The sequence below is a fragment of the Spirochaeta cellobiosiphila DSM 17781 genome, from assembly GCF_000426705.1.
GTDB lineage: Bacteria > Spirochaetota > Spirochaetia > DSM-17781 > DSM-17781 > Spirochaeta_E > Spirochaeta_E cellobiosiphila.
Genome location: NZ_AUFW01000018.1, coordinates 1 through 57,671, shown reverse-complemented (window position 1 = coordinate 57,671; position 57,671 = coordinate 1). Strand labels below are relative to the sequence as shown.

57 protein-coding genes, 1 rRNA gene, 1 other RNA gene and 1 pseudogene (1 of these 60 running past the window's edge) are annotated in these 57,671 nt (G+C 34.9%); 35 read left to right on the top strand and 25 right to left on the bottom strand.

The window, feature by feature from the left end; translation table 11 throughout:
• Positions 1-852, bottom strand: the 5' portion of a protein-coding gene (locus K345_RS0104055; RefSeq protein ID WP_028973095.1) for a DMT family transporter. The gene continues 12 nt to the left of window position 1, outside the view; 852 of the gene's 864 nt are visible here — the first part of the coding sequence; it begins with the start codon at positions 850-852; the stop codon falls past the left edge of the window.
• Positions 853-965: 113 nt separating this feature from the next.
• Between K345_RS0104055 and K345_RS0104050 the strand changes: the two genes are divergently transcribed.
• Positions 966-1,436, top strand: a complete 471-nt coding sequence (locus K345_RS0104050; RefSeq protein WP_028973094.1) for a hypothetical protein — start codon at positions 966-968, stop codon at positions 1,434-1,436.
• On the opposite strand, the gene K345_RS0104045 is transcribed toward K345_RS0104050, so the two are convergent.
• Complete coding sequence (locus tag K345_RS0104045; protein ID WP_028973093.1) at positions 1,426-2,031, bottom strand: LysE family translocator; 606 nt, start codon at positions 2,029-2,031, stop codon at positions 1,426-1,428. The genes K345_RS0104050 and K345_RS0104045 overlap by 11 nt on opposite strands.
• 101 nt (positions 2,032-2,132) lie before the next feature.
• Between K345_RS0104045 and K345_RS0104040 the strand changes: the two genes are divergently transcribed.
• Complete coding sequence (locus K345_RS0104040; protein WP_028973092.1) at positions 2,133-3,563, top strand: aminotransferase-like domain-containing protein; 1,431 nt, start codon at positions 2,133-2,135, stop codon at positions 3,561-3,563.
• A 104-nt stretch (positions 3,564-3,667) separates the two neighbouring features.
• Here K345_RS0104040 and K345_RS0104035 read toward each other — a convergent pair whose 3' ends face one another.
• The 7 genes from K345_RS0104035 to K345_RS0104005 all read right to left on the bottom strand — a co-directional run bounded on the left by K345_RS0104035 (position 3,668) and on the right by K345_RS0104005 (position 11,164).
• A complete protein-coding gene (locus K345_RS0104035; protein ID WP_028973091.1) occupies positions 3,668-4,501 on the bottom strand; it encodes a carbohydrate ABC transporter permease in 834 nt (277 codons plus the stop codon).
• Complete coding sequence (locus K345_RS19630; RefSeq protein ID WP_169714762.1) at positions 4,498-5,319, bottom strand: carbohydrate ABC transporter permease; 822 nt, start codon at positions 5,317-5,319, stop codon at positions 4,498-4,500. Before K345_RS19630 ends, K345_RS0104035 begins: the two co-directional genes overlap by 4 nt.
• Positions 5,320-5,483: 164 nt before the next feature.
• Positions 5,484-6,743 carry an ABC transporter substrate-binding protein gene (locus K345_RS0104025; protein WP_028973090.1) on the bottom strand — a complete coding sequence of 420 codons (1,260 nt, stop codon included), beginning with the start codon at positions 6,741-6,743 and terminating at the stop codon, positions 5,484-5,486.
• Between the two features lie 91 nt (positions 6,744-6,834).
• On the bottom strand, positions 6,835-7,470 hold the full coding sequence (locus K345_RS0104020; RefSeq protein WP_037571222.1) for a response regulator transcription factor: 636 nt from the start codon (positions 7,468-7,470) through the stop codon (positions 6,835-6,837).
• Positions 7,451-8,449 (bottom strand): sensor histidine kinase, encoded by a 999-nt coding sequence (locus tag K345_RS0104015; RefSeq protein ID WP_211227830.1) that lies wholly within the window; start codon positions 8,447-8,449, stop codon positions 7,451-7,453. Before K345_RS0104015 ends, K345_RS0104020 begins: the two co-directional genes overlap by 20 nt.
• A 264-nt stretch (positions 8,450-8,713) precedes the next feature.
• The gene (locus K345_RS0104010; protein ID WP_028973087.1) at positions 8,714-9,700 is read right to left on the bottom strand and encodes a Gfo/Idh/MocA family protein; all 987 of its coding nucleotides are present in this window, start codon (positions 9,698-9,700) and stop codon (positions 8,714-8,716) included.
• Between the two features lie 3 nt (positions 9,701-9,703).
• Positions 9,704-11,164, bottom strand: a complete 1,461-nt coding sequence (locus K345_RS0104005; RefSeq protein WP_028973086.1) for a hypothetical protein — start codon at positions 11,162-11,164, stop codon at positions 9,704-9,706.
• 351 nt (positions 11,165-11,515) lie between these two features.
• Between K345_RS0104005 and K345_RS0104000 the strand changes: the two genes are divergently transcribed.
• Together K345_RS0104000 and K345_RS19625 are read left to right on the top strand one after the other, a co-directional pair.
• Positions 11,516-13,099, top strand: a complete 1,584-nt coding sequence (locus K345_RS0104000; RefSeq protein WP_028973085.1) for a peptide chain release factor 3 — start codon at positions 11,516-11,518, stop codon at positions 13,097-13,099.
• A gap of 15 nt (positions 13,100-13,114) precedes the next feature.
• Positions 13,115-13,867 carry a lysophospholipid acyltransferase family protein gene (locus K345_RS19625; RefSeq protein ID WP_037571220.1) on the top strand — a complete coding sequence of 251 codons (753 nt, stop codon included), beginning with the start codon at positions 13,115-13,117 and terminating at the stop codon, positions 13,865-13,867.
• Here the strand turns inward: K345_RS19625 and K345_RS22780 are convergent.
• Positions 13,812-14,162: a thioredoxin family protein gene (locus K345_RS22780; protein WP_083963618.1), complete on the bottom strand. Its 351-nt coding sequence runs from the start codon at positions 14,160-14,162 to the stop codon at positions 13,812-13,814. The genes K345_RS19625 and K345_RS22780 overlap by 56 nt on opposite strands.
• Before the next feature lie 32 nt (positions 14,163-14,194).
• On the opposite strand from K345_RS22780, the gene K345_RS19620 reads away from it, so the two are divergent.
• Positions 14,195-15,496: a P-loop NTPase gene (locus K345_RS19620; protein ID WP_053228045.1), complete on the top strand. Its 1,302-nt coding sequence runs from the start codon at positions 14,195-14,197 to the stop codon at positions 15,494-15,496.
• A 14-nt stretch (positions 15,497-15,510) separates the two neighbouring features.
• On the opposite strand, the gene K345_RS0103985 is transcribed toward K345_RS19620, so the two are convergent.
• Entirely contained in the window at positions 15,511-16,503 is a 993-nt protein-coding gene (locus K345_RS0103985) for a histone deacetylase family protein (protein ID WP_028973084.1), read from the bottom strand.
• Positions 16,500-17,231: a chorismate mutase family protein gene (locus K345_RS0103980; RefSeq protein ID WP_028973083.1), complete on the bottom strand. Its 732-nt coding sequence runs from the start codon at positions 17,229-17,231 to the stop codon at positions 16,500-16,502. Before K345_RS0103980 ends, K345_RS0103985 begins: the two co-directional genes overlap by 4 nt.
• A gap of 95 nt (positions 17,232-17,326) precedes the next feature.
• On the opposite strand from K345_RS0103980, the gene K345_RS22125 reads away from it, so the two are divergent.
• Positions 17,327-17,893 carry a tetratricopeptide repeat protein gene (locus K345_RS22125; protein ID WP_028973082.1) on the top strand — a complete coding sequence of 189 codons (567 nt, stop codon included), beginning with the start codon at positions 17,327-17,329 and terminating at the stop codon, positions 17,891-17,893.
• Positions 17,894-18,008: 115 nt separating this feature from the next.
• Positions 18,009-19,034: a peptidylprolyl isomerase gene (locus K345_RS19610; RefSeq protein ID WP_053228044.1), complete on the top strand. Its 1,026-nt coding sequence runs from the start codon at positions 18,009-18,011 to the stop codon at positions 19,032-19,034.
• 42 nt (positions 19,035-19,076) lie between these two features.
• Here K345_RS19610 and K345_RS22120 read toward each other — a convergent pair whose 3' ends face one another.
• Entirely contained in the window at positions 19,077-19,802 is a 726-nt protein-coding gene (locus K345_RS22120) for a hypothetical protein (RefSeq protein WP_028973081.1), read from the bottom strand.
• Positions 19,803-19,890: 88 nt separating this feature from the next.
• Positions 19,891-20,568 (bottom strand): tRNA (5-methylaminomethyl-2-thiouridine)(34)-methyltransferase MnmC2, encoded by a 678-nt coding sequence (gene mnmC2, locus K345_RS0103960; RefSeq protein WP_028973080.1) that lies wholly within the window; start codon positions 20,566-20,568, stop codon positions 19,891-19,893.
• Positions 20,569-20,604: 36 nt separating this feature from the next.
• Here mnmC2 and K345_RS0103955 point away from each other — a divergent pair, with 36 nt between their 5' ends.
• Both K345_RS0103955 and K345_RS0103950 read left to right on the top strand, forming a co-directional pair.
• Positions 20,605-21,123: a cyclic nucleotide-binding domain-containing protein gene (locus tag K345_RS0103955; protein WP_028973079.1), complete on the top strand. Its 519-nt coding sequence runs from the start codon at positions 20,605-20,607 to the stop codon at positions 21,121-21,123.
• 69 nt (positions 21,124-21,192) lie between these two features.
• Positions 21,193-22,824: an ABC-F family ATP-binding cassette domain-containing protein gene (locus tag K345_RS0103950; protein WP_028973078.1), complete on the top strand. Its 1,632-nt coding sequence runs from the start codon at positions 21,193-21,195 to the stop codon at positions 22,822-22,824.
• Positions 22,825-22,886: 62 nt separating this feature from the next.
• On the opposite strand, the gene K345_RS0103945 is transcribed toward K345_RS0103950, so the two are convergent.
• A complete protein-coding gene (locus K345_RS0103945; RefSeq protein ID WP_037571217.1) occupies positions 22,887-23,537 on the bottom strand; it encodes a redox-sensing transcriptional repressor Rex in 651 nt (216 codons plus the stop codon).
• Between the two features lie 149 nt (positions 23,538-23,686).
• On the opposite strand from K345_RS0103945, the gene K345_RS0103940 reads away from it, so the two are divergent.
• The 4 genes from K345_RS0103940 to pyrB are packed head-to-tail and all read left to right on the top strand — an operon-like array spanning position 23,687 to position 29,572.
• Entirely contained in the window at positions 23,687-24,784 is a 1,098-nt protein-coding gene (locus K345_RS0103940) for a class I SAM-dependent RNA methyltransferase (RefSeq protein WP_028973076.1), read from the top strand.
• Positions 24,771-26,498, top strand: a complete 1,728-nt coding sequence (locus K345_RS0103935) for an outer membrane protein assembly factor BamB family protein (protein ID WP_028973075.1) — start codon at positions 24,771-24,773, stop codon at positions 26,496-26,498. The genes K345_RS0103940 and K345_RS0103935 overlap by 14 nt, the downstream gene beginning before the upstream one ends.
• Before the next feature lie 39 nt (positions 26,499-26,537).
• Entirely contained in the window at positions 26,538-27,989 is a 1,452-nt protein-coding gene (locus K345_RS0103930; protein ID WP_028973074.1) for a P83/100 family protein, read from the top strand.
• Between the two features lie 14 nt (positions 27,990-28,003).
• Positions 28,004-29,572: an aspartate carbamoyltransferase gene (pyrB, locus tag K345_RS0103925; RefSeq protein ID WP_028973073.1), complete on the top strand. Its 1,569-nt coding sequence runs from the start codon at positions 28,004-28,006 to the stop codon at positions 29,570-29,572.
• Here the strand turns inward: pyrB and K345_RS0103920 are convergent.
• The 5 genes from K345_RS0103920 to K345_RS0103900 all read right to left on the bottom strand — a co-directional run bounded on the left by K345_RS0103920 (position 29,569) and on the right by K345_RS0103900 (position 34,973).
• Complete coding sequence (locus K345_RS0103920) at positions 29,569-29,961, bottom strand: ParB N-terminal domain-containing protein (RefSeq protein WP_028973072.1); 393 nt, start codon at positions 29,959-29,961, stop codon at positions 29,569-29,571. The genes pyrB and K345_RS0103920 overlap by 4 nt on opposite strands.
• 27 nt (positions 29,962-29,988) lie before the next feature.
• Positions 29,989-32,559: a penicillin-binding protein 1A gene (locus K345_RS19600; RefSeq protein ID WP_083963617.1), complete on the bottom strand. Its 2,571-nt coding sequence runs from the start codon at positions 32,557-32,559 to the stop codon at positions 29,989-29,991.
• Positions 32,560-32,702: 143 nt separating this feature from the next.
• Positions 32,703-33,662, bottom strand: a complete 960-nt coding sequence (locus tag K345_RS0103910) for a hypothetical protein (RefSeq protein ID WP_028973071.1) — start codon at positions 33,660-33,662, stop codon at positions 32,703-32,705.
• Positions 33,659-34,564, bottom strand: a complete 906-nt coding sequence (locus tag K345_RS19595; protein WP_053228043.1) for a M23 family metallopeptidase — start codon at positions 34,562-34,564, stop codon at positions 33,659-33,661. The genes K345_RS0103910 and K345_RS19595 overlap by 4 nt, the downstream gene beginning before the upstream one ends.
• Positions 34,542-34,973 (bottom strand): hypothetical protein, encoded by a 432-nt coding sequence (locus tag K345_RS0103900; protein ID WP_028973070.1) that lies wholly within the window; start codon positions 34,971-34,973, stop codon positions 34,542-34,544. Before K345_RS0103900 ends, K345_RS19595 begins: the two co-directional genes overlap by 23 nt.
• A gap of 110 nt (positions 34,974-35,083) precedes the next feature.
• On the opposite strand from K345_RS0103900, the gene K345_RS0103895 reads away from it, so the two are divergent.
• The 5 genes from K345_RS0103895 (at position 35,084) to K345_RS0103875 (ending at position 37,975) form a co-directional block, all read left to right on the top strand.
• Entirely contained in the window at positions 35,084-35,764 is a 681-nt protein-coding gene (locus K345_RS0103895; protein WP_028973069.1) for an RluA family pseudouridine synthase, read from the top strand.
• Positions 35,751-36,752 (top strand): alpha/beta hydrolase, encoded by a 1,002-nt coding sequence (locus tag K345_RS0103890; protein ID WP_028973068.1) that lies wholly within the window; start codon positions 35,751-35,753, stop codon positions 36,750-36,752. The genes K345_RS0103895 and K345_RS0103890 overlap by 14 nt, the downstream gene beginning before the upstream one ends.
• A 356-nt stretch (positions 36,753-37,108) precedes the next feature.
• The gene (locus K345_RS0103885; RefSeq protein WP_156888295.1) at positions 37,109-37,330 is read left to right on the top strand and encodes a hypothetical protein; all 222 of its coding nucleotides are present in this window, start codon (positions 37,109-37,111) and stop codon (positions 37,328-37,330) included.
• 26 nt (positions 37,331-37,356) lie between these two features.
• Positions 37,357-37,518, top strand: coding sequence for a hypothetical protein (locus K345_RS23435; protein ID WP_211227829.1), 162 nt, complete (start codon positions 37,357-37,359; stop codon positions 37,516-37,518).
• Between the two features lie 187 nt (positions 37,519-37,705).
• Positions 37,706-37,975 (top strand): hypothetical protein, encoded by a 270-nt coding sequence (locus tag K345_RS0103875; protein WP_211227828.1) that lies wholly within the window; start codon positions 37,706-37,708, stop codon positions 37,973-37,975.
• Here K345_RS0103875 and K345_RS0103870 read toward each other — a convergent pair.
• Complete coding sequence (locus tag K345_RS0103870) at positions 37,964-38,521, bottom strand: RNA 2'-phosphotransferase (RefSeq protein WP_028973065.1); 558 nt, start codon at positions 38,519-38,521, stop codon at positions 37,964-37,966. The two genes, K345_RS0103875 and K345_RS0103870, sit on opposite strands and share 12 nt — an antisense overlap.
• Positions 38,522-38,787: 266 nt before the next feature.
• Here K345_RS0103870 and K345_RS0103865 point away from each other — a divergent pair, with 266 nt between their 5' ends.
• The 5 genes from K345_RS0103865 to tnpB all read left to right on the top strand — a co-directional run bounded on the left by K345_RS0103865 (position 38,788) and on the right by tnpB (position 42,616).
• Complete coding sequence (locus K345_RS0103865) at positions 38,788-39,117, top strand: RHS repeat-associated core domain-containing protein (RefSeq protein ID WP_028973064.1); 330 nt, start codon at positions 38,788-38,790, stop codon at positions 39,115-39,117.
• 60 nt (positions 39,118-39,177) lie between these two features.
• Complete coding sequence (locus K345_RS0103860; protein WP_156888294.1) at positions 39,178-39,945, top strand: hypothetical protein; 768 nt, start codon at positions 39,178-39,180, stop codon at positions 39,943-39,945.
• Positions 39,946-39,954: 9 nt separating this feature from the next.
• Positions 39,955-40,599: a T6SS immunity protein Tdi1 domain-containing protein gene (locus tag K345_RS0103855; protein WP_028973062.1), complete on the top strand. Its 645-nt coding sequence runs from the start codon at positions 39,955-39,957 to the stop codon at positions 40,597-40,599.
• Positions 40,600-41,115: 516 nt separating this feature from the next.
• A complete protein-coding gene (locus K345_RS0103850; RefSeq protein WP_028973061.1) occupies positions 41,116-41,976 on the top strand; it encodes an RHS repeat-associated core domain-containing protein in 861 nt (286 codons plus the stop codon).
• Between the two features lie 505 nt (positions 41,977-42,481).
• A complete protein-coding gene (gene tnpB, locus K345_RS23765; protein ID WP_083963614.1) occupies positions 42,482-42,616 on the top strand; it encodes an IS66 family insertion sequence element accessory protein TnpB in 135 nt (44 codons plus the stop codon).
• Positions 42,617-43,029: 413 nt separating this feature from the next.
• Here the strand turns inward: tnpB and K345_RS19585 are convergent.
• Together K345_RS19585 and K345_RS23725 are read right to left on the bottom strand one after the other, a co-directional pair.
• Positions 43,030-44,224, bottom strand: a pseudogene (locus K345_RS19585) (IS256 family transposase).
• A gap of 92 nt (positions 44,225-44,316) precedes the next feature.
• A complete protein-coding gene (locus K345_RS23725) occupies positions 44,317-44,721 on the bottom strand; it encodes an IS66 family transposase (RefSeq protein WP_083963613.1) in 405 nt (134 codons plus the stop codon).
• 665 nt (positions 44,722-45,386) lie between these two features.
• Between K345_RS23725 and K345_RS0103825 the strand changes: the two genes are divergently transcribed.
• Complete coding sequence (locus K345_RS0103825) at positions 45,387-46,016, top strand: site-2 protease family protein (RefSeq protein ID WP_028973058.1); 630 nt, start codon at positions 45,387-45,389, stop codon at positions 46,014-46,016.
• A gap of 45 nt (positions 46,017-46,061) precedes the next feature.
• Here the strand turns inward: K345_RS0103825 and K345_RS0103820 are convergent, their stop codons facing one another.
• Both K345_RS0103820 and K345_RS0103815 read right to left on the bottom strand, forming a co-directional pair.
• Positions 46,062-46,745: a TIGR00266 family protein gene (locus tag K345_RS0103820; protein WP_028973057.1), complete on the bottom strand. Its 684-nt coding sequence runs from the start codon at positions 46,743-46,745 to the stop codon at positions 46,062-46,064.
• Positions 46,746-46,861: 116 nt separating this feature from the next.
• Positions 46,862-47,485 carry a YgjV family protein gene (locus K345_RS0103815; RefSeq protein WP_028973056.1) on the bottom strand — a complete coding sequence of 208 codons (624 nt, stop codon included), beginning with the start codon at positions 47,483-47,485 and terminating at the stop codon, positions 46,862-46,864.
• 41 nt (positions 47,486-47,526) lie between these two features.
• Here K345_RS0103815 and K345_RS0103810 point away from each other — a divergent pair, with 41 nt between their 5' ends.
• The 11 genes from K345_RS0103810 to K345_RS0103765 all read left to right on the top strand — a co-directional run.
• Positions 47,527-48,648, top strand: a complete 1,122-nt coding sequence (locus K345_RS0103810) for a thymidine kinase (RefSeq protein ID WP_037571209.1) — start codon at positions 47,527-47,529, stop codon at positions 48,646-48,648.
• Positions 48,649-48,658: 10 nt separating this feature from the next.
• Complete coding sequence (gene deoC, locus K345_RS0103805; protein WP_028973054.1) at positions 48,659-49,348, top strand: deoxyribose-phosphate aldolase; 690 nt, start codon at positions 48,659-48,661, stop codon at positions 49,346-49,348.
• Positions 49,323-50,495: a phosphopentomutase gene (locus K345_RS0103800; protein ID WP_028973053.1), complete on the top strand. Its 1,173-nt coding sequence runs from the start codon at positions 49,323-49,325 to the stop codon at positions 50,493-50,495. Before deoC ends, K345_RS0103800 begins: the two co-directional genes overlap by 26 nt.
• A 108-nt stretch (positions 50,496-50,603) precedes the next feature.
• Positions 50,604-51,656 carry a BMP family lipoprotein gene (locus tag K345_RS0103795; protein WP_083963630.1) on the top strand — a complete coding sequence of 351 codons (1,053 nt, stop codon included), beginning with the start codon at positions 50,604-50,606 and terminating at the stop codon, positions 51,654-51,656.
• Positions 51,657-51,732: 76 nt separating this feature from the next.
• Positions 51,733-53,265, top strand: a complete 1,533-nt coding sequence (locus K345_RS0103790; RefSeq protein ID WP_028973051.1) for an ABC transporter ATP-binding protein — start codon at positions 51,733-51,735, stop codon at positions 53,263-53,265.
• Complete coding sequence (locus K345_RS19580) at positions 53,252-54,304, top strand: ABC transporter permease (protein WP_037571205.1); 1,053 nt, start codon at positions 53,252-53,254, stop codon at positions 54,302-54,304. Before K345_RS0103790 ends, K345_RS19580 begins: the two co-directional genes overlap by 14 nt.
• The gene (locus tag K345_RS0103780) at positions 54,305-55,252 is read left to right on the top strand and encodes an ABC transporter permease (protein ID WP_028973050.1); all 948 of its coding nucleotides are present in this window, start codon (positions 54,305-54,307) and stop codon (positions 55,250-55,252) included.
• A gap of 45 nt (positions 55,253-55,297) precedes the next feature.
• Complete coding sequence (locus K345_RS0103775; protein ID WP_028973049.1) at positions 55,298-56,206, top strand: NUDIX domain-containing protein; 909 nt, start codon at positions 55,298-55,300, stop codon at positions 56,204-56,206.
• A 27-nt stretch (positions 56,207-56,233) separates the two neighbouring features.
• Positions 56,234-56,592: a transfer-messenger RNA gene (gene ssrA / locus K345_RS22765) on the top strand.
• A 79-nt stretch (positions 56,593-56,671) separates the two neighbouring features.
• A complete protein-coding gene (pgsA, locus tag K345_RS0103770) occupies positions 56,672-57,250 on the top strand; it encodes a CDP-diacylglycerol--glycerol-3-phosphate 3-phosphatidyltransferase (protein ID WP_028973048.1) in 579 nt (192 codons plus the stop codon).
• 277 nt (positions 57,251-57,527) lie between these two features.
• Positions 57,528-57,671: ribosomal RNA gene (locus K345_RS0103765) — 16S ribosomal RNA — on the top strand; the annotation flags it as partial.

Here is a 57,671-nt window from a genome sequence, read left to right as displayed (position 1 = left end):
GTCAACTTTTTTCCCAGTAATTGTATCCACAATAAGACCAATGATAACTAGTGCTATCCCTACTAAATGAATAAATGATAGGCTTGATCTTATGTAAAAATCTATAACGACTCCCAAGAGTAATTGACCTAAATTAATCGATAAAATCATTTGAACAGGTTTCATCATTCTCATAAGCATAGTTTGACCAGCATTTATTAATACACCAATAACACCTCCCCCTATTAAGAGGTAAAAAGGTACCTGATAAAGTATCGGTTTTATATTATTTATATGAAACAACTCAGAATTCGTGATTCCAATAATAGAGCTTATTCCTATTAGTCCGCTTAGGTACAATCGCTGTAACATTTTATTTTGCCCATAATATTCTCCTACTTTTGTGTTCATGTATATTTGAAACATAAGTGCAGCTCCACAAGTCCACGCCACCATAATCCACACGATATTTATGTGCGCTGATAGAGCAATAATCAAAGACCCAACAACAATAAAGAGCATTCCGAATAGGGCATTCTTTCTATGAGGACTGAGTATTGTAGCTACTAAAGTTTGTCCTGCTAGCATCCCTGTTAAAGCTAGTACAACACCTCCTTTAAGGAATACAATATTATTTAGATAAACGATTCCTAAACCTAATACTCCTGATAAGTTATAAATAAGAGGGGGTTTTTTTTCTAATTTTTTATAAGGCTTAATGAAAGGATTCCCAATAAAACTTGTGATATATCCAGAAAGGTAAATAAATAGGAGAGATATCATTGGATTAGTAAGGGATTGTAATTGACCATTGATGGCGACCATTACAGAAATAAACCCACCTACTAAAGTGGCAACGATAATAAATTTCATTAATAGAGCTCCTTGAGCCGTCCAATTTATAATAACTATGTAATATTGGGAATAGTTTCACTTATTTTATTCTATATTCAGTCGTTAATATTAAGTATAGGAGATGTCATATAATGGATAACGCTATCACAAACACTTCTTCATACCGATATCTGACACTTGGTGAGGATTTTCTTCGCTTTGCCTGGATTGAAAAAGGCAAAGTACTCCAAGAACTTCCTTTGGACCTTGGATACAGATATATATCAAGAAAGTATTTTGTAAGTGATATTCCCAGTGAAGGGGAAGTTGAGAATGCTATAAACTATATTGAAGATATATTGATGACCAAAAAGCAATTAGTTAATGATAGCCAGAACTCTTTGTACACACAATCCAATTTTGTTTTTTCTATTCTCGGGGAATCATCCTATTTGTCTGTACAACAAATTGAGGATCTATTTAACCGATGGGCATCACTATCCATGGGAAAACCAGCCCGTTCTGAAAATATCCAATATCAGAAAGATCATTTTGCACTAATACTGATAATAAGAGAAATAATTCATCATCTTCAATTTGAAGGTATAAATATTATAGTATAATAAAAATACCTGATAAGGCTGTTAACACGGAAAGACTTATTTTTAAGCGTTTATTCCAAACCTTATCAGTCATTATAGTCTTTAATGAGGAGCCAAATATTGCCCAACAGGAAATGGATAAAGGGGTAATAATGAAAAAAACAAGAAATATAACTAGTATGGATGTTGTATAACTTGGATGTATCTGTCCATAAACAGAGGTGGCTGTAATGGTCATTAGATAGGCTTTTGGGTTAAAAAATTGCAGAAATAGGCCATTTACTATTCCCGGTGCTTGCTTGTTTTCTTCTACAACATTTGTATGTTTAGCAGAAGAGCTTAAGAGTATCTTTAAAGATAGATACAAAATGTAAGAAATCCCCAGAACTTTTAGTATTTTATGTATAATCTCATACCTTGTAAAAAGTATACCTAATCCTAATGCACTTAGCAGTAATAGACTTAATACACCAATAATAATTCCCATGATAAGAGGTATCGTTTTCTTATAACCAAATTGGGCTCCAGTTGCTGTTAATAACATATTATTAGGACCTGGTGTCAAAGTCATCATTATGACAAATAAAATAAGTGGAATAATGGACATTGTATTCATTTTATAAGCTCCTTATTGATTACATGATTATAAACTTCATTTTGTAACAATAACAGATACAGAAAATTGACAATTATACCATAACAGATTACTGTTCTGTTATGGTGAATAGTAATCAATACTTATACGAAGACATCGCTGATGATATTAATAATTCAATAGATAAAGAGATAATAAGCAGGGGAAGCAAGTTACCATCTCTTCGTATATTAAGCCAAAAATACAATTGTTCTATTTCTGTCATAATGCAAGCTTATTCCATATTGGAAGGTCAAGGTAAAATATATTCAATAGAAAAATCAGGTTACTATGTATCTCATCAAATAAACATTCCCTTACCCACAAATGAACGGGAAGGGTTCACTTTATCATCTAAGGAGGCCATTCCTCTAAGTATTCTAGGACGAGTAGTGGAAGCAAGCAATGATCATAGTATTATACCTCTTGGTGCGGGCGTTCCTGACACTACCTATTTACCTCTGAATGCTATAAAGAGTCGAATTAACAAATTGCTAACTAACGATCCTAGTAGTTTGGTTGATTATACTCATGCACAAGGTGATCTTGACTTACGTATTTCCGTAGCAGAACTTATGAGTTTCCGTGGTGTTGAAGTAAACCCTTCAGAGATAACAATAACTAATGGTTGTATAGAAGCTCTTTCTATGGCTATACAATCATGTTCTCATCCTGGGGATATTATTGCCATCGAAAGCCCGGTATTTTTAGGTACAATTCAACTTCTTAAGGAATTAAAACGTAGGATTATTTCTATTCCAACTTCGTCAGAAAATGGTATAGACCTGGAAATCCTGAGCAACGTTTTGAAAGAGGAAGATGTTAAAGCCTTCATTGTGACTTCCTTATATCAAAATCCTCTTGGCTATGTTATGCCAGAAAAAAATAGAGAAAAAATAGTTAAATTAGGGATGGAACATAAAGTTTATATTATCGAAGATGATGTCTATAATGATTGTGGATTTTATAATAAAAATGAATTACCTATTAAAAGTTATGACAAAGAAGGGGAGGTCCTGTATTGTTCTTCTCTATCAAAAACAATATCTCCTGGAAGTCGCATTGGCTGGATTTTAGGTGGTAGATTACATAAGAAATGTCGTGATTTAAAGTTTGCGACTACATTAGGTACTAATGGATTAATACAAAAAGCTATTGCACAGTATCTTAATACTAAACAATATCATAAGCAATTAGCTCATCTTCAAAAAACTATGTGTTATCAATCAAAACAAATGACTAGTCTTATTCTATTACATTTTCCTCATAATATTAGAATCTCTCAACCTAAAGGAGGGTATTACCTTTGGGTTGAGCTTTCCAATGAAATAGACAGTCTGGAAATATTTGAAGAAGCTTTAGAGCATGGAATCAGTGTCGTTCCAGGACAAGCTTTTTCTGCAGAGAATAAATACAGTAATTTTCTTAGAATATCCTTTGCTAGTCCTATTAATGAGTCCATTGAAAAAGCTATTATAACCTTAGGTTCTATTGTAAAACAAAAATATAGATAAAACTCTCATACTAGTGTGTAGGCAAATAAGAAGCTTATTGACAATACGAAAGGAAGCTATCTTTTTTAGAACTCATTCGTATTGTCTTATGGCCTTTATTCTATTTAGCCTTTTAAAGCTCCAGCTGATAATCCTTCTTGGAAATACTGAGACAAAAGGAGATATATGATAATCACTGGTATGCTTGCAAGCGATAACACAGCAAACACCAAGTTTATTTTTGTATCAAATTGTCCAAATAATTGTCCCGTTGCTAGTGGTATTGTAAAATTCGTTCGAGATTTTATAAGAACTAGAGGAAACCAGAATTCATTCCAATTTGGGATAAAACTGATTATTCCTGCTGCAGCTATACCGGGCTTTAATAAAGGTAGTATTACTAGTTGAAAAATTTTCGTTTCTGAACAACCATCTATTCTTGCAGCACTAAGAAGTTCTTCTGGAATCATTTTAATATAGTCATACATTATGAAAATACTTAAGGGTATTGCCATAGCTGTATAAACAATGATTAGCGCACCCAACGTGTCGTATATTTTAAGGTTAACCATTGTAATCATAATATCTATTGTCCCTAGTTTGATAGGAACTATTAATCCTAGAACGAAGTAGAAATATATAGCTTTTGAGTATTTAAACTCATATTTTGCCAATCCAAATGATGCCATACCTGACAAAATTAAGGCAATGGTCAGAGATATTAACGCAACTGCGACACTATTGATAAAGTATCTACTATAATTAGATATTATGAATAAGCTCTTATAAGCATCAAAATTAAATGATGAAGGTAATCCAAAGGGATTGTTGAATATCTCTGCATTACTTTTAAATGAGGTAAGTATCATAATAATGAGGGGGAGAAATATGGTTAAACCATAAAAAACGACAATGGTATAAATGAGTATCTTTTTCCCTATGCTTTTTTTATTGATCATTTGTCATACCCCTCTTTTTTCTTGCTGAAAAAGTACAAAAATCCACCAACACCCATGGATACTATGATAAACATCATCGTTGCCACGGCGGCCCCCATTCCTGTACCCCAGCCACCTCTCTCAGAGGAAGCAAAGGCTGTTCTGTAAAATAAGGAGCCAAATAAATCTGTACTATAAGAGGGGTCACCTCTTGTTCCTGTCATGGCAAAGATAATATCAAATTGGGTGAAGTCCCCTATGAATATGAGGATAGTTACAATTCCAACAATAGGAAGTATAGAAGGAAGGATAATATGAATCATTTCTCTCCAGATACCCGCTCCGTCTATTTTAGCTGCTTCAATTATTGATCTATCAATACTATCAATACCTGATGTATAGAACAGAACTGATTCCCCGAAGAACTGCCAACTTACAGCGAATGCTACAACAGGTAGAGCTGTTCTGGGATCTCCTAACCAAGGCAAAATAAACTCTTTTAGACCTATTAGAGCCAAAAAATTATCAAAAACTCCGTAATAGGGGTTTAGTATCAACTTAAAAATATAACCAACTACCAAAACGGAAAGTGTTGTTGGTAAAAAACTGATTTTCCTCACTGTTTTGTTGCCTTTAAAGGGACGTGTTATCAGCACAGCCATTAAAAATCCAAACACATTCTGTACAATAGTCACAATAAAGAAAAACTTTATGTTATTTCCAAAGGCATTCCAAAATTTGCTATAATATCTTTTTTCCGTAAAGAGACTAACAAAATTGTCTAATCCCACAAAATTATCAGGAATTAATCCATCACCTGTAAATAAGCTGTATTTCATAGAATTGATAATTGGTATTAGCATGAAGACGGTATAGATAAATAATGCCGGAAAAATGAATAAGAACAAAAATCTAGTATGTGCTTTAGTTGCCTTCAACATAATAACTCCTGTGTAAATTGAAACTGGGATTGGCATTTTACCAATCCCAAAGTTATGTCTAGTTATTCATAGTACCAGGATAATCCCTTATCTACGTATTCAGCAGCCTCGTTTGGTGTTAGTTCTCCAGCATACATTTTTTGAATAGCTTCTCCCATCAACTCATTGCCACTTGGGGCTTGAGCTGAAAGTTTTTCCCATACTGTTCGAACTGTGGCTTCAGATCCGGGTACATAACTTTCCATTTCTTTAGCCAGTTTATTGGTAAGTTCATACTCTCCAGGTGTATAGCTAAAGAAACCAGGTAATTCATTCATATACAGCTGAGCAAATTCAGGTGAAGCTAACCATGTCATGTACAATTTAGCTTCTTCTGGATATTTTGTATTCTTGTTCATCGCAACACCAGCATCAACATGAAAACAATATTGCAAAAGATCTCCATCTTCAGCTACTGGGGGTGCGAAATACCCAACATCATCAAGTCCTCCCAGATCCTCAAATATACCTATTTCCCAACTTCCACCGATAAACATAGCTGCATTTCCAGTTCCAAATATTTGTTGCATAGTTACATAATCAATACCTTCAAATCTTTCAGGGAAAAATTCTTTCAGTTCATTAATTTTCTCAAAAGCCGTTAAAAAGTTGGTATCTGTTATATGTGCTTCTTTAGAGAGAAGCCTTTGTCTTGCTTCTTCTCCTCCGTAGAAATTGGCCCCTAAACCTGAGTATATGACTTCATATAGCATCCAGTTATCTTTAGTTCCTTGGGCAAATACAGTTTCCCCTTTTGACTGGAGAGTATTGCAAATAGTAATGAACTCATTCCATGTTTTTGGAATGGGTAAATTGTATTTTTCGAAAATGCTTTTTCTATAATACACACCGTGTACAACGCCTGCTGCTGGTATACCATAATGAATATTTTCAGGAGTGGACCAAGCATCAACGGCTGCTTTGGGAAAGCTGTCTAATTCTGGAATCATTTTATTTAAATCAATCAATGAATCTGTTTTATATATTTGATATCCAGAATCATATGATCTTAGAAAAATAATATCAGCTCCAGTTCCAGCTGCTAGTGATTGTTTTAGCTGAGCATCATATTCAGTATCTTTGATTGGTTGAAAGTCTATTTCAATATTAGGATGTTGTTTCGTAAATGTTTTATTTATTCTATTCATTCGATCAATATCTTCAGTTCGCCAGCTAGTAAACACTAGTTTAACTTTGTTGCTGGAATTTTCTTTCTGTCCTTCACTCATTACCATTGTTGTGGTACAGATCAGAAGGAGAAGAAATAGGATTGCCTTATTCATCCTTAGCTCCTTTTAGTAAGTCTTGATTCATTGTAAGAAGAGTGAAATTGAAAAGAATAGGTACTGTAGTACTGATTTTGGTACTATTTATTTAATTAAATAATTTTTGTGATATTTCTATTGCTTTATAACGATCATGAATATTGAGTTTTGAGTATATGAGACTGACATGATTTTTTACAGTTTGTTCTGCTAGATATAGCATCTCAGATATTTCTTTGTTATTTTTTCCTGTACCTAGTAATTTAAGAACTTCTCGTTCGCGCTTACTTAGATCTTCTATTTTATTCAATAATCCTTGGTCTACTTTTTGTCGTTTCTCAATCATGAGATGTGGCATTATTTGTTTTGATAATTGGATAACTCCACTATATGCTGCTCTTATAGACTGAATTAGTTCTTCAGGAGGAGTATCCTTAAGAATATATCCTGCTGCTCCATTATTAAGAGCACTGTAGATATATTCATCATCTTCGAAAGTAGTCAGGACTAAAATACAAGTTTTGTTGTCAAAAGATTTTATGTGCTTTATTGATTCCACTCCATTCATCCCCGGCATTCGTATATCCATGAGTATGATATCCGGTTGATAACTATGGTTTAGTTCAATAGCTTCCATACCATTACTGCCAATAGCGATAACTTTCATATCGTTAGTTCTATTTTCAAGAACTGTCTTTAAGCTCTCTGCAAATAATATCTGATCATCAACTATTAATAAGTTCATTCTGATTCTCTCTACTAATCCACGGTATATTTGCTTTGATTGCAAATCCTGTTATTGTATTCCCATAAGTTAAATAGCCACCCACTTTTTCAACACGTTCCTTCATTCCACTTATACCAATCCCTTCAGTGACGGTATGACTTCCTTTTCCATTATCTTCAATAACAACACTGATGAAATCATTTAATAACTGAAAGTACACATCAATTTGTAAGGCATTTCCATGAGTCAAGGAGTTTGTCATTCCTTCTTGTAATAAGCGAAAGATGACATGGTCGAGTTCTTTATTGAGCCGCCATGGTAGATTCCCATATCTGACATTTACAGTTATACCAGTAGATTCAGTAAAAATTCTAGTAAGATTTTGAATAGAATCTATACTGCTATATTCACGTGGTTTTGTTTTCCGTAAAGTATATAGAACTTGTCGGATATCTTTATGTCCTGTTTTTATGATACCTAAAGCTTTGTTTAATAAGGATTCTAGTTTTCTAGCATCTGTATGGATGAGATCCGTGCTGGCTTCTAACATCATTAATAAGTTTGTTAATGTATAACCTACAGTATCATGAAGTTCACGAGTGATATTCATTCTCTCCTTAATGATGCTTTTTTCTTCAGCCAGATTCACATATTGCTGTAATCCTGAATTAGCATTCGCTAGATTTTTTATGACAATTTTTTGATTACTAATGAGTTGTGAATAGTTGCGAATAATTTTATATGTAGTGATGATAATAATACACAAAGAAGACATTACAATTGTTAATATGAAAAGACTAAATCTAACATCCCAAGATCTTGAATGAAATTGAACATTCCAAAACATACCACCATGCTTCACAGTAAAAGATGTTAAGCTAAGTATTCCAGCAAGCATAAGTAATTCTTCTGTGTTAAGAATGAGTACACCTTCAAAAAGCATGATTGATATCAAAAAAAAATCAAACCAAATATTTTGACTGAAAGGCTTTGTCATTATATATTTCAACATCAACTGAATCACGAATAAAGATAAGATTAGACTTTCATTTTTGGGTGAAAACAAAAATATAACAGTAATTGCAAAAAAGACTGTCAGGATACCTATGAATTGATATGTCCAACGCAAAGGAAAGATATAGGTGGGTCTATAAAGAAAAAATTGGGATAATACTGCAAAATAACATAACAACAAAACTAAAAAAACTATTCGTCTAAACAGTGGCTGTTTATTTAATAAAATGTCATCATCATGCAAAACTTAATCCTCTAAGTTATCGTCTCCGTAGATCTTTAATACAAGTTCTGTTGATTTCCTGGCTGATTCCCCAGTAACAAAGGGGGCTTTATCTTTTGAAACAGCCTCTTCAAAATCAAGAAGTATTAATTTATGTCTATCGTAATTATTTAATTGAGGAGTATTACCGCCTAAATCTGCCATAGAAAACAACGTCTTAGTGGGATTTGCTATGCCTTTTATATTCCATTTTATAATACTGTCATTTTGGGTAATAAAATAGCCTTTATCAGTATAGACTTCCATTCTTGCTGGAAATCCTGGACTAGTACAAGTTGATGCTGTAATTGTACTAATCATTCCATCTTCATGTTTTAATATTGTAGCACCATGGTCTTCTGCTTCAATGTCATGAAGGAACCGTCCCAAAAAGCTCTTTACTTTTAGAGGCATTCCAAACATCCATTGATAAGTATCAATATTATGAATGGCCTGTTGAATAAAGGGCCCCCCGCCATCTACAGCATAACCTCCTCGATAGGAGGCAGAATCGTAATAAGCCTGATTCCTCCAAAAGAAACACTGCAAATTGACACTAAAAACTCGTCCTAACTGTTTTGTCTCTAAAAGTTTTTTAATTTCCCTGTTATCAGGTGTGATTCTTCTTTGAAAAGCAACAGCTAACTTAACATTATGTTTTTTACAGGCTGAAATCATTGTGTCAATTGCATCCAAATGTATATCTATTGGTTTTTCAGTGAGTACGTGTTTACCCAGCTGTGCTGCTTTTATGGCATATTTATGGTGCGTTCCGTTGGGGGTCGTTATTATGATGGCATCATATTCCTGGTTAACATCTTCTATTTGTGTCCACGCAGGTATGTTTTGCATTTGTTCAGGTCTTTTCCCTGTTCTTGATATACATCCAACAATACTGGAATCAGCAATATCTTCGATAGCTTGTATATATGTCTTAGTAATATTACCAGTTCCTATGAGTAAATATCTCATCCTCTATCCTATTTCCTCATTATTGGAATCAAAAATAGATTCCCCAAAATCATAGTTTTTATTTTTTATACTAGCCCTATAGTTCTTTAGATCTGCCTGTTTTTCTTTAAAATGAGGGAATATATAATGATAATTTTGTGTTCCCTTATTTTCAATATTCATCTCATTATCTAAACTTAATCTATTAATTTCCTTGTCCTTTTCTTTTTTCCAATTGAAAGGTTTGTCAACATCTCCTATTGGCTGTAAATCAAGGTCTTGTATCGTTCCATCTGAACTAAGTAATTCTGTATAGACATGTTTGCGATAGTTTTCTCTTCTGATCTGTTCATTCTTGCTATTATTGAATTGATTCCTTATTAAAGGAATGAGATAGAATAATAAAGAGAATAGTCCTGGGATAGTTCCTAATATCCAAAAAATGAAATTAGCTGGATTAGCATTTATTAGGTTTCTAAACAAGGTAAAAGTAAAATAATAGACAAAAGAGAAGCCTCTGCCTGTAACAGAAGTAAGATGTAATGTGTAATATAAAAAGTAGACTGAGGTTAATAGGTTAACTCCATTTATTGCCGTTATCCATGTATTTAAGCTTTTTTTATTGTTGTTGAAATTATAAAACACTTTATTTCTATGTTGGGGTGGGTCAAGCTTTGCTGTGGTCTTAAGTAATTCCTCAAAATAATAGATGATTTGACCACCTTCTGTTACTTGTGGTTCTCCTTCAAACTCCAATAGATATCGGTTTAGTCTATCTTGGGCCAAATCTCGATCGTACCCTGTTAATTGAATAAATTCTTCTATTGTAATGGTTCCTTTATTTTTTTGAATAAAAAAGAAAAATAGCTTTTTCTCAATTACTTCCCAATCTTCATTAGGATCTTCCTCTCCAAATACATAGGCAAATACTGATTTATGTAAAGGGTTACCTCTTTTGCTTCTTTGTCTAACCATACCAGAATAGAACCAAACTCTAATAAACACATCAATAAGACGGGAAGACAACCAAAAGGCTCCAAAGCCTGAACCTCTTCTGTTCTCATTACGATTCGATGCAGAGGCAGCAATAGATGCGACCAGTGCAGCAAGGAATAATGCTAAAAAGAGGATAAAATATCCTACAAGCATAACTACTATCCAGATTTTAAAAGCAAAGGATAGTATTTTTTTAGATATTGAAAGTCCCTTTGATAAAAATTTCTTTATTCGAGCTGAAAAACTTTTTTCATTACTTATCATTCCGTGAGGAAAATGATAGAGAATATCTCCTTGATTATTTACTTTAAGATGGCCATTATACTCTTTTAAAATAACCGGTATAGTCTCTTCTACTTGTACTTTTGGCAAGCCTGTATAATTTATAAGGTCAGCAATAGTTCCTTGATTTTTCTGTTTTCTAAAGGACCTGACTAGTTGTTTTTTTACTTTATTGACATTAAAGGCATATATTTTTTTTCCAGCCACAACATCCTCCTAGTTTTGAAAAATATACTGATGGTAGATAAAAAGAGCAATATAAGCTGTTTAGATCTTATTCAAAGCTAACATTTAGGTTCTTCCCTTTACAAATTAGCCTTAAATTCTGGTGTTGATACATTATTAAGGACAATCTCTGCTCATGTATTATAACATGATTATAGCTTGATTAGACTTTTTCTTATCATGAATACTGATAACGGGAGTATCTATATTTATAATTCTATAACTAACAAGAATAGATCTATAAACAGTAGCTTGACAGTCACTAAACCCTATTATAGGTTTTATGTTAAAATCAGGAAAGCATATTTTATTACTTACATATAAGGAAAAGCATTGTCTGAACTTACAGAAGAATTAAATAAACGTCTTACCTTTGCTATAATCAGCCACCCAGACGCTGGTAAGACTACAATTACAGAAAAACTACTCCTGTTTGGGGGAGCAATTCATATGGCTGGTGCTGTAAAAAGTAAAAGAAATTCAACAAAAACTACTTCTGACTTTATGAAAATGGAACAAGAGAGAGGTATATCAATATCTACTTCTGTTATGGGTTTTGATTATAAAGGAAGAGAGGTTAGACTCTTAGATACACCAGGTCATGCTGACTTTTCAGAAGACACCTACCGAACGTTAACTGCAGTTGACTCTGCACTTATGGTTATTGACTCCGTAAAAGGGGTAGAGGAGAGGACCAAAACACTCTGTGAAATAACTGCGATGCGGGCTACCCCGGTTATTACCTACATCAATAAGATGGATAGAGAAGGCCGAGAACCAATTGAATTACTTGATGAAATCGAAGAGGAATTAAAAATAAAAGCTTGTCCATTAAGTTGGCCTATAGGACAGGGGCAACAATTTAAAGGTGTTTATAGTATTTATGAGAATAGAATAATTCTATTTAATCCACGGGAAACCTTAGATACTTCGTCAGAAGTAGTTGAGATAACAGATATAAATGATTCTGCTCTTGATGATGCTATAGGAGAAACTTTAGCTAAGCGCTTACGTGAAGAACTAGAATTGGTTTGCGGTGTCTATCCTGAATTTGATAAGGATGAATACTTAAAGGCCAAAATTACTCCTGTATTTTTTGGTTCAGCCATTAATAATTTTGGTGTTCGGGAACTTATTGACAGTATGGTTGATATTGCTCCTGAGCCTCTACCTCGAGCTACTGAGTCAAGAATTGTCAGCCCAGATGAGGACAAGTTCACAGGATTAATCTTTAAAATACATGCTAATCTCAATCCTCGACATAGAGACCGCATCGCCTTCATGAGAATAAACTCTGGTATTTTTGAACGCAATAAAGCTTATACTCACGTTCGTTCTGGTAAAACATATAAAGCAGCAAATCCAACAGCGTTTATGGCTCAAGATAGAGAGATTATTGACAAAGCTTTTCCTGGGGACATTATTGGGCTTCATGATACTGGTACCTTCAAAATTGGAGACGTCATAACAGAAGGTGAAAAGCTACAATTTACAGGGATTCCTAACTTTGCCCCTTCCATTTTTCGAATAGCACAAAACAAAGACCCTTTAAAATCAAAGCAATTTGATCAAGGCTTACAACATTTAACTGAAGAGGGTGTTGCCCAGGTATTCTATAAAGTAAGCACAAAAGAAAGAATTATTGGGGTAGTTGGACCTTTACAATTAGAAGTTATTCAATATCGATTGGATAATGAATATAAGGCCAAGTGTAACTTTATTCCTGTAGAATATATAGGTGCTTGTTGGGTTAGTTCATCAAATAAAGAACAGCTTAATAAGTTTGAGAAGTTCTTTTATAGTCATTTAGCTAAGGATAAAACTGATAAGTTAGTTTATATGTATAGTAATAAGTGGGTCTTTGAACGGACAAAGGAAGAATATCCTGAACTTACTTTTGCAACAACATCAGATTAATTGAGGTCAATTTGTATGACAAAAATAGGAATCTTTTTTAGACAAACAGCTATATTTACATTATTGAGTCATTCTTGGTTTTTGTTTATCCCATCCTTTTTTCTTAAAAAGATGGGATACCAAAGAAAAGCAGAAGAAAGAGCCTGTCTGTTGGCAAAAAAGTATGCCAGTATGATGGTGAAACTTGGTGGTGGTAATGTTTTAGTAGAAGGTTTAGATAATATTCCCAATGATAGAAATATCTGTATAGTATCTAATCATGAAGCATTAGCTGATATCTTAACCTTGTTAGCAATAATTCCTTTTCCTATAGGGTTTATTGCAAAAAAGGAATTACTTAAAATTCCCTTTCTAAATATATGGATGAAGCAGATTGGTTGTTTTTTTATCGATAGAAAATCACTGCGTAGTGGAATGGACGCCATTCTTGGTGGGGTTCGATCTATAAAAAATGAACATCCTATGGTGATTTTTCCTGAAGGAACTCGTAGTCGTGGAAAAGGTATAAAAGATTTTAAACAGGGGAGTCTAAAACTTGCTACTAAAGCTGAGGCTGTCATATTACCTATCTCTCTGGTTGGAACATACAAGTTCTTTGAAGAACTGGGGCATGTTCAAGGTTGTAAGATTAAAGTTAGGATACATCAACCCATTGAAACCAAGTCTCTTGATTCTGAACAATTGAAAACTTTAGCTTCTGAAGTTGGGGCTATCATAAAAAAGGGGTATGAGGCCTTGCTTCCGATCGAAGAGAGTATAGCCGATTGATACGGCTATCAAGTTCCTCGATTGATACATAACGAGCTTCTCTGATCATCTCTTTTTGATCTATATAGAAAAGCATTCCCGGGATGGTAAATACGGATAATTGTGCGGCTATTTCAGGTGCAATATCTGTGTCCACATAATAAATATCAATATTTTCATATTTTTGAAGCATGTTGATAATTTTGGGTTTCAGAGTTTTACACACTCCACAATCTTCATTGGATATATAAAGAAATAAGAATGTACTCTTTTGTATTATTGTATTAAGATCTTCTAACGTATTTAGTGTTTTCATATACTAATACATAATAATAATAGGGAGTACATATGGCAACTAAAGAAGATGTCTTACAAGCCTTATCTGTGATTATCGATCCCGATTTAAATAAAGATATTGTATCTCTTGGTTTCGTAAAAGAACTTGTGATCGATAAAGATATAGTTAGCTTTTCTGTAAATCTAACTACACCAGCTTGTCCCATGAAAAATCATTTTAAACAACAGGCAGAAGAGCTTGTTCTTGCTTTAGATGGAGTTAGTAAAGTACATGTTAACATGACAGCCCAAGGTTCCGTAAATGGTGGTAAATTAGAAGGGTTAGCCAAAGTAAATGCTATTATAGCTATTGCTTCTGCAAAAGGGGGCGTTGGGAAGTCTACTATTTCAGCTACTATTGCCAGTGAATTAGCTGATCAAGGATTCAAAGTGGGACTATTGGATGTCGATTTGTATGGTCCAAGTTTACCAACTTTATTTAATATCCATAATCCACAAATATACCAAAGAGAGAAATGGATTATGCCTATTGAAAAGGATGGCATGAAGTTTCTATCCTTTGGTTTTTTATTCGGTGATTCCCCTGCTATTATGAGAGGGCCCATGGTCTCTGGATATCTACAACAAATTTTGACACAAGTTGACTGGGGTGAATTAGATTACCTACTAATTGATATGCCTCCTGGTACTGGTGATATACAACTAACATTAAGTCAGACTTTGCAATTGGATGGTGCTGTTATTGTAACGACTCGTGCCAATCTGTCATTAGTTGATGTAACAAAAGGTATTCTTATGTTTGAGAAGGTAGGAGTTCCCATGTTAGGGGCTGTAGAAAATATGTCCTACTTTATTTGTGACAATTGTGATAAAAAGCATTATCTATTTGGCAACTCCAGGGTTAATCTCACAGAACGATTTGGTTTACCTTTATTGGCCGAAATCCCAATTGAGAACTCCAGAGGTGGGAGCTTTGACAATTATGATACGAATGAAACTAATCAAGATTTAGTTGAAACAATGATTCGTGAATTAGGTAAGAGAAGATATGAAAAAATCATACCTCCCACAGTCGAATTTTCTGAAGCGGAAGTTACTCTTAAATGGGAAGATGGTAGAATTTGGAATATACCTAACAAGATATTACGTGATTCCTGCGGTTGTGCTCTGTGTGTTGATGAGTACTCTGGGCAAAAGATCATTGATATAAACAGTATTCCTGACAGTATACACGGAAAATCATCAGTTCCATTGGGTAATTATGCCGTATCTATTACCTGGAGTGATGGCCACTCATCCAGTATCTATCCTTATTCAAAGTTAGAAGAGATATTCAATAATCTTAAAAACTGAACCTATTTATAGGTTCAGTTTTCTTTTTGATTGAGAAGCCAATCAAAAAATTGTGTATAAACCTGCCAGCTACTCTCACCATAACCACCTGCCATTAAGAAAGTCGCTGGTATATTGTTTTTCTGTAAGAACTTATGGACTAAAATATCTCGTTCTAATAATTGTTCTAGACTTAAATTCAAACATTGTGTAGACGGTAATTCATCCTTCTCATAGGGGTCAGATCCATCAACTACTAAAGCAATATCAGGCTTACCCATTGAAATTAATTTGTCCAGGGCTTCTTTTAGTAACTCATTATATTTACCTTCCTGACCAGAATGGATAGGTACATCAATATTACTTGGTATAAAAGCTGGATTATTTGGATAATTGTCTTTTGGTTCCAAAGGCCATCCTTCGGCCATGTGAACACTTAAAGTCGTAATACTATCATCTTGTGCTGTAATGGCTGCTGTTCCATCACCTTTATGGGCATCAACATCTATAATCCATGCAGTCTTAATGAAACCTTCTGCTTGTAATTTTCTAATTGCTGTCAGAATGTCATTAATGGCGCAAAAACCTGATCCGTGATCATAGTGTCCATGATGCATACCACCACCAAAATAAAATACAAACTTTTCTGTAAGTGATGAATGCGCTGCATGGTAAGTACCTGAAGCTACTCTCACAATTTCATCTAAAATACCAGGTAAATCCTTCTTCGCGTCATTAGGGTTATAGCGATTATAATTCCCTGATTCATCGATTAACTCATATACTTTTATAATTTCTTCTCTGGTGTTTGTCTCAAACAATCGTTGAATGTAATTATCTTCATGAACACGTAGAAAGTCTTCTTTTTTTAGATTAGTGCTTGGTTTATCAAGGAGTAATGGCTTGTTGAATAAAGAATGTTTACTAAGATAACTCCAGCTCTTGGAGACACGACTGTCTCTAACAGGAATCTCTATGCCATAATTCCACATTTCAACCCGAAGTTCTGGATGGTACAAAAATTTCATATTGACCTCTGTAATAGATAGATGATTTCCCCTTCTTTTGTAAGAGGTATAATTGTTTCTTCATATAATGTACGCATTAATTTAGGATCAACCAAATTACGTAAATTATTATCTACATCTTTTTGTATTTCTTTTGTTTTTGTTTCGATACGGTCCAGAATGGAATTCTCAACCTCTTGTCGGGTTAATAAAACTAACAATTCTTGTTTTTTAGATTGTTTTATTAACTCTTTGTATTTATCTGGAGCTTGTCTATATTTACTTTCTGCCACGTATAGTGATCCATAATGTATTCGTCGCATAATTGCCTGAAAAAGGGCAATATCATGTTCGACACTTGAACCATAATTACCATCATCTTTATCTTCACAAAATAGCCTAACAATATCCAAATATCTACTTTTTAGATCACTAGTTAGGTTTACAACATTTAGATTTTTGAGATCCAAAGGATTATGAGCATTAAATTCGCGTCTTGATTTAGGTAATCCATTAAAAAATGGTCGTTCTTCAGGAACAAGAAATCTGCCAAAAATTGAATCCATTTCCTCTTGATAACGTAATCTTAGATCGAACAAACTCTCATTTTGGTGAGGAGCAAAACCACTCTGTCCATCAGTATAGACACATAGGTTTAGAGGATACTGAACCCTATTAATAAGTTTATAAATGATTTCTTCTTCCAGACTTCTAAGTCTTGCAGCAATTTTATCCAAGTCTAACTTCATAGTTTACTATAGAAATCTTTTTATTTAACATCAATAGCTTTGATAGTATTGTATTTATTATTATTATATGAGTAAGCAATTAAAGGAGGTTTTCAATGATAGAGCTTAATTTTGCCAAGGAATTAATGTCAGCTAATAAAATGGAAGAGGCCATTCCTTTTCTTCAATCTATCTTATATGAAGAACCTGATAACATTGAAGTGCTTTCATTATTAGGAGTGGCATTCACTGAGTTAGAAGAAATAGAAAAAGCTTATAAGACTTTTCTTTATGTTATCAAGTTAGATCCTACTAATCCTATCAGTTTGGAAGGTTTAGGTGTTATTGAATACAAAAAAGAAAATTATACTGAGGCTCTTGATCATTTAAATACAGCGCTTGCTTTTGTTCCTGCCAGTTCTTCGGTTTTAAGAAATTTAGGTGTTGTGCATATTAAATTAGATAATTCTGATGTTGCGAAAAGAAACTTACAAAAATCACTTGAAATTGATCCAGAAGATTATAAAACCTCTTATGCTCTAGCCAGTGTATATGTAGAACAAGGTGAATATAAAGAAGCAGGAAGACTCCTTGAAGCTATAAAAGGTGATAATATTCCAGCATCATTTAGAATTATGGCAAAGAAACATCTTAGTAAATTAGAAAATGAAGGTATGATTTAAATGATCGTTTTGTAATACATTTATACTCCTGTTGTTTACTTATCTAGAATGATATGGCTCTTTACAATAGGTAGAGTAACTGTCAAGATACATGAAACATAAATAAGGAGTTAGAATGTTAAAAAAGCTAACAATTCTATTTTTTTGTTTGTCATTTATGATTACTTCTCTTTTTGCAGGTGGGCAAAAAGATACTGAAAGTGAAAAAATTACAGATGAAATGATGGAGCAAAGTACACAAATTAGTGTTAATAATGATGTTGTTGCTTCAGTTAATGATGTTGACATAACACAAACTGAATTCAATGATAAAATGGAGAGAATCAAGGCTTCCTATGCTCAAAAAGGTCAACAATTAAACGCTGATCAGATTAAGGAAGTTGAAAAACAGTTACTTGATTCTTTGATTAAACAAATTGTTTTAACTCAACAAGCAGATATTTTAGGAATAACAGCTGATCAGCAGACAATTGACGCTCAAATGCAGGGTTATGCCAGTCAGTTTGGATCTGATGAAGCCTTCGTTGCAGAATTGAATAAGCAGGGATACTCAAAAGAGGATCTACAAAAAGACATCGCTTCTGGAATCAGAATTAATCAATTAATACAGCAGGAAGTTGGATCAAAAATGGTTCAAATTACGGAAGACGAAGCTCGTAGCTACTACACCGCTAATCCGGAAGAGTTTACTCAGCCTGAGCAAGTTAGAGCGAGCCATATATTAATACAGGTTGCCTCTAACGCTTCTGATGATGAAAAGACAAAAGCATATAAAAAAGCTGAAGCCGTGTTAGAGAAAGTCAAAGAAGGTTTGGATTTTGGTGATTTAGCAAAAGAATATTCAGAAGGCCCTTCTGGACCAAATGGTGGTGATTTAAACTATTTTGGAAGAGGGCAGATGGTACCTGCTTTTGAAGAAGCAGCCTTTGCATTAGATGTTGGTGAAGTTTCAGATATAGTTGAAACTCAATTTGGCTATCATATCATCAAAGTATTTGATAAAAAAGCAGCTCAATTGATTCCATTTGATACCTATAAAGGTAAGATCATAGATGCTATGAATCAAAAGAAATACCAGGCTGCTTATGAAGACTATCTACAACAGTTAGAAGATAAGGCTTCTATAAGTAAGTATCTATAAACTAGATAAAAAAAGGCTTTTCTAATAAAGAAAAGCCTTTTTTTAAGCTGGGATGCCCTTTCTTATTTTACTCAGTAATATATCAAGTACTTTTTGTTGACTATCCTGCATTTCTTTTATTGCTAACTTACGTAATGGATCTTTTTCCTGTTCAAATAAGATTTCTCGTGCTTGTAATACCAATTGTAACTGTTTTCTTAGTTGCAGTGTGTATCTTCTTAGTGCCGTTTCATCTAGTAGGTCCAGGTTTGTCTTAAGTAAATCATTGATATCTGAACCATTATCTTCTGACTCAGCTTCTTCCTGATTAAAGGCAAAAGTTAGAAAAGGTTCCTCCTTTTGCTCTTCCGTTACTTTTATTTGTTCAGGATCCTTTATCTCTTCTACCTTTTCACTTTGAGCTTCTGTTTCTATTTGTTTTTCTTCGGGAACTTTAGCAGATAACCACTGCATTAATAGTTCATACTCAATGGACTCTTGATTCCCCTGAAAATCAAATTTAATATCCTTAAGTCTTTCACATATTGGACAATCATCCTTGTCACAGTAGTAGTTCATTGGGAATTGGTTTATAAATTTCATGAAAATAGGTAGAAATTTTTCTTTTTCTCCTGATTCAAGTTCATACTGTCCTTCAGAATAAGGAGTTCCCATCCTTACTGCTAATAAATACTTTTTCTCATCTGTATTAAGGATTTTTAATTTGTTAGATATACCTACTACATGTAGAATTTCTTTTGGTTTGAATCGGTCTATTAAAAAAGTCATGGAAGTCCTTTCGGTAGATGTAAAAATATGCAGAAAATGATTCTATACAAATCTCAAAATCATGGCAAGTTATGAATAGAGATTTTACTTATTTTATTCCATGGATCATGTGACGTTTTTTCCCATATCCCTTCAGTCTTTTAATTGTAAAACCTGCATCTCTTAGTTCTCTTTTAACTGTCCCTTTTGAGGTATAAGTAGCTATGGTCGTTCCCTCTAGGGATTTGTCATATATCATTGAATAGATGTTCTTATTCCACAAGGACGGATTTGATTCAGGATTAAAGCCATCCAAATACCAAGCATCACAAATATTGAATTTATTAATATTTTTTTGTGCTTCTCCAAAATATACTGTTAGCTTTACTCTTTCTTCCGGCCATTCCAGATGAATAGAAGTCTTTCCTTCAATATTCCACTGCTCAAGAAATAGTGCCACTATAGTATCTAGTTCCATCCAGTCTTCTAAAATTGAAGTTAAATCAGTTCTTTCGATAGGATTTAGTTCTACTGATTGATAGTGCAACTGAGAGGCATTAATGAAACCATTGCGAAAACGATCCCAGGTTGCTAAGAAATTCAATCCTGTTCCAAACCCTGTCTCTCCAATCGTTAGGGATTGATTAAAATTTCTGTTTTCTAATGAATTCCCACTAATGAACACGTATCTAGATTCTTCAAGACCTGTATCTTTATTATAATAAATGTCATCAAACTTCTTTGATCTTAAGTTTTTGTATGTATATTCTAAATCTTCATTCTTCACTTTGAAAAACTACATGATTTTATCTAAAATGAAAATATGAAAATAAAAGAAGAAAAAGATCAAATAGCTCTCTTAAAAAAAGTATTATGCTTTAAATACCTAGATGATAATGTACTAAGAAGCTTGAAAAGTGCAGGAGACTTCATAAAATATAAAGATTTAGAGGATATTGTTGTAGAACATGATGATAGCTTACACTTTTTTGCTGTCATGGAAGGAACTGTTACTGTTCATGTTAATAAGCAAGGACAAGGGGAGGTCTACATATCTTCTATTGGAAGCGGGGAAGTCTTTGGTGAAGCTGGGATTTTTTTGAAAATGAAGCGTACCGCTACAATTAGAAGTAGGGGTGAGTCTCTAATTTTTAAGATACACCGCCAGCAATTAATACAGTTTATTAATGCAAATGCCAGTAGCGGTGTGAAAGTTTTAATGATCGTAATCCATGGTTTGCTTAGAAAGCTAAGGGAGTCAAACCAAGAGTTGGCCTATGAACGCCGACTTGATGCGGAACAAAGTGAAATTGATAGTTTGGTTGAGGAGATTCTCAAGTAAGCATCCTTGACAATTCAGTCTTTAGTCTCTTAAATGTGTAGGAGATAGGAATAAAAAGAGGTTTATTAATTGATTACTGTATCAAATGTTACTTTGTCCTTTGGAGAAAGGACGCTCTTCAAAGATGTTAATATTAAATTTACTCCTGGTAACTGTTATGGTTTAATTGGTGCTAATGGTGCTGGTAAATCAACTTTTCTTAAAGTGTTATCAGGTGTTATCCCTTCTGATGAAGGTGATATCTTTATTGACAAAAACCAACGTATGGCTGTTCTGGAACAGGATCAGTTCAAATTTGATAATAGCCAAGTTCTTCATACTGTTATTATGGGGCACAAAAAGCTCTATGACATTATGATGGAAAAAGATGCTATTTATGAAAAAGAAGATTTTACTGAAGAAGATGGAATGAGAGCCAGTGAGTTAGAAGGTGAATTTGCTGAGCTTGGTGGATGGGAAGCGGAAGCAGAGGCCTCTGCTTTATTAGCTGGCCTTGGTATTGGTGATGATTTCCATGAAAAATTGATGAAAGATCTGGAAGGTGGAGAAAAGGTTCGTGTTCTATTGGCACAAGCTTTGTTTGGTAACCCAGATATTCTACTTCTTGATGAGCCTACTAACCACTTGGATATTGAATCTATTAAATGGCTTGAGGATTTTCTTAGTCGTTTCTCAAATACTGTTATAGTTGTTTCTCACGATAGGCATTTTTTGAATCAAGTGTGTACTCATATTGCAGATATTGATTATGCCGCAGTGAACTTGTATGTAGGAAATTATGATTTTTGGTATGAGGCTAGTCAGCTAGTATCTAAACAAAAAAGAGATGAAAAGAGAAAAACTGAGGAAAAGGCTGCTGAACTAAAGGCCTTTATTCAGAGATTTGCCTCTAATGCTTCTAAAGCAAAACAAGCCACAAGTCGAAAAAAACAGTTAGATAAACTGGATCTAACTGATTTACCACATTCTTCTAGAAGATTCCCTTACATTGCGTTTAAACCTGAGCGTGAATGTGGAAGAAGTGTATTATCGGTAAAAGGTTTGGACTTGGAAGTTGATGGTGTTAAATATTTTGATAACTATGACTTCCAGTTAGAGCAAGGTGATAAAGTTGCTTTTTTAGGTGATGGTAATATAAAAACTGCTTTTTTTGATGTCATTTCTGGTGAGGTTGTTCCCCAGAATGGTGATATCGAATGGGGTGTGACGATTAGTCATAGTTACTTACCAAAAGAGAATAGTAAGTATTTCAGTGAAGATATAAATCTTATTGATTGGTTACGGCAATTTTCTGAAGAACAGGATGAGACATATATTCGTGGATTTTTAGGAAGAATGTTATTTTCTGGTGAAGATGCTCTTAAAAAGGTTACTGTTCTCTCAGGTGGAGAAAAAGTACGTTGTATGTTAAGCAAGACTATGCTGGCAAATTCTAATGTCCTCATCCTGGATGAACCTACTAACCACTTAGATTTGGAAAGCATCACAAGTTTGAATAATGGCCTCATTGATTTTAAGGAAGTATTGCTTTTTACAAGTCATGACCATCAGTTTATTGAAACTGTTGCTAATAGGATTGTTGAATTTACTCCAAGTGGTATTATCGATAGAAGAATGAAATTCGAAGAATATCTTAGTAACAAGGATGTTACAGAATTACGTCATGAATATTATAAGGGTCATCAAAGACTTAGTTTGTAAGAATACAAAAGGCTGTTGCAAAATTGATATGTGCAACAGCCTTTTTGCTTTAGTCAAAAAGGTTATAAACCGCTTGTTACTGATAAGACTGCATATCCACTGGAAAGGTCTTCCCTTCGAACAGTAACATTCTCTGGAACACGTAAACGAACATTAGTAAAGTTCCACAATGCTGTGATCCCAAGTGATACTAGCCTTTCAGCAGCTTCTTGTGCATATCGATTGGGAACCGTTAAAACAGCAATTTTAATGTCTTTTCCCGAGACTTCCTCTTCCAGTTTATCCATACTGTATACTTGGACACCGTTAATGATTTTACCAATTTTATCTGTGTTTGTATCAAAAGCTCCTACAAAATTTAATCCATTTTTGGGGAAGGCTTTATATCCAAGTAACGCTGAACCTAAGTTTCCTGGACCGATAAGAATGGCATCATGAACAATATTCCATCGTAGAAAGTTTTCTAGAGCATCTATCAATTCAAGCACTACATATCCAACGCGAGGTTTACCAACAATACCAGTCACAGATAAATCTTTACGTACTTGAATAGGTTCGAGACCTAATTCTCTGGCAATAACAGTACCAGATACCACCTCAATATCTTCTTTAGCCATTAATCTAACTACATGTAGATAGGAAGGTAATCTTCTAATTGTAGGGGAACTAGCCAATCCTCGATCTACCTCTTTCCATTTATCAAAACCGGTCATTTATTATCCTTTAAAAATGATGAGTATAGGTCCAGTAATTATATAATTTTTTATTGAATATAGCAAGATTTTAATTATGATCAACATTTTGGATGAGAGATTGAAATCTGCATATATTTAAAACTATATTACTGATATACTAAATCTGTATGACAGTTAATATAGAAAAAATAATAAACAATGGCAATGGATTAGGTTTTGTAGATGGACAAGCCGTTTTTGTTCCCTATTCTGTTCCTGGTGATATCTTAGAAATTAATATAGTTGAAGATAAGAAAAACTATATGGTTGGAAACATCGTTAAAATTGTAGAGCCAAGTAAGGCTCGAATAGAGGCTCCATGTCCTTATTACATGAAATGTGGTGGCTGTAATCTACAACATATTGCCCCACAAAAACGTATAGACTTCCTTAAAGAAATGTTGATAGAGCTCTATCAAAGAAATGGTGGATTCTCTCCGGATATTCAATGGATAGAAGCTGATACAAATTGGGAATATAGAAATCGTGTTCAACTACATAGTAACAAGGGACACTTAGGATATATGTCAGGCTCTAGCCATACTGTTATACCTATTGAATCCTGTGCCGTGTTGATTCCTGTATTAAATAAACTCTTCAAAGATAGTTACCAGCATGTGGGAAGAAAAAATTACTTTGGTATCGATAACAAAGTTTATCAAGAAGAGGAAAAGGTTAATATCAATATTCTGGGTAAAGAGATTCAATTCCCCAATAAAGGTTTTTTTCAATCGAATATCACAGAAATAACAAAAGTCTTAAAATATATTAGATCTATAGCAAAGGGAAAAACTTTTTATGATTTATATGGGGGCGTTGGGACTTTTAGTACAGTACTTGAAGAGCAATTCAATAATTTTGTTGTTGTCGAATCTTATAAAGAGATAAAGGCCTATGCCAATAATAACATAAAAGGATCTAAAAAAATATTTACAACCCGGATTGAACATTGGTTAAAGAAGTTTAATGGTGCATTTGGCTCAGATGATTGGGTTATGGTTGATCCTCCGAGAACAGGTTTAGATAAAAGTGTTCGAAAGTTCTTTATTGAAAAGAAACCAGCAAACCTTATTTACTTATCATGCAATCCTGCTACACATGCAAGAGACATGGCTGAATTACTACAAAATGGATATAAACTGGATGTCTTACAAGTTTATGATTTTAATCCTCAAACAGCTCACTTGGAATGTCTATCTGTTTTAAAAAGAGATGAAACGACATAGGTTTTTAATTTTTTTCTTATTACTTAATTCGTTTGCTTTTTCTCAAGCTAATCACACGCCTTTATGGCGTGTTGTCACTGGTGGTAGAATATTAAGCCAACCAGTAATTGGCCCAGAAGGAAATGTTTATACTATTAGTGAAGATAGAAAATTGTATTCGGTCTCTCCTCAAGGGGAAATGAGGTGGCAGTTTGCTTCAAAAGACCCTTGGTCTGAAACGATAGCTCTTACTTCAGATAATAAAATTATTATTTCGAATACTAAAGGATTACTTTATTTATTGGATTTAAATGGAAATATTATCTGGACCTATAAATTATCATCCCCTCTCAGGGGAGATATTTTAGTCTCTCCGGCAGGACAGATTTGGATTACAACCATAGAAGATTCTATAATTGTTATATCTCCTAATGGACAACTATCTTTTAGTATCCAACTTCCAAATAAGCCTAGCATCTCACCTGTTATGGATTATGATGGTACGATGTATATCTCTCTGAACAATAAACAGCTCTTAAGCCTAAATAGTTGGGGAAAGAGGCGTTGGAGTATTACAATACCAGGAATTACAACTTCATTGGTTATTGGAAATAAAGGTATTCTCTATCTTGGGACAGATCAGGGAAGTCTCACAGCTATAGGAAAGGGGGGGGAGATTTTATGGTCACATAAAATCTCAGATAACAATCTGCCTCTAAAACAATTGTTCATATCAATGAATAATCAATTGATAAGTTTGGATCAATCAGGAGAAATATCTGTTTTGTCTTCAAAGGGGAATATTATAAAGAAGACAAGTTTAATGTCTGATGTGTCTGGTTATGGTAGCTTATCAGATTCGGGCATATTATACATTCCCACTTCAGATTACCAAATTAAGGCCATATCATTAGATGGCGTTATATTATGGACTTATTTATCAGATAGACCATTTCAAAGTGTTATGACGACTCCTGGTCCTATCATAGTCGCAGGAGGTTCTGATTGGATTCTCTATGCATTTAAGGGAGAGCCTAGCACTTTTACCTCATGGAGTGTCTTGCGAAGTGATAGTTCCAATACAGGTTTGAGTCATAGAAATGGTTTCTTTACTTATTATGATGAATATTTTAAAGATAACCCTCAATACCAATATTATAAAAAACTAATTCATAGCACAGGTGATACGGGAAAATGGCAAGTATTGTCGTATATCGAAGAAACATTACAGGATCCAGAATGGATCCAGAAAATGCCCTATGCAACGTCCTTGCTTATAGATATTGCTAGAGAAGGGCTAATAAATCCTAATTATCATAAGAAAAGAATTGATAATGATTTTCCATTAACACGGGGAAAAGCTTATGAATTATTAGGGGTAATAGGAAATATAGGATGTCGGGATTACTTAATCGATGCCTTAAATCATGAATACGATACATCGGCTATTGTTAGTTGTATCAACGCCTTGGGATCTATTGGTCATGATTATGATGGTGGGATTTCACGTTCCATCTCACAGGCCATAAAGAGAAACACAGAAAATGATCAAATTGCTCAAAGTGGGATTCAAGCTTTTCGACAGATAGTAGCCTATAATGGGCGTCCAACAGATTCTATGATGCTTGATTCCTTAGCAAACTTATTTCAGGGGCCCTATTTACCGCATACGAGAGCACTTGCTTTAAGTCTTTTTGAAGAAATCAAAAAAAATAATCTTAATGTATTCAATTAGCTTTTGCCTTATAATAATTATTGGGAGTTAGTTATTTCTATGTACAAAGTAATGTTATCTGTTATCTTAATTTTTTTTGCGAACAATCTTTATTCACAGGATGTTGCCAGGAATGAATTAGAATCAGTTGCTGATAAAGCAATTGAGTTTACTCGCTATGTAGGGCCTCATTCTGTTATCCAGTCTGCTAATAGTATAGCTTCTATTGGATCCTATCTTGGAAGGGAATCGTCTTCTGACAATAAAGCTAATTATGCAGATAAATATATTGTTAATCGTTATATAGAAGAATCATCTGGATTTAATGGGGATGTGATCTCTATTACGTCAAAAGCAGAAGTAGACGATATAGATAATCTGAGACGTATTCTGAGTGGTTACTTCCAACAAGCCTATGAATACAATCCGGAAGAGGCCCTTTTATTAGCTAAAGTAGTGACAATCTACAATGCTGTGTATAGAAAAAAACTCACTTATTTCATAGATAACTACGTACCATCTTTGAGTCGTTCTCTGGAAGAAGAAAATGTTGGTTTATCAACTCATTGGGAAGACTGGGCAGGGCATAGTCAGATTATTGTTCCTTTACGTAATTCTTTCAGTAGTGGAGATAATAGCAAGTTAGATACGGATAGTCTAACAACACAGGATGTTATAAATGATATAGGTAACTCTGATGAAGGTTTGGAAACACGAAAAGACATTACAGAATTAAAGGAAAATGAAATACAGGAAGATAAAGAAGCTGTTGACGCAAAGGAAGAAGAATTACAACAACGTCAAGAAGCTCTTGATAATAATGAACAAAATTTGTCAGTCAAAGATAAACAAGAAGAACAAGAAGCTATCAATCAGGAAAAAACAGAAGTTGATGAAGCTAAAGCGGATATTGCACAGAGGGAAGAACAGTTAGCAAAGGAAAGAGATGATATTGCCCAAGAGGAACAGGCAAAAATACAAAACGAACAGGAAGCTGCTAAAAATACTGATAATAATGATCCGTCTATTCAACAGGATATTAAAAAGGTTTTATTCTTAGAGGTAAATGGTCAAGGCGAACAAGCCTATGCTCAACTTGTTATCATTAATGCAGAAACGAAAGATAAAATCAAAGAATCTGCCCTGAATACAGTGAGAGGACGACGTTTTGAATACTATGGTAATTCTATACTGGTTGTCGCTGGTAGAGAAGATCGGGGAGGGGCTGTAAAACTAATCCTACTTGATTCCAGTGAACTTGGAATGATCTTGGAAAGCGATGTGGAAGTCTTTGGAAATACTTTATTATTGCAGGATGGTCAAAATATATATGCTGTTGTTAAATCAGGTTCTGATTGGGTGTTAGGATTGTTAAATTCTGAATTAAAATTGGTAGTAGAATCGGAAGAAAAAGTATATCCTTACACAGCGATGGAACTCGCTGAGGGTAAGTTATATCTTCAAAGTCAGAATGGTAGCATCTTATCCCTTGATCCCAAGACATTACGTTAATTAGAGGTAGTATTGTGAATCATCCTTTTAAAGGAAGAACTATATCTGTAGTCGAAGACCTATCATTAGATGAACAATGGTATATGTACCAACAGACAGCAAAATTAAAAAGATCTTTAAAGGAAGGAAAAGATGTATCATCTTTTCGAATAAATGATCCAGAGTTCTCTGTGTATTTAATGTTTTTTGAAGATTCCACTAGAACAAAGGAATCTTTTCGTAATGCTGCACTCTTTCATCGATGCAGATTAAATGTATTTGATGCAAACAGTTCATCATTCAATAAAAAGGAAAGTCTAACTGATACTATTAAAATGTTAACAGGTTATTCAGAAAAGTCTTTATTCATCATTCGATCTCCTCAAGAAGGTGTTTGCCGTATGCTTGAAACAAACATTGGAGACTATGCTGAGAAAATGGACTTTATTCAACCATCATTTATCAATGCAGGAGATGGAAAACATGAACATCCTACCCAGGAATTCCTGGATGAGTTTAGCTTTCTTGAACAAAACGAATGGAATAGAGACTCCATTCATATTGCTCTGGTAGGGGATTTATTTCACGGAAGGACTGTTCACTCTAAAGCTAATGGACTAAAAATATTCAATAATGTTTCAGTAGACCTAATTGCTCCTGCAGAGCTTTCAATGCCTAGTAACTATATACAAATAATGAAAAGTAATGGATTCAAAATTAGAGAATTTCAATCTATAGAGTCATATTTAGCTCAACAAGATGTGGCTAAAATATGGTATTTCACAAGATTGCAACTGGAAAGAATGGGGGACAAAGTTCTAGATAAAGCTGATAGCTTAAGATCTTCAGTAACTTTTAAACGCCAATATCTTAAGGATATACCTGAGGGAACAAAATTCTATCATCCCTTACCTAGACATAGAGTCTACCCAGTAATTCCCCCATGGTTAGATTCCACTGACTTAAATGGTTATGATGAACAATCTGTAAATGGATATTTAACAAGGATTATTGAAATTGGTTTACTTGGTGGTGCTCTCGGTGAGGATTTTACCGGTGCTACAAAAGAAGTAATATACAAAGATGAAGAGTTTGTTATTGGTGCACCAATTAAAAAGAAACCAGTAAGAGATGTTAAGACGGGAATCAAACCAGTTGAAAATGGTATTGTTATAGATCATATTGGGTTTGGAGCGCCAATTCCAAAAATATGGAATCAAATTGATAAAATACGAAAGACAATGGAGCTTAATTATTCCAGTTCTCATGGTGTATTTTCTTCACGGAATATTGATCAGTATAAAGGAATAATCAGCTTACCTAATATCCTGTCATTTGATAGGCGTCAAATGAAAATGTTAGGAGCTATTGCTCCTGGATGTACTGTAAATATTGTCAAAAATCAAGAAGTTAAAGAGAAATATCGATTATTAATGCCTCCACGTATATATAATTTTGATCAAATAAGTTGCCGAAATACTAATTGTATTAGCCATAAAAGTCATAACGAGCCTATAATAACAATGTTTTATAGATCTTCCGAAGATAGATATGTTTGTAAGTTCTGTGAAAAATCCTATAGTTTTGATGAAATATGGAATTAATCCTTTTTTTTGAAAATACTATGAAAGAAGTTCATTAGAAAGGTTTTGATTCTATTGATTAAGGAAGGACGACGAAGACGTTCTAGTCTTTGATAACCTTCCTTGAGTTCTTCTGTGGATAGGTTTTTTCTATGTAGATTCTCTTCAATTTCTAATTCCAATAATGTAAGACTAGTTGCTTCTGAAATAATTAACACTGGAATCTGATTCCAACCTAGTTTCTTTGCTGCCGTAAGTCTCCTTTCTCCAGCTATTAAACAATAATCAGATGTTACTAGTATGGGATTTATTAATCCGTTCTTTTTGAGACTATTTATTAGGGGTTCCAGATTACCTAAATCTTTTCTCAGACGTTTTCTTACTTTGATTTGATTAATAGGAACTTTCATATTCCTATTTTACTAAAGAACTCTCTATTAGTCCAATAGAGAGTTTATAGGTTCTTCTTGATCAGCCGAACTGGATGAATCACTATCAAAATCAAAATCTAAATCCAGAGCATAGTCTAGATCGTTAGAACTGTAATTATCATCAAGGTTAGTAGTGATATTTAAATCTAAGTCATCAAGAGGTAAAATTTGTGCAGATATTCCTTGCTTCATAGATTCAATCAAATCATCATCTCTATCATGTTCATATTTAGCTATATCCTGTGAGTTAGCCCTTGGTTCTGTACCTGAGAGAAATATCTCCTTGATAACCTTTCCTTTCGAATATTCTGTAGGTCTCATTCCGGTTTCGGAGTCAATATTTACTTCCACAAGTCCATTTTCTGGTCTTGGAAAATCAACAGGTTCTAATTCTTGATGTATAGATCTCATATATTCTGCCCATGTGGGACCAGCTGCTGTCGCTCCTGTTAGATACAAACCTAAAGAGCTTCCTGACTTATCAAATCCAAACCATATGGCCGTTGTTACATAGGGGCTAAAACCAACAGTCCATGCTGCTGACCAGTTTTGAGTTGTTCCTGTCTTACCAGCCATTGGCATGGGAAGCCCTGTTTTATAGCCTTTGTAATAGGGATATGTTAGATAGTCATGAGTCGCCCATCTTAATGTACCTTCTTTGACTGTTGTCTTTAGTATGCTTACCATTATATAGGCTTCTTGTGGTGTCATTATTTGTAATGACTTGCCTCTTGACTTCTGTTGTTCTCTTAATTCTTTTTCAGGAGATACAATTATATTACCTTCTCTGTCTTCAACATAGCGTATAGATAATGGATCAACTTCCATTCCCTGATTGGGAAACGTTGCATATGCTCTAGCCATTTGTAAGGGTGATACTGATATTACACCTAATGCTAGGGGGTATTTTCTGGGGAAAACTCTTGCGATTTCCTCTGGATCAGTTATTCCTAACATACGGCTTGCTCTATTAATAGCCGCATCAAATCCAATTCCATCAAGAACCTGGACCGCTGGTACATTCATAGAGTGGGCCAAGGCTTGTCTCAGTAGAACAGAACCTTCCCATTCTCCCTTATAATTTAAAGGTGTGTACCAAGACCCGTCATCATTATAGAAAACGATGGGTTTATCTTCAATTCGTGTAGCGGGCGTATACTTTCGACTAGAGATAGCAGCAGAATAATAAAGTGGTTTAAAAGAGGATCCCGGTTGCATTTTTCCTTGAACAGCTCTGTTGAACTGATTAAGAGTATCAAATTTAGAACCACCTACCATGGCTAGAATATAACCTGTACGGTTATCTAAAGTGATCAAGGCTCCTTCTACTTCATTTTTCTTAGAATCCTGTCGACTTTGGTACACTGAGCGGATGGCCACGTCTTTGATATCTGTCATACCAAATACAGTTGCTAATATATCCAGTGTAGGGGTTAGATCTTCTTTAAAATGTTGTCTAGCTTTTGCCTTGTTTTTGGCTCCTGCTACACGTATATCATTTATATTATAGACTAGAGATAGTAAATCAACGATGGGCACATATTCATCATTGACAAAGTCCATTTTATGAAAAGTTTCCCGTTGATATTGGTTGTTAACTTCTTTAATACGTCTTGACATAATTTCTTCTGCTTGACGCTGATAATCCAAATTAAGAGTGGTGTGAACAATATATCCGTCTTTGTATATATCTTGTGCCCCATAAATAATGTTGTCCAACTCTCCACGAATATATTCTGAGAAATATGGAGACTGATCTTCCCTTTCAAAGAAAGCAGTGGCTGTAGAATCTCTCTGCCAGTCATAATTGGTCCAGTATTCTTCAAAACTTTGATCTACATATTCCTGGGAATATAAACCTGCTGCCACTGTCTGTTCTAAGAGGATATGTTGAATCTTCTTTGCAGAATTAGGCCTTTTAATTGGACTATATAATTCTGGACGAACAAGTTGAATAACTAACATAGCTGATTCCGCTAAACTTAGAGATCTGGCAGAATGCTTGAAGAAGAATTGACTAGCTGCTTCAACACCATATGTTGAGTGCCCGAAATACATCTTATTAACATAATTTTCAAGGATTTCCCATTTGGATAGTTTTCTCTCAAGTTGAAAAGCCCACCATAACTCACGAACCTTTCTGGTTATCGTTAGTTTTGTTCTGTCTGCGTACATATTACCAGCCAATTGCTGACTCAAAGTACTACCACCAGAGACATATCGACCTAAAATAATATTTGCCAGGGCTCGGGAAAAACCCATAATATCGAATCCAGAGTGTTTGAAGAAGTTCTGGTCTTCTCTTGTGACTAGTGATTTAACTAAATTATCTGGTAACTGGGTAATTGGTACGATTTCTCTCTTTTCATCAGAGAAGAATTCCGTAATTAAGTTTCCATTAATGTCAAGAATTTGTGTTGGCAAAGCGGGGTTGGATTGTCCAAATTTTTCACTGTTTTGAATATTTTGACTGGAACCCAAAGCCCAACCTAAAAGGCTACCAATGAATATGGCAGAAAAAATTGTTACACTAAAAAAGCTTATAAATAATATCCGTTTTTTGCCTGTAAAAGTCATAATCTGTACAGTACGTCAGTGATCAGTTAATGTCAAGATTAAAAGACCGGCACGGGGGGGTGCCGGTCATCCCAAAAGGGAGTCGGACTATAGTTAACTGGGAGGGGAACTAAAGCCTCGACATTAAACTTATCGACATGATTTCATTGGATTTTAGCTTCTTCTATCAAAATATCTAGAAAAATACTTATTTTATATTCCTTTCCACCTTGTAAATAGAGACTACGTGATACTTGATGATCCCCTAAAGTAAAAAAGAAGCTATGTTCGCCTTCTTCAAAGCTTAAAGGAGCCTCTAATTTATCAGAGTATTTTGTTCCATCAATGATAACTGAAGTCCCTTCGGGTACATCGAAAGAAATGACGGGTTTCTTCTCTGTTATTTCAATAGGGATTGTTAAGGTTTCTCCCTTTGGTACTTCGAATTCATAAACTGTTTTTTCATGATAGGGACTAGTTATGATTGCTGTATATTCCTTGTTATCAAGCATAATAGGAGCATCCGGACTATAGTAGGTATTGCCATTTATTTGAATATTTAGACTATTGCGATATTCTTCCCGCACCTTACTATAATCAAAGACTACAGCACCTTTGTTTTTACTGATCTTTTCAATGCTTAGGTTGATTCTGATTCCACCTGCATCTTCTGGTAACCCTTTCATTAATGGTAAAAATGTAAAGATCAAAGGATCTTCATCTTCTCGTAATAACCTGGAAAGGGCAAAGTCCTTCAATATTTTATTATTTGTTGAGTCACAAGGAAAGTAGATCAGAACCTCATCTTTTGTTGGTAATATTTCTCTAAACTCTCGAGTACCAGTGTAATAACGATTATTGACAGAAGGTTTTGGATATACATTGGAATAAAGACTGATAGCATAACTATTTTCGTAACGTTGATAAGACTTTGGAATGGAAATCTTTAACATATATCCTTGTGTGAAGGGGTCAGAGTGGATATTCAGGATCGCTAGTTCTTCCAGTCCTAGCATTAGATCTGTTTTCGGGTCAATATTCCCTTTGATAGGTCCTCTTATATTATCAGAGAAGGCAGACATTCCCATTAGGAGTAACAACAGTAATAATAAAATCTTTCTCAATTGTCTTCCCTCATTAGCTTCATAGGATCCTGACTTTTGTCATCTTTACGTATTTCGAAGTGTAAGTGAGGACCTGTCGTCATACCAGTCATTCCTACTACTCCAATAATCATACCTGACGTTATATCTTGATTCAAGAAGACATTTATTTTTTTTAGGTGACCATATACTGTTTTATAACCGTTTTGGTGATCTATTATAATGTATTTACCTAATATATTGTTATTTCCCAAGTCATAGACCACTCCTCCTGCCGCTGCATAAACTTCTGTTCCTATTGGTGCTGCCAAATCTACACCATTGTGAAACTGTTGATGTCCCGTAAATGGATTGGCTCTATATCCATAATGGCTCGTTAGATGATAAGTCGATAAAGGAGGCTGAAAGAGAATTTTTAAATAATAAGAACGTTCTATGGGATGGAATCTATCGCCTGACCAAAATAGTATTGTTTCTAAATGATTATTTATTGGTAACTTGAGCTTTTGTGGTTCTTTTTTGGGTGATAGGCGTAATATTATCATCTGTTCCAGTGAGTTTCTCCCCTTAATTGATGTAAACAATCCTGGTTGATTAGGTATGAGAACAGTATTTCCTTTTATGAGTGCTCTATTATTCTCATACTGGTTTAAGGTAACAACCGCTTCATAAGGTAGACCAAAGTAGCTTGATATATCGAATATATCCATATTTCTTTCTAAAACATATTCATATATTTTCAAAGGTGGAGCTTTTTGCTGGGCTGCTTCATATAGATAGTATTGTTTTACTTCTTTTTCTAACTGGACAAATAGCAGGTCTTTTTTGCCAATAGTCTGCTTTATTTGTGGATAAAAGCTTTGTCCCCCTATTTGAATAGAAAGACAGAATAAAATAATACTATTTATTAACTTGAAATCCATAGAGCATCTTCCCAATAACCAAAAAAGCAACAAAACCAGCAGGAATGATGATATATAAAGGAATATGGCCATTAAGTGCAAATACAATAAGAGCTAAGGATATGATAAATAAAATAATAACTGCTAGTTTACTTACGATAGGTAGTACATTCTTATTTATCCATTTTATCCAACTTCCTGTTTCCTTTACTTGTTTGCTTGCCATGTTCCAAAGGGAGAAGAATATCGTTAAAAATACAAGTAGTAGCACTATAGTTGTAAATATCCTTCCATGATTTTGGCTTAAGTACCACAAAGGAGTAACTACAACTAAACTAAGGAATGCTGATATTGCAAAGAAGATAACAATATTTAAAGCTTTTCCTAGTATGAATTTATAACCTTTAATAGTGTCTTTTAATAATTTCATGCCTGAATAATATCTTAACAAGAAGAATTAAACAAGAAAGATGATTGTTTATAAAATTAGTATTTTATTTGCTTTTGTTAAAAGAAAAAATTCGTTATACTTATTAGGCCGTGAAAATAGTATATGAAGATCAGTGGTTCTTGGTAGTAGCAAAGACAAATCAAGAATCAGTACAACCAGATCTAACCAAAACAGTATCTCTGGTAGAATTGTTAAGATCCAACTATCCCCTTATAGCACCAATAAATAGAGTAGATAAGGTCGTAGGGGGTCTTGTTTTATTTGGTAAGAATCCTGAAGCCCAGAATAAAGGGAGGGAAGTCTTTACTCAAAATAATACCTCTAAAAAGTATTTAGCCATTACATCAAATAAACTGCAAAATGATAGTGGTGTTTTGGAACACTATATAAAGAGAGATGGCCGGTATAAGAAGTCTTTTGTGAAGGACGAGAAATGGTCTGACGCCAAGTTAAGTAGGCTAAGATATCGTCTGTTAGATCAAAGTGACACATTATATTGCTGGGATATTGAATTATTAACAGGTAGATTCCATCAAATCAGATCACAACTAGCTCATATGGGCTGTCCTATTCGTGGCGATAGAAAGTATGGTTATCAACGTTATAATAAGGGTGGGGGGATACATTTACACTCATACTATTTGTCCTTTCATAACCCTTTTGTTAATAAACAGATTACTATATTTGATTATCCCTTAGATGATGCCATTTGGGATTTATTTATAAAAAACATTGTAAGAAAAAAAGAGGTTGAAAGTGAAAAAGTTTAAATTTCAAATTATTAGTTTATTTTTATTGATACTGTCGAGTATGGGTATTTGGGCACAGGAGTACCAAAGTTATTTTGATGAAGATTGTGACGTTGTCTATCCTGACACGAATACACCAAAAGGAGTTGTGATTCTCATTCCCTATACGACTGGGACAAGCCAAGAGTGGTACACATACCTAAAAAAAGCAGGATTGCCAGCTGATTATGTTTGGGTACTACCTCCAGGTCGACCTCAGTATTCTCATTATCTTCCCGATTTTACAACATACATTGAAAACTATGAAAAACTAGTCATCAGAGGTCTCCAGCAAGTAAAGGCTGAATTAGGGGCCCTTCCCAAAAAGAGAGTTTTAATGGGTTATTCCCTTGGTGGTGATCTCTCTTGGGCTTTAAGTAATCGAAATCCAACCTTCTTCAGCTATGCTATTGTGATGGGGTCTAGATGTAGTTATGCATACACAAAGGGGAATGTTCATTATTTCTTTTCTATAGGAAATAGTGATGCTATTGTTAGACGGAATGGAATGGGCTATGCCTATAAATTAATAACAGCTTCTGATAGTGAGACACCTATTATGTATTTTAAGGGAGCTCATGAATTGCCTCCTGATGATGTTATTAGATCTGCTTTTGCCTTCTTTGATAAAGAAGGGCAACCACTTGATATTCCTGATAACATTGCCCAAGTGCCTCAAGTTCAACCTAATGAAGCTAATATTATATTTACTTGTGCGATTAGTCAGGGGATGTCTGCCTTGTATTACTTACCAGAGGGGAAAACAAACAAAGAGGAAGCTATTTCTATTCTAGAGTATCCACTTCAATATTTGGAAAAGCTCGAATTGAAAGTTCCTGTGAAAGACTCTGTTATTCAAGGTAGTTTAGTGGCAGAAACAACTTCTGGAACGTATATAAAACCTCTTGCTAATGTAGGTGATGGTGAGAGAATTAAGATGACTATATTTAGCAAGACTTATAGATGGTGATTTATACAGTCTTATATCTATAAGTATAGTTAAAATACAACCTCCAGTAAGTAGAGACCACCAGTGTAGCATATAATATATTTTTTACTGATTGGTCTCTGTATTTTTATAATCTTCTTTTTTTTGATTGATCCTATGGGGTTGGAGTCCGAATTTTATAACTTAGGAAAATATGATTTCTTACCTTATTTGAGACAAAATTCGAATTTTTTGCTAGATAATTTGGTTAGTGGTCCTTCAAATATTTACAATGTATTTGCTCATTCAGTTAATACAGTTACAAATACTTTAGGATATTTTAACGATGGTATAGCAGTGTTGATGATCGGATAGATGATGACCTTTCATTGACTGGGATGGGTCTACGAGAAGATTTGATGATGATCCCATTTTTTAACCAGGCTTTTGCATTAGAGCGGTTAATGTTTATGATCAGCAGTGAGTTCGCAGGTACATATGTATTAAACAAGGGCTCTAGCATATTAAATAGTATAGATGATATAGTTGCTGGGAAGGAAGCCGTTGAGGAGGGTGTAGCTCTTAATCCAGCAGAAATCCTTTTAGTCAAAATTCTGTAAATGGTGCTGATGAAATCATAACAAGTATGAAGGCAGATGGTTCGGTAGGCGATCCAATAGATCTTGTTAGAATGTCAGATGGATCATTAGTAACGCTAGACAACACAAGATTACTTGCTGCTCGTCAAGCTGGAATAGATGTTCAAGCCATTGTGCGTGATGGATCCTCATCTCTTCCCACAATATGATAGAAAGGTTCACAACGAAAAGAGGCGGTGTCCCTTCAACATGGGGAGACGCTGTGCTGAATAGAATTGGAAGTCAAAATTCTCTTTATAGGACAACTTACCCTACAGGTTCTCCTTTCACAGGATGGAGTGGAAACTAATGAGTTTAATATTGAACAAGTCATACCAACGAGTCATTGATTTGAATTTGATTAATTTAGAACCGTGGTTTTTATTAAGTGAAGATCAAATTAAACAACGTCAAAAAGGTTTTAAAGACAGATTCCCTTCTCGTCGACTTATACCTTTTGCAAAACGTGATGATAATGATGATGTTGCATGTTTTGAAGAAGGAAAAGAAGATGAAATCAAAATAATACATGATTTTGCAACCCCCGGATTTGAGCAAAGGCAAGTTTTTCCTACTTTTTGGGATTGGTTTAAATACGCGATCAATGAAATGATATTATTTGAGTGATATGTTTTCAGTGTTTATATACTCTGTTGGTATTTTATCAGTTAACCATACACCATTTTCTGAGAAATTGAATCTAAATCCATCTTTATGCATTTGCGATGCAGATATTGTTAATACAATTGGTTTTCCATGGCGCTGTCCTACTTTTAGGGCCGTTTCTTTATCTGTGGACAAGTGGACTTTCTGCCTTGATCCTGAATTAATACCCTCTTTCATGATAGATTCCAAAAATCGGGTCGCTGTTCCATGAAAAAGATGTTGTGGTGGTGTTTGGGCTTCAAGAGCAAGATCAACATCAAGTGAATGCCCTTGAGCAGCTCTTATTTTTTGCCTATCATCTGACAATGAAAATCGCTTTTTGTCATTTTGTTCGACAACAGCAAAGAAATCTTCACGAGAAATATCGGTTCCAGAATCTCTACTCTTCAGTAACAAGTCATCGATGGAAGCCCATCCGTTTTGGTCGAGTGTTATGCCAATTGCATCAGGCTTATGTCGAAGTATATAACTTAAAAATTTGCTAATCTGTGTCAGTTTTGAATCCATAATGCCTTCCTTAAAAGATGAACTCCTAAAACACAATCAAACCGTGTAATCTACAGGCTGAGGGCTCCGGCATCATGCCTCCGCCCAGTAATGCTTTTTCTGTTAACCTCATCCCGTGTTTTATAACCGTTCTCTTTTTTGATTTAGGTGTAACCGTCAATATTGGGTGTGGTAAACCCCTAATTGAGTAAATTAATCTTTTTAAACAACCTAATGTAAAAGACTATCCCACTAATTGTGTCTGAAGTCAACTGCACACTTATCGCGTGTTTGATCAGGAAGGAAAAGTCCTAGAAGAACATAGTGATTCCACTGTTGTTCGTTATGTGTTCCTTAAATCAAGACGCCTTGCCAGAATAGAGAATGATCAGACCCTCTACTACGGAGTGGACTCTACAAACTCTACAATCTTAATGACTGATGAGAAGGGAGAAGTAGTTTGGAGCGCAGATGCTACTCCTTTTGGAGATTATGCTAATATGGATTCCGATCTTGATATTAGATTCAAGTACACAGGTAAAGATATTGATGAAGACACTGGTCTTTATTACTCCAATGCCCGTTGGTATGATGCTGAACTTGGAAGGTTTATATAAGAGGATCCTATAAGAGATGGGTCTAACTGGTATTTGTACGTTAGTAATAATCCGCTTGTTTTGATTGATCCTACGGGGTTGATTGATACACAAATCGAGTTGGATAATGGCATTATATATGACTCTGGTGAAGGATTTTTGCAAAAAAATATACCTACTCCTCAAATTGATTTTGAAGATCCCAATTTTGATTGGTCAAGTATAGATTTTAAACAAGATACTGAATTTGAATTCTATGGTGGACGCTATACAATAATTCCTGGTAAAGATGGAAAAATAAAGTTAACACAACAAGAAATGGCAATGATATCGGCTGGTATGGATTTTATTCCTTTACTGGGTGATGCTAAAGGTTTTGGTGAAAGTATAGCTGGGTATTCTTTTGATGGTGAGAAACTTAATAATTGGCAAAAATTATCAGGATTTCTTCTTCTTGGAGAGATAAAACACTTAGACAAATTAGTTGGAATAGCTAAATCTTCTGATGTTTTAGAAGCCATTGATATTGTGCTTAAATATAAAGATGATTGGAATGATGTACAGTGTGCGGCGGCTGATTTAAAAGTACAAGCTTTGACTGAAGCTTTCACAAGAAAAACTGTAGTTGGACCAAGGAAGAGCACTGCAAATATATTTAGAAAATCTAATTCATTGGAACAAAATGTAGAAGTAGATCATCTTATTGATTTACAACTTGGCGGTTTGGATATATTAGAGAACATGTGGTCACTAGATAAGTCTGTCAATAGAAGTTTAGGAGCTCAAATTTATCAGGCACTTAAAGATGTACCAGCAGGTACTGTTATTGAAAATTTTAAAATTGAGTAGAGGTAATATATGAATTTTGATACTTTCTTGAGTAAGTACACAGAAAATGAAGAATTGCGAGTCTTTGATGATGAAGATTTAGAGAGTAATGATTTATTAACTGAACGAATTAATACATTAGAGGACTTATTTAGTCGATTAGGTGGTAAAACTTTTAATAATGGGCTTGTACGTGTGTGCACTAAAAAAGGGGCCTATAAATTAACTCGTTGTTTTGAGAAAATGTATAGCAATGGTAAAGATAATATCCTAGTATTTGCGTTTGATTGGTTAGGAAGGCATTTTGCAATAGATTATACTGGGAAGAATTCTACAGAAGATCAAACTTTTCTACTAGAACCGGGGTCTGGTGAACATTTACTTATTCCTGCAGGTGTTGAAGGCTTTTTTAATTATATATTAATTAATCTGGCTCAGGATGCTTTAGCAGCAGAATCCTTTAATGAATGGTTCAATATTTCAAAGACAGTAATTGGATTTGATGAATGTGTTGGTTACAAAGTTCCTTTATTTCTGGGTGGCGATGATGATTTTCACAATTTTGAAATTACAAATACAGAAGTCTATATTGAAATTTGTATTCAACTATTACATAGGACAAAAAAACTTAAACCAGGGCAAACAATCAACAGTATTCGTTTTGAAGATAATTAAAAAGAAGTTTTATATTTTTCATCGATGATTTTACTGTTTACATATAAGAAAATATTTATTTCTAAAAGGGGGATTTTTATATCCCCTTACCTTTTCAACAAAATATAGGAAACTCTGAGCCAGGGTTTTTAGTTTGGATTTTTTTTAATCATTTATACCGATCCATAATAAAGTTACAGTCAATTTGTAATCATCAATCTTAAGGGCGGTAAACCTCTAATTGAGTTACTTTCTCCTTTGAAACAGCCCAAGGGAAAAAATTTTCCAACTCAGTTTTATCACCATGAAGTTCAAGTTCAAGTTCAAGAAGTTAAATTTTCATATACCTAAAATGGGTTAAGATCGTTAATTTAATTGTTTCAAAAAACGTATAGACAATACATGAGGCTTTAGCCCCTTCTGGACTTCCTGAAAAGAACCAGTTCTTTCGACCAATAACTAAAGGCAAGCTACACCTATAACATTGATGGATTAAGAGTTAGACGAGAAGGTGGCGATGGACAGGTCACTGATTATGTGTTTGATCAGGAAGGAAAAGTCCTAGAAGAACATAGTGATGACACGGTTGTTCGTTATGTGTTCCTTAAATCAAGACATCTTGCCAGAATAGAGAATGATCAAACCCTCTACTACGGAGTTGACTCTACAAACGCTACAGTCTTAATGACAGATGAGAAGGGAGAAGTTGTTTGGAGCGCAGATGCTACTCCTTTTGGGGATTATGCTAATGTAGATTCGGATCTTGATATTAGCTTCAAATACACAGGTAAAGATATTGATGAAGACACTGGTCTTTATTACTCCAATGCCCGTTGGTATGATGCTGAACTTGGAAGGTTTATATCAGAAGATCCTATAAGAGATGGGTCTAACTGGTATTTGTATGCCTATAATAATCCGATAAATAATTTAGATCCTGATGGTAAAATAGTCATAGCTGATGATATATTACTAATAACTATTTTTGGTAGTGCTGCTCTATTCGCCGATTTTAGTTTTATAAAACATAGAGATCCATGGGCTGATATGCCAGTTGCACCAACTGTTGGAAAGCCATTAACAAAATGGGGAAGTAGTTTACCTCCAGAGGGTGATGGAAATGGAAACCATCCGAAATTTGACTTTAATAATAAGTTTGAAAAAGTTGGTCTTGGGATTATCGTTGGCGTATATTTTTTGTCAGAATATGTGAAACCATTTATTGAATCATATGGACAATTACAAGATCAATCTGATTCAGAAAAAACTATAAGTAATGGCCCTCCTCAATCTGACTTTACAGAAGAAGATTTAGCAGCAATTGATAAAGTATTAGAAAATTATAATTTCTTTGATAATAGTTTTTTTAATGATACAGATACAAATACAGGAAAATAATGAGATGTTAGGAGGTCTTATGATATGAAACTTCTAAATTATTGTATAATTGGATTTATTCTTTTCAGTATAATATTAATACTGGTTACATTTTTTCTTGGTCTTAGTGATGAGTTTTATGTAATCAAAAGTATTGTCAGTCTAGTGATAATTGTTGGATTATTTGTGAATTACAATATAAATTTTAATTTGGGTTTGCTTATAATATCTATAACCGTATTGATAATATTTTTTTTGCATTATGTATATGGAAGAAATCCATTCTCAAGTAAAATAATTATCGGTGGTATAATAGCTATGGTCTTTCTATTATATAAGGGGAAATGGGAATAATCTCATTTCCTCTTATATACTTAACTTTATAAGAAATGAAAAAGATAAGTAACTTTCAATTTTAAGAGGAGGAAACCTCTAATGAGTGATTATAGCGTTCCTCTTTAAATATATGTAATCCCCCCCAAATTAAGAGTCGATATTTGTAGAAAATTCAAATAATAAACAAGTTATGGAAAAAGATCCTCTATCACAGTCACTCTTTTTGTTCTGTGGTAGAAATCGTAAATTAATAAAAGTACTTTATTGGGATAGGAATGGCTTCTGTCTTTGGCAGAAAAGACTTGAAAGAGATAAATTCCCCTAGCCTGAATCAGAAGAAACAGCTAGCCAAATAACTACGCAACAACTCAAGCTCTTTCTTGATGGGATTCATTTCTGGAAGGCACACAAAGAAATCTATTTTGAAGAAGTTTCCTAAAAGGTATTTTATAAAGACCTTTTAAAAGTTATACTCCTTTTTGAGTATGGAGCTTAAAGACTTTCAGGACTTACCTGACAACGTAAAAAATTATATACACGCTCTAGAGCGAAGCAATACATTACTCAGTGTAGAAGTAGAACAGCTTCAAGAAAAACTTAAACTTGCCAAGTTTAGAAAATTCGGCCGCTCTAGTGAAAAGATTGATCCGACACAAAAGAAAAAGGGGTAGGAAACCTTTAGAGATAGTGTACAGACGTGTTCGCAATTTCTAATATAGAAACCATCGAAAACTCCTATCAGGCAACCTCTCTTAATTTTAATTTTTGCTCAATAAGAGCTTTATCACTTATGTATCTTTTTCCTGTAGCCCAATCTTCAGAGTATTCAATTAAATAACAGCTTACTAATCGAATATAGGATTCTATGCTAGGAAATACACCAACAACACGAGTTCTACGTCTTATCTCTTTATTTAATCTCTCTAATTGATTTGTAGATGATATCTTTCTACCATCAATTTCTGAGAGTTCATAAAATTGTAGAGAATCTTCTATTCCTGCTTCTAGATTAGCCATGGCTTTAGGATACTTTTCCTCCAATTCATCAATTAATCTGTTAGCATAAGTAAGAGCTGATTTTCCATCAGGCAGATTCCATATTTGCTTTATTTTACTTGCTAAGAATTCCTTATCTTTGGAAGATACATGGGAAAGTATATTTCTCATGAAATGAACTTTACATCGCTGCCAGGAGCACCCTACCAAATCTTTTCGTATGGCTGTTTGAAGTCCTAGATGAGCATCGGACACACATAGCCAAGTGTTTCTAAAGCCTCTGGCTTTTAGTGATCGGAATAAAGCTGTATAGGTTTCCTCTGACTCTTCTAACATAGGTCTCACAGCTAATACCTCTTTGAAGCCTAGAGAATTAACTCCTGTAACCACTAATACAGCCATATTCTTTACTCTTCCTGATTCGCGTATTTTCTCATAAAGAGCATCAACACTAATGACAGGATATTCTTCTTCGAGCGGTCTATCTCTGAAGTCTGCTACCTGTTCATCAAGTCCTTTATTGATCTGTGACACTTGACTAGCTGATATATTTTCAATACCGAGACTAAGAGCTAGCTTTTCAATTTTACGTGTTGAGACTCCATTAATAAAAGCTTCCTGAACAACTTGAATTAAGGCTTGTTCAGATCTTTTCTTTTATGTAACAAAAAAGGGTATGTAACAACCTTTTCTAAGCTTTGGGACTAGTAGGTAGAGTGTTCCAAGTCGTGTATCAAAACGGCGAGGTCTATAACCTGAAAAATAGGTCGCTTGAGATGAATCATGTCTTCCTTTCTTTGCTCCTAATTTGTTGGCGGCTTATATTTCCATTAGCTTGTTCCAACAACCACTTCAATAAACTTTGAATGGGGTCTGGTTCTCCAATAAACTGTAGTAGCATTTTTTCCAAGCTCTCATTATTATTACTCTTGGCCATCGTATTTTCTCCTTTGGTTTTAGTAGTGCATTACCATATTGGAGAATTCGATGGCTTCTTTCAATTATTTAAATTGCGAACTTGATTGTACGTTATCTAATTGTTTCAAAAAACGTATAGACAATACATGAGGCTTTAGCCCCTTCTGGACTTCTTGAAAATAACCAATTCTTTCGACCAACAACAAAAGGTCTAATCGCATTCTCTGCTTGATTTGTCTCTGGCGTCAATTCTGCACATTCTAGATATTTTATAACCTTTGACCACTGGGATAAGGCATAAGTAATAGCTTTTCCCGTTGGTGTTGAAGGCGGTATTTGAATTCCTTTATCTTCCAGCCAATTTCTGAATTCCTTAACATGTTCATCTAATAGTTCTTTTTGTTTGTGAAGAAATTCTGAAGCAGATAGATTCTGTAATCTAAGGTCCTTTTCTACTTGATAGAATACTTTGATTTTCTCTAAAACTTCCCAGGCGGTTCCTTTCTTTTTCTTGATTTTTACTGATTTATAAACTTAAGGCGTACATGGGCCAAACAGCCAACATGAATGATCCTGGATTTTCTTTTACAGCAGGTCACCGTCAATTTTAGAGCCTTACACAAATTAATTTACACTCTCTAAAATTCCTCTTTCAGATCCATAGTTTTTTTCTCCATCCAGGGCACCGAAACACCTCCAAAGTGTAACGATACCATGCTAAAAGTGTTACCTATGTCTTGACCCTTCCACTCTTGCCAGAAGCAGTACTGTCCCCATCCCCCAACATCAATTGACAGCATCACCATTCTGGCCTGTCATCTACACCAATCGTCACTTGACAATGACACCAAATCAGCCTGTCATACACCCACACCCACAGGTGTGGGTGATACCACCTGACAAGTGTGGGTGACACCAATCTTCAAGTGGGAAATTCTTTAGGTCACACTTGTGCCTAGCTAAATTCCCCATTAAGGATAGGGAAGTCCTCATTTAGTAACTGCTAATCTACTGATTGTTGTTTTGTCGTTTAACTCTTAGAGAAATAAGATCCACTTATAGGGAATAACATTATGACAAAATGGCGGTGAACTTCTTAGTTTTCCCTCAATTTATCTATAATAGAATTGATCGACCTAAATAGATAAGCTATATTGACAAGACAACTCAAAGGAGTATAGATGAATTTTTCAATAGAACGATTAATATATATAGTACCAGCAGTTATTATTGGATTCACAGTCCACGAATGGGCTCATGCCATAGTTGCTGACAAACTTGGGGATACTTTAGCAAGACAGGAGGGGCGTTTAACTTTAAATCCCTTAAAGCAGATCGACCCTTTAGGAATGTTGTTTGTTGTCATCGCCGGATTTGGTTGGGCTAGACCCGTTAGATTTGTGCCTGGGGAACTTAAAAATGAAAGTCGTGATAGGGTTCTAATATCCATGGCAGGTCCATTTTCTAATTTAGTATTAGCTTTAATAACCCTTAGTTTGTTAAGGCTGAATTATCAGTTCCTACCTGGTAAATTATTGCTTTCTCAATCCTTTATATTTACTTTCCTTATTAGATTTTCAGCAGTAAATTTGGGATTATTCTTATTTAACCTGATTCCTTTACCACCCTTAGATGGAAGCCATTTAGTTTTTTCTAGTTTTCAATTTAGTCCTGAGCTTGAACAAAAAATAACAACATATGGTGGAATAGCTCTTTTTATTCTCATCATATTAGAAAGTCAAAGTGGTTATGACATTCTTCCTATCGGTAAATTTGTTAATCTAGTGATTGGATTATTCTTTTCTAATTAGAAAGAAAGGCTGGTTTCCGAAGAAACCAAGCCATTCGTAAAGTGTTTATTTAACAGAGAACTTTGAACCAGTAAGACTACTAATAACACCTGCAAAACCTTTAAGGTTACGTGTTTCCATCCATACTTTTCCTGGTCCTGTGAACTCGGCTACTAGTCCTTCTTTGGATGTAAAGGAAGAAATCAAGCCTTTGGAAGCTTTTCTTACTCTCTGAGAAACTGTTTCTTCATATGCCAACATGTTTCCAGTATCTAAAATGTATGTTTCACCAGGAGCTAGTTCTTTTTCAATAATAGAACCAAAAGAACTTAGAAACACTGTTCCTTTACCATAGATCTTTTGAAGGAATAATCCTTCTCCTGAAGCCATAGCTTTAAGAGAACCCTGGGCAGACATCTGAACTTCTGTAGATCCAGCCATCCATGCACCGTTTTGTGCAAAGATTGTTTTATCAGACACATCCACAGCTAGAACATCTCCGGGAGCTTTAGGAGCAAAAGTCACTTCACCTGATTCTCCTTCCGCAGTAAAATGAGTTTGAAGCAATCCTTCTCCACCTATAGCGGCTTTAATCATGCCGAAAATACCTTTACCTGAAGATTTGGATTTAAGGTCTATATTGGAAGTCATAGATATCATGGCTCCACCTTCTGCCTTAATTGTTTCTCCAGCATCAAGCTTAACAGTTACTGTCGTGAAAACTGGCTGGTTTTCGATAGAATAGGTCATGTTAACTCCTTTAAATAACATTACAATAATATGTTGCAGTCTAGCTCTTTTTTATTGCTTTTTCCACAAAAAAACTTTTTTTTTACATTTATTCACCTATGTTAAAAAACAATTAACTAAATATTCAGTTGATACAGGTTTTTGGACTCTTTTTGGGTAAATCCCAGACGTTTTATATAGGCGATATGATTTGGCTGATCAGTGGATATAGAGACAACCCTAATACCTTTGTCTGCAAAGAACTGTTTGTTATAGTGAAATAGAAACTTTCCTGTTTTAAAGTCACGATATTCAGGGATAACATAGTCAACATCTATAACAAAATTAGAATCATTGTTGACACCTTTTAATAGACCAATGGGTTGACTATTCTTTAGTATTAAATAGGAATTCACATCAGCTGTTGCTTCTTTACCACTATCAGGAAAAAAGTGCATAATATCCTGACTATAGTGCTTTTCAAAATAACTCATGTAAGCATCTTGTTGAGAACAATCGATGATTTCAAAGAAATCTTTGGTTCTGTACATTTTTATCAAATAGATGACATTTACAATAACAATAAAACCATTGAGCACAAATACGGGATAGGCTCCAATTATAAATCCATAAATGGAAAAAATTAATGATCCAATGGTATTGATGATTCTTAATCTAACAACAGATGTCATCGTTAAGCTAACAGCAACTATCAAAGATGCTAAAAAACCTAACCATTCTATTAAGGGAATTTGTAACATAGGATTCTCACACTCCTTTTTTCATCATATAATCTAATACTATGTCTATTTCCAATGAACCTACTAATTATTTTCTAAAAAGTCTTGGTTTTCCCCAAGTACAGATTCATCACCCTGCCAATCACTATGATTTTACAAAACCAGGTAGAAGAATACTTGTTATAGGACCAATGGGGTCTGGCAAAACAGAATATTCTGCAAAGATATGGCGGGACTCACAAGTAGTCCTAAAAAAGAATTCTTTTGTCAAGCATCACACCATGTCTGGATCAGCAGATAGAAGAGAGGTCGGTTTTTTTCGTAATTATCTAGATGTCAACCGTTTTCCTGATTATCCTGAGGACTCTCTAGCTTATCGTGGAGGATACATTAGTCTCGGTGATCATCTTTTTGTTGTTAAGAATAGTTTTGAAATGGAACGCATTATTAATAGTCGAATAGAGATCGGTACCTGGATAATTGATGAAGCCTCCTTTTATGATGAACGCCTTGTTTATATGGTCAAACAAGCTTCCGAATTGAGAGGCCTCAATTTTGTATTTCCCACATTAACCTTGAACTTTCGTAATGAAATTTTTAACTCAACCGCTAGATTACTAGTTGAAAATGCTACAGATGTCTTTCCTTTAACAGCCTATTGTGAGCATCCAGATTGTTTAACAGACAGTTTTCACACTTACCGGTATTATACTATTAATGGTGATGAGTGCCCTTCTTTGTATTTCGATCCATTGATTATCATTGGGGGAGATGTTAAAAAAGACAATCCGGAAGAGCCCAATTACTGTACGAGGTGTGATGAACATCATCATTTGCCTGGAAAGGAATATACCTATCTTTTTCTTAAACCTATTGGTGAGGCGGCTACCAAAGGGGATACAGAATTGTTGTATAAAGAAATGGATGCACTGAAAAATAAAATTGAAGAGAGCCGATTGTTTCAAGACCTTTTTTCTCGATATGTAGATGTTCCCCAACCACGAGAAATCAATATGAATGCCTTGAAGGTCTCTTATATTGCAGAAAAGGCGTTAATTTATTTATTTAGTGAATGGAATCTTCTATCATTAGATATATTGAAAGATTTTGTGAATCGTTTGAATTTGAATAAAAATTACATACAGGACCGGTTACGAGATAATGGCCGATTTGTCCAATTATAGGAGTTGTTATATGGATGTTAAAGAATTAGTTTCCTACTTTGATCATACAATACTGAAGGCAACAGCTACAAAAACAGATGTTGTTAAACTTTGTGAAGAAGCGAAGGAATATGACTTTGCTTCTGTTTGTGTTAATCCTGCATGGGTAAGTCTTTGTTCTAAAACACTTAAAGGAACAAATGTTAAGGTTTGTACTGTAATAGGTTTTCCTCTGGGAGCTAATCATTCTGACGTCAAAGCTTTTGAAACCAAACAAGCCATTAAAGAAGGAGCTCAAGAGGTCGACATGGTGATCAATGTTGGAGCCTTATTAGAAGGTAATGACAACTTGGTTCTTAAAGATATTCAATCTGTTGTGACAGCCGCTAATGGTACACTGGTAAAAGTTATCCTGGAAACTTGTTATTTAAATAATGAACAAATCGTAAAGGCCTGTGAACTATCCGTACAAGCTGGTGCTGATTTTGTTAAGACTTCAACTGGTTTTGGAACTGGTGGAGCTACCAAAGAACATGTAGCACTAATGGCTTCCACCGTAAAAGGAAAAGCAAAAGTAAAAGCCAGCGGTGGAATACGGACTTTGGAAGATACTTTAACAATGATAAACAACGGTGCTGACCGTATAGGTGCGAGTGCTGGTGTAGCAATTATTAAAGAAATGCAAGGAGTAGTGAATGAGAGCCACAATTCTGGTTATTGATAGTTTTGGTATAGGGGCTATGCCTGATGCTGATAAGTATGGTGATGTGGGTGCTAATACAGCTTTACATATATTAGAATCAAACCAAGGTAAATCTTGGCCTACTTTAAAAAAACTGGGATTAGGCAATGCCAGCCAGGTATTGGGTCCTAATCTTCCCGGTTGTGAAGCTGTTGCTTCTCCTCTAGCCAGTTATGGAGTGATGTCAGAAAAATCTCCTGGTAAAGATACAACGACGGGGCATTGGGAGATAGCAGGAATGCCCCTTGAGAAAGCCTTCTATACATTTCCTCCAGAATACCCCAGTTTTCCAGATAAACTAATCGCTGTTTTTAAAGAACGAACTGGTCTAGATATTTTAGGTAATAAAGCTGCCAGTGGAACAGTTATCATTAACGAATTAGGGGAAGAACATATGAAGACAGGTAAACCTATATGTTATACGTCCGCTGATTCTGTCTTTCAGATTGCTGCTCATGAAGATATTATTTCTGTGGAAGAGCTCTATAAACTTTGTGAGATTACCAGAGAGTTGTGTAATGAATATGGTATTGCCCGAGTTATTGCCAGGCCTTTTATAGGATCTCCAGGGAATTTTACTAGAACAGCTGGAAGACATGATTATTCTATTGCCTTGCCTAGTATCTCTTTAGGGGAACATCTTCAGAATAATGGTGTGAAGACAATTGCTGTTGGTAAGATTAGTGATATTTTTGCCGGCATAGGTTTTGATAATAGTTATCCTGATAAAGGTAATCCTGCCTGTTTAGCTAGAACAAAAGAATTGTTAGACCATGATAGTGATGATAATGAGTTTGTTTTTGTAAATTTAGTTGATACTGATATGGTTTATGGTCATAGAAGAGATCCTATTGGTTATTATGAATCGGTTAAAGCTACTGATGATTGGTTAGCCGATATTGTTGATAATCTTCCTGATGGGGATGTTCTTATTATTACAGGGGATCATGGCTGTGATCCTACTTATAAAGGTTCTGACCATACTAGAGAGTTTGTACCACTTTTATGGCTTAATAAGACTGAAGCAGGACAGAATCTGGGCATTCGAACTAGCTTTTCTGATATTGCCCAATCCCTTTGTAAATATTATGGGATTCCGTCCATGAAGACAGGAAAAGCCATTTAATATTTGTCGAGTATCTATTGACCACCAATGGTGGAGGCCGTAGAATTAGAAAAAACTCGACCATCGAGGGATAAGGAGAATAATGTGAAGAAAACACTTGCTTTGCTAATGACGTTGTGTCTTGCAGGCGGATTGTTCGCGAATGGGGCTCAAGAGGGCTCTGCTAAAAAAGGTTTAAAAGTTGGTATGGTTACTGACTCAGGAACTATTGATGACAAATCATTCAACCAAGGAACTTGGGAAGGTATTTTAAAAGCTCAAGAAAACTATGGTATAGCTCCTAAGTATTTGAAGCCCGTTGGAACTACTGAAGCGGATTACCTTAAGGAAATTGGTAACCTTTATGATGCCGGTTTTAAATTTATTGTAACTCCAGGTTTTAAATTCGAATCTGCTATTTTTGCTGCACAAGATAAATATGCTGATGCAAAATTCGTTATTATCGATGGCGAACCACATAGTGCTGATTATAGTGAATACCGGATAAATGACAATGTTGTAGCTATCTACTTTTCTGAACAAGAGTCTGGATTTGTAGCTGCTGTTGCTGCTGCCCTTCAAATGAAAGAAGCAGAATTTGGTTTTATAGGAGGTATGGAAATTCCTGCTGTACAAAAATTCAACTGGGGATTCCAACAGGGACTTAAGTATGCTAATGAAAACTTAGGAACTAAAATCACACTTAATCCAGAAAATGTTATATATCAAGGTACTTTTGATGATGTAGCAGGTGGTCAACAAATCGCTGCTCAAATGTATGCTAAAGGTGTAAAAGTTATTTTTACAGCGGCAGGTGGAGTAGGTATTGGTGCTATTAATGAAGCTAAAACAAGAGTTAAAGCTGGTAGCGATGTTTGGGTAATCGGTGTTGATAGTGATCAATATAATGATGGTATATATGAAGGAACTAAATCTGTAATTCTTACTTCTGCTATGAAGAGAGTTGATGTTGTAACTACTGAGATGGTAGCTGCTGAATTAGAAGGTAGCTTCCCTGGTGGACAAGTCCTTCGTTATGATGCCACTCATAATGCTGTTGGTATTCCACAAGAAAATCCCAATCTGTCAGAAGATGTGCAAGCTCAAGTAGCTAGTGTTTTTGCTAAGCTTCAAGCAGGAGCTATTACAGTATCTGCTGAGCAAGGTGATTTAATTAAATAATTCTTATCATTTAAATATTAAGGGGTGATAAAACACCCCTTTTCTTTTCCTTTAATTTTAGGAGTTTGATTTAGAAATGAGTTTTGTTGTTGAAATGTTAAATATAAGGAAAGAATTTCCGGGCATTGTCGCAAATGATGACATCACAGTTTGTCTGAATAAAGGTGAAGTGTTGGCATTATTAGGCGAAAATGGGGCAGGAAAGTCTACTTTAATGAGTATTCTCTTTGGTTTGTACCAACCCGATAGAGGGATCATTAAAATTAAAGGAAAAGAGGTGAGTATTACCAATCCTAATCTAGCTAATGATTTAGGCATTGGAATGGTCCATCAGCATTTTAAGTTGGTTCACAACTTTACTATTACTGAGAATATTGTTTTGGGGATGGAACCGAAGAAAGGTCTGTCTCTTAATCTTGATAGTGCTGCAAAAAAAATTAAAGCCTTAAGTGAACAATATAACCTAAATGTTGATCCTTATGCCAAGATAGAAGATGTTAGTGTTGGAATGCAACAACGTGTTGAAATTCTTAAAATGCTCTATCGGGATGCTGAAGTTCTTATCTTTGATGAGCCCACGGCTGTTTTAACACCTCAAGAGATTAAGGAACTAATGAAGATCATTGATACTTTACGTCAAGAAGGTAAATCAATCATCTTAATCACCCACAAGCTAAAAGAGATAAAATCTGTAGCTGATAGATGCTCCATTATTCGTAGAGGGCAATTGATCGATACGGTTGAAGTAAAAAACACCACCGAAGCTGAAATGGCTGAAAAGATGGTAGGCCGTATTGTTAATTTTACCGTTGATAAAGAAGATAAGGTAGCAGGTGATTCTGTATTAGTTATTGAAGGTTTAAATGTTAATGATAACAGGAATGTACCTGTTGTTAAGGATTTCGCCATCGAAGTTAAAGCGGGTGAAATCTTGGGTTTAGCTGGTGTTGATGGTAATGGACAAACGGAATTAGTTGAAGCTATATCTGGTTTGAGAGCTATTGAGTCTGGTAAAATCACTATTAATGGTACGGATATTAGTTCTTTTAGTGTTCGAGAACGTCTTGCTATGGGTATGGGCCATATCCCTGAAGACAGACAGAAACGTGGCCTTATCCTCGACTATTCCCTAGAAGATAATATTATCCTGGAAAACTATAAAAATGAACCCTACAGCAAAAAGGGGTTCCTGAAAAGAGCAGCCATTACAGCACAGGCTAATCGAATTATTGATCTCTTTGATGTCCGTTCAGGTAAAGGACCTAAAACTATTACCAGATCTATGTCAGGTGGAAACCAGCAAAAAGCTATTGTTGGACGTGAAATAGATAACGACCCAGAAGTCATGATTGCTGTACAACCAACACGCGGTTTGGATGTAGGAAGTATTGAATATATTCATAAAAGGCTTGTAGAGTTGAGGGATAATGGAAAAGCTGTCCTTTTAGTCTCATTAGAATTGGATGAGATTCTTGATCTATCTGATAGAATAGCCATTATAAACTGTGGTGAATTGGTTGGATTGGTTAATGCAAAAGAAACTAATGAAAACGAAGTAGGTATTATGATGGCTGGTATTCGTAAAGGTGAAAGCAGTGAAACTAAATAGACAGGTTGTAATAGGGTTAATAGCCGTCTTACTGGGGCTTTTAGCTGGTGCCATTTTGATGTTATTTTCTGGAAATAACCCCATTATGGGGTATTGGTATTTATTTCGTGGCGGTTTGATGAATGTTGAACGTTTAGGTAATACTATTGCCACAGCTACCACGTTAATAATGACTGGATTGTCTGTTGCCTTTGCATTTAGAACAGGTTTATTTAATATAGGTACACCAGGACAGATGCTTATAGGAGGCCTCACAGCTACTTCTGTAGCTTTAACAATAGCTGTACCAAAAGTTATTTTACTACCACTTATCTTAGTTGCTGCTATTATTGGTGGGGGTATTTGGGGATCTATTCCTGGTCTTCTAAAAGCTCGGTTTAATGTTAATGAAGTTGTTTCTTCAATAATGATGAATTGGGTGGCCTATTGGGTTGTTTACTATTCCGTACCTGCCTTCTTTAAAGGGGCTTATTTAGAGACGGAATCTAGAAAAATCCCAGATGCTGCATCACTAAAAGTGGAATGGCTAACCAATCTTTTTCATGGTTCCTATATAAACTTAGGTTTACTTGTGGCTTTATTATCCATCCTTTTTGTGTGGATCGTATTAAATAAAACAACAATGGGTTTCGAATTGAAAGCCGCCGGATTTAATCGTCATGGTGCAGAATATGCAGGAATGAATGTTCAACGTAATATTGTTGTCTCCATGGTCATTGCTGGTGCCTTGTCAGGTTTAGCAGGAGCAACCCATTACCTAGGTTATGCTAGTAATATGCAAATTGGTATATTACCTTCCCAGGGCTATGATGGCATCGCCGTATCGCTTCTCGGTGCAAATGCTCCCTTTGGGGTCTTAGCTTCAGCACTTTTCTTTGGGCTACTCCATTCTGGCAAGGGTTTTATGAATGCTATGACTGATATACCTCCTGAGATAGGAGATACCATAATAGCCATTATTATTTACTTTGCGGCAACGAGTGTATTGATAGAGAGATTGATTAATAGATTTGCCAAGAGAAAAGAGGTGGTCAAGTAAATGTACCAAATAATTGAACAAATATTTCCTTATGCCATTGCCTATACTGTTCCTTTGCTGATTACTTCTTTGGGTGGTTTGTTTAGTGAACGAAGTGGGGTTGTTAATATTGGTTTGGAGGGATTAATGATAGTAGGAGCCTTTACTTCTGCTTTCATTATTTCTGTACTGCAAGATATTATGCCTGGCGGGGCTGTCTGGGTAGGATTATTAGCAGCCGTATTAGCTGGTGCTATTTTTTCTTTACTCCATGCTTTTGCGAGTATTAACCTTAATGCTGATCAAGTAATAAGTGGTACAGCAATTAATATGATGGCTGCTGCCCTTACTGTATATATTGCTAGAAATATAACAGGAAGTGGAAACATACAAATCAAGTTTGGTTTAGACCGTTTGGATATCCCCCTATTAAGTAAAATTCCCTTTTTAGGTCCATTGTTCTTTTCACAGGCTTATATGACAACCTGGCTTGTTTTATTAATACTTCTGGCTGGCTGGTATGTTTTGTATAAAACCCCTTTGGGTTTGAGAATACGTGCTTGTGGAGAGAATCCGCATGCCGCAGATGCCGCCGGAATAAATGTATATGCCATCCGTTATGTTGGTGTTGTCGTATCTGGTGCTTTTGCTGCTTTGGGTGGTGCTATTATAATAGTTACTTATAGTGGGGAATTCAATGGTGGTGTTGCAGGGTTAGGTTTCTTAGCACTAGCTTCTCTTATTTTTGGGCAATGGAAACCTTTAGGTATTTTAGGTGCTACATTCTTTTTCGGTTTTGCTAGTACTATTGCTAATGTTTCTCAAGTTATGCCAAGCTTGTCTTCAATACCTCCTATTTTATTGAAGATATTCCCATATGTAGTTACTTTATTCGCTTTGGTTTTCTTTTCTAAGACTACTCAAGCCCCAAAGGCATCTGGAGAGCCTTTTGATAAAGGTAAACGTTAATAAAAGGGAGCAAATATTTTGCTCCTTTTTTTATGGGAGGTCTCAATGAGATCTTATTTTTTTAGACAATTCTTAATTCATGATATTCCAGAAGAATATAAAAAAAAGGGAATTAAGTGGGAACAGAAAGTTCTCCATCTTCATCCTGATCAAATTATTATTATTCAAAAAAGTGGTTTCGAAAGCAACTTAGTTACAATAGACCGTTCTGGCCTAGTCCCTCATAAAGATATTGAAAAAATGAATAAAAGAGATTTTCATTTGCTTTGGGATAAAATTCGCAATCGCTATCTTGAAGGTGATGTATATTATTTAACAATCGACTCTGTAAATATGTTCATTATTGAGTATTCTTTTGGTTATCAATCCTTTGCCGTTTGTGAATTGATATTTGAAAACATAGAGGAATCTATCAAATATAAAAAGCAGCCTTTTTTTACCGCAGAAGTGACTTTCGATTCCCGTTTTTTTTACAAAAATATGATACAAACACCACGTTCTGCGGTTGAAGTAATAAGCGATAAAGGAATTCGTGATCTCAGTGTTGGAACTATTCCGTTCTTATGGGAAGAAGGAGTTCTTAAAGTCGTACTGGTCACGAATAGAAGAGGGAATCACTGGATTTTTCCTAAAGGCTCTATTGAAAAGAATAAGACCATGCAAGAAGTAGCATTAATGGAAGCTAACGAAGAAGCAGGTATTGAAGGCATCATCGTGGATGATTGTCCTATATTAATTCCTTATTCCAAAGGTGATAAGAGTATTAATTTGTTGGCTTATCCAATATTAGTTAACAGTATAAAGAAGAAATGGCTGGAGGAACGTTTTCGCCAGAGAAAGGTGGTAGATATCCAAACAGCCTTTTCCTTAATTGACCAAAAGGGAATGATTGATAGTCTGAGATTTTTACAATTGAATGCTCAAAAGTATCAATTGTATATTGACCATAGATAATTGTCTTGTTAGATTAGAACAGCTTATGGGGGCGCCCTGGTTTCGACTGGAGGATTGTCAGAGTCCCGGTTGCAGGTGGAGTTATCAATCTCCTTAAACTTGGTAACCTTTTATAAATGCTGAAGATAACTTCGCATTAGCAGCATAATTTAGTCTGCTACGATCTGCTTAGCACGCCGCTCTGAGGGCTTTGTAGATCGCAAGAAACCAGGGCTTACTTCTTAGTGTTGCTCAGCGGCTAAGAAGGAAATTATAGTTGAGATATAGAGAAAGTAGGTTGGTTCTTTAGCATAGCTTTTTCCGAATAAAAAAATTAAAGAACTAAACTTGTAGATGCCTGGATTCGGCCCTTTAGGACGCGGGTTCGATTCCCGTCGCCTCCAATATAGACCCTGTATATCAGGGTCTTTTTTTGTTTGTATATCTTCTATTGACAAAGTCATTTGGTAATTCTATTTTTGTAGAATGAATTTACCAAACAAAATAACTATTTCCAGAATCATTTCAACGCCTGTCTTCTTGGGGCTTTTTCTTTTTATCAAAAGCCATCCAGGTAATATTGTTTTATTATCATTGCTTTGGTTGCTTTATCTAGCAGGAGAATTTTCCGATATTCTAGATGGGTATATTGCTCGTAAGTATAACTTAGTAAGTGATGTAGGCAAGTTATTAGATCCCTTTGCGGATGTCATTAGTCGGGTAACAATGTTTTTGTGTTTGACTCATGTTGGGATGATGCCTGTTTGGATTTTTGCTATTATTATATATCGGGAACTAGGTATTACATTTCTTAGAATGATGATGCTTGGTAAAGGTAAGGCCCAAGGTGCTCGTATAGGTGGTAAGCTTAAGGCCTGGTTTTACTTTTTCTCTGGATTCATTGGATTGATCTATTACACAATGCTTAATGTTGGCATAGGTTCCAATAGCTATCCCCTTATGAATGGAGTTACTTTAGTGGTCTTTATTTTAGCTGCTTTGAGCTCTGTATTGTCTTTTATTGACTACTTTCGGGTATTCCTTAAAATGCAATCTAGTAAATAGGTTTTAAAACTTAGGTTTACCATAAAAAAAATCGAAAATCTTGGTTGACATAAAAAGTAGATGCAAGGTATATTCGTTGACGTGCCTTAGATAGTTGGGCTTTTTTAAGTCTTGCATTGAAAGGCTAAATTGTTATTTGACAAAGAGATAGGGAAGGGAGAGAAGGAACCTTGAGAGGTTTCTAAGAGTTAAAGAGACACAACTCTTTAAAGAGCAAACAGATGCAAATACTCTTTATTAGAATAAAGAAAAGCTCATCTTTATGATGAGTAAATAGATAATGGAGAGTTTGATCCTGGCTCAGAACGAACGCTGGCGGCGCGTTTTAAGCATGCAAGTCGAACGGGATTCAAGTGCTTGCACTTGATGAGAGTGGCGAACGGGTGAGTAACACGTAGGTGATCTACCTAGAAGTTGGGGA

Coding starts and splice junctions, on each gene's coding strand:
- K345_RS0103795 (WP_083963630.1), top strand. CDS start 50,604: ATGACGTTGTGTCTTGCAGGCGGATTGTTCGCGAATGGGGCTCAAGAG.
- K345_RS0103775 (WP_028973049.1), top strand. CDS start 55,298: ATGAGATCTTATTTTTTTAGACAATTCTTAATTCATGATATTCCAGAA.
- K345_RS0103885 (WP_156888295.1), top strand. CDS start 37,109: ATGGGTCTACGAGAAGATTTGATGATGATCCCATTTTTTAACCAGGCT.
- pgsA (WP_028973048.1), top strand. CDS start 56,672: ATGAATTTACCAAACAAAATAACTATTTCCAGAATCATTTCAACGCCT.
- K345_RS0104035 (WP_028973091.1), bottom strand. CDS start 4,501: ATGATCAATAAAAAAAGCATAGGGAAAAAGATACTCATTTATACCATT.
- K345_RS0103815 (WP_028973056.1), bottom strand. CDS start 47,485: ATGTTACAAATTCCCTTAATAGAATGGTTAGGTTTTTTAGCATCTTTG.
- K345_RS0104045 (WP_028973093.1), bottom strand. CDS start 2,031: ATGAATACAATGTCCATTATTCCACTTATTTTATTTGTCATAATGATG.
- tnpB (WP_083963614.1), top strand. CDS start 42,482: ATGGAAAAAGATCCTCTATCACAGTCACTCTTTTTGTTCTGTGGTAGA.
- deoC (WP_028973054.1), top strand. CDS start 48,659: ATGGATGTTAAAGAATTAGTTTCCTACTTTGATCATACAATACTGAAG.
- K345_RS0103825 (WP_028973058.1), top strand. CDS start 45,387: ATGAATTTTTCAATAGAACGATTAATATATATAGTACCAGCAGTTATT.
- K345_RS0103935 (WP_028973075.1), top strand. CDS start 24,771: ATGAAACGACATAGGTTTTTAATTTTTTTCTTATTACTTAATTCGTTT.
- K345_RS0103900 (WP_028973070.1), bottom strand. CDS start 34,973: ATGAAATTATTAAAAGACACTATTAAAGGTTATAAATTCATACTAGGA.
- K345_RS19595 (WP_053228043.1), bottom strand. CDS start 34,564: ATGGATTTCAAGTTAATAAATAGTATTATTTTATTCTGTCTTTCTATT.
- K345_RS0104050 (WP_028973094.1), top strand. CDS start 966: ATGGATAACGCTATCACAAACACTTCTTCATACCGATATCTGACACTT.
- K345_RS19610 (WP_053228044.1), top strand. CDS start 18,009: ATGTTAAAAAAGCTAACAATTCTATTTTTTTGTTTGTCATTTATGATT.
- K345_RS0103855 (WP_028973062.1), top strand. CDS start 39,955: ATGAATTTTGATACTTTCTTGAGTAAGTACACAGAAAATGAAGAATTG.
- K345_RS0104040 (WP_028973092.1), top strand. CDS start 2,133: ATGGTGAATAGTAATCAATACTTATACGAAGACATCGCTGATGATATT.
- K345_RS22780 (WP_083963618.1), bottom strand. CDS start 14,162: ATGAAAACACTAAATACGTTAGAAGATCTTAATACAATAATACAAAAG.
- K345_RS0103800 (WP_028973053.1), top strand. CDS start 49,323: ATGAGAGCCACAATTCTGGTTATTGATAGTTTTGGTATAGGGGCTATG.
- K345_RS19630 (WP_169714762.1), bottom strand. CDS start 5,319: ATGAAATACAGCTTATTTACAGGTGATGGATTAATTCCTGATAATTTT.
- K345_RS0104020 (WP_037571222.1), bottom strand. CDS start 7,470: ATGAACTTATTAATAGTTGATGATCAGATATTATTTGCAGAGAGCTTA.
- K345_RS19600 (WP_083963617.1), bottom strand. CDS start 32,559: ATGACTTTTACAGGCAAAAAACGGATATTATTTATAAGCTTTTTTAGT.
- K345_RS19620 (WP_053228045.1), top strand. CDS start 14,195: ATGGCAACTAAAGAAGATGTCTTACAAGCCTTATCTGTGATTATCGAT.
- K345_RS0104010 (WP_028973087.1), bottom strand. CDS start 9,700: ATGAGATATTTACTCATAGGAACTGGTAATATTACTAAGACATATATA.
- K345_RS0104025 (WP_028973090.1), bottom strand. CDS start 6,743: ATGAATAAGGCAATCCTATTTCTTCTCCTTCTGATCTGTACCACAACA.
- K345_RS22120 (WP_028973081.1), bottom strand. CDS start 19,802: ATGACTTTTTTAATAGACCGATTCAAACCAAAAGAAATTCTACATGTA.
- K345_RS23435 (WP_211227829.1), top strand. CDS start 37,357: ATGAAGGCAGATGGTTCGGTAGGCGATCCAATAGATCTTGTTAGAATG.
- K345_RS0103930 (WP_028973074.1), top strand. CDS start 26,538: ATGTACAAAGTAATGTTATCTGTTATCTTAATTTTTTTTGCGAACAAT.
- K345_RS0103820 (WP_028973057.1), bottom strand. CDS start 46,745: ATGACCTATTCTATCGAAAACCAGCCAGTTTTCACGACAGTAACTGTT.
- K345_RS0103810 (WP_037571209.1), top strand. CDS start 47,527: ATGTCTATTTCCAATGAACCTACTAATTATTTTCTAAAAAGTCTTGGT.
- K345_RS0103780 (WP_028973050.1), top strand. CDS start 54,305: ATGTACCAAATAATTGAACAAATATTTCCTTATGCCATTGCCTATACT.
- K345_RS0104015 (WP_211227830.1), bottom strand. CDS start 8,449: ATGACAAAGCCTTTCAGTCAAAATATTTGGTTTGATTTTTTTTTGATA.
- K345_RS0103945 (WP_037571217.1), bottom strand. CDS start 23,537: ATGACCGGTTTTGATAAATGGAAAGAGGTAGATCGAGGATTGGCTAGT.
- K345_RS0103940 (WP_028973076.1), top strand. CDS start 23,687: ATGACAGTTAATATAGAAAAAATAATAAACAATGGCAATGGATTAGGT.
- K345_RS0103985 (WP_028973084.1), bottom strand. CDS start 16,503: ATGAAATTTTTGTACCATCCAGAACTTCGGGTTGAAATGTGGAATTAT.
- K345_RS19625 (WP_037571220.1), top strand. CDS start 13,115: ATGACAAAAATAGGAATCTTTTTTAGACAAACAGCTATATTTACATTA.
- K345_RS22125 (WP_028973082.1), top strand. CDS start 17,327: ATGATAGAGCTTAATTTTGCCAAGGAATTAATGTCAGCTAATAAAATG.
- K345_RS0103980 (WP_028973083.1), bottom strand. CDS start 17,231: ATGAAGTTAGACTTGGATAAAATTGCTGCAAGACTTAGAAGTCTGGAA.
- K345_RS0103790 (WP_028973051.1), top strand. CDS start 51,733: ATGAGTTTTGTTGTTGAAATGTTAAATATAAGGAAAGAATTTCCGGGC.
- K345_RS0103870 (WP_028973065.1), bottom strand. CDS start 38,521: ATGGATTCAAAACTGACACAGATTAGCAAATTTTTAAGTTATATACTT.
- K345_RS0103955 (WP_028973079.1), top strand. CDS start 20,605: ATGAAAATAAAAGAAGAAAAAGATCAAATAGCTCTCTTAAAAAAAGTA.
- K345_RS0103920 (WP_028973072.1), bottom strand. CDS start 29,961: ATGAAAGTTCCTATTAATCAAATCAAAGTAAGAAAACGTCTGAGAAAA.